Raw genomic sequence first — 57,064 nt, 5'->3', positions numbered from 1 at the left:
GATAACGCTGACGGCCATGCTGGCAGCCCTCACGGGGTGCAGCGCAGACAACGACCCGCAAATCGCTGCCGGGGAAGACGGCACCTCCGTCACCTTCGGCGCCACCATCGACCACCGCGAAGCACACGGCAACGATAAAGCCCCCGCCAGCCGCGCCATCACCGACGGCACCTTCGACGACTACGACCGGATTTTCGTCCACATGGACGGCAAGCTGAAAGCCTTCGTTTACCGCACAGGCCAAGGCTTTGTACACGACGGCAACGCTTCCGGTACGAACATCGATCCCACACCTGCCGAGTGGGAAGCCGGGGAAACCCAAAAGGATGTACTTGCTTACGGACCTCCATCGATGATCGTCTATGATGACAATTCAGGATATTATTATCAATGTATGGCCGCTAAAGACCAGAGTAGCGATGATAATTATAAAAATAGTGATTATGTATATGCCGCACAGACACTCCACCGCAGCCGTCCCGCGCTCACTTTCCGCCACGGCATGGCGCGCATCGTTGTCCGCCTCCGTCCCGGCGGCTCTCTCAAGGACGAGGACGTGGAAGGCGCCACCGTGCTGCTGGGCAACGAGAACCTCTTGATAATAGCAGACATCCACCCGCAGACCGGGACACTGACAGCCCATGTCCCTACCGAAAATGGCGAGTTGCCCCCGCAAACCATCACGCCCCACCGTTGTGCCGATACCCCCACGGGCTTCGTGGCGGCCTACGAAGCCCTGCTGCCTCCGCAGGACGTGAGCGGGAAAGCGTTCATCCGGGTGCGCCTCCCCAATGGCAAGGAGCGGGAATATGTGGCAGAGAGCGGCAGCCTGCTGGAAGGCGGACACGAATACGTCTACAACGCCACCGTGGAGGAGGACCGCGTCACCGTGACCATATCCGACAGCGACGTGCCCTGGCAAGACGGCATCCTTACCACGAACATCAACGGCAAGGAGTTCCGGCTGATACGCACGGCCGAAGACCTGGCGCGTTTTGCTGACGATGTGAACAGCGGACAGCGAGACCTCAATGCCCTGCAAACGGCGGACATCGACTTGAGTGGCATTGACAATTGGAAGCCTATCGGTATGCAGTACCCCGGTGAACTTCGGCCATTTACCGGCATTTATAACGGTAACGGATACACTATCTCCAATCTGAAAATCAGTAATATGCAAGAAGGATCAGCTGCCGGCCTTTTCGGGGTAACAGACGGCGGTGCTCTGCTGACCGGCATTCACCTGCGCAAGGTGGAGATAATATCAGGCAGGGCAATAAATGTCGGAACCCTCGTTGGATGGAATGGTAGTGCTTCCACTGTTTCCCTATGCTCCGCTCAGGGGAAAATCAATACGAGCGAATATGACCCAACTGTCGGCGGATTAGCGGGAATTAACAATGGTACTATTACCCGTTGCCGGACGGACGTCAAGATAAAAGCAGATCGCATAAGACTATTAGGACAACTTTCAGCAGACGCCGGAGGAATAACAGGAAGAAACTCCGGTGGCCTACTATTTGCCTGCCACGCCATCGGCAGCGTCACTATGGAGGTAAATACATCTGAAGGTAACACTATACGTGCTGGAGGAATTGCCGGGTGGAATATAAATAATTCCAACTCCATTATCTACTGTTGTATAGCCGAAGGTGATGTCTCCGTTACATCTGAAACAGCAGACATCAATATCTATGCCGGAGGATTGGTAGGCTATCACTATGGACACAAAGGAGGACTACTCAATAGTTGCTACGCCAGCGGCACCGCTACAGCCAGCACTATAGAGGCAAAGGTAGGCGCTATCGTCGGATTCATGGATGGCGGTAATGTAGATTGCTGCTACGGCGCCGGCGTCGGTGGTAAAGGCACATCCAATTGCGGAGATGCAGCACGTCTTATCTGCAATATCAACCCTGGAAAGGGCGATATACTCCAACTCATGAATAGATCCTATTCGGCGCCCGGCACCATCACTCGTTACGACCCCGACGCCACGCCCGCCTATGGTATCGACATCTACAGGTCTGGGTCTGTATATTCAAGCAGCTTCTGGTTAGCAGGCGACGGAACATGGCCCGTCCTGGACTTTACCCGGAATACTCTTAATTAACCCATCCATTCACATTAAAACGTAATAACGATATGAAACATAAACTCCTTTCCACCGCCGCCGTACTCCTCCTCGTCCTGCTGACCTGGAGCTGCACCGCCACCGACGACGAAATAGTACAAACTCCCGCCACCACCGGCACCCGCCCGGCTGGCGCCCAACGCTCACTCTGCATCACCATCGCCCCGAAGCCCGCATTCGCCGAGGCCGCCATCACCCTGCCCGACGGGAAAATCGGCCCAACCACCCGTGCCGTGCAAACGGAACAAGGAACGGAGTGGGAAGAGGGGGATGTGGTGTGGCTGTATGCCTGGTTTCGGGAGGCTTATGATAGTAATGCCTTTGACAACTACTCCGCCTTAAAATACTCCGGCGGTGCCTGGCGCTACCTCACCGAGGCTGAAGCCGACGAGATGGGACTCAACGACGATCCCCAGTTCAACCGTACCCTTATTATCTACGACGGATACAAGGTTAGCAGCATCAAAGGCTACTATGTAGGCAATGGCAAGCCGGAGAACGGGATAATCACCATCCCGGCTCCCGACAGCAACGACGCCATCCCGGTGATGGAGGCTTTGGGAATTAAATCCCCCCAAGGCAATTCCGAGTATTGGTCGCTCACCTTCACCTACCGCTGCTCCCGCCTGCGCATCCCTGCCGGATACGGCCTGGAAATGACATATTTTAGATTCTTCGAGAGTTATGATCCGAGCAACAGCGTCCTTCATGAGTCCCTCTTCAGCGGCCTCCAACTCCCCGCAGCCGATAAGGACAGAGACGTCTTCCTTCTCCCGGTAGTGGACGGTAAGGGTTCTCCCATCACCCTCACCCGCAACGGCAGAGCAGTGTGGATATTCACGCCCGAGTCCAAAGGCGTTGACGAGGAGTACTACGGCCTGTCCTACACGCTTTCGGAGGTAGGGAACGGGGGGGTGAGGCCTGGGGGGATGTAGGAAATATGTCCCCATGGCATAGCACGGCACGTACACCGTCCGGCATCGCAAACTACGGAATGAAACGATACATTACCCCCGTCCTGCCACAGAAAGGAGGACAACGCACAGGGCGGGCAACAATTATTGAACTGATTCTGAACTTTAAAAAAAACAGACGTAACTACTCAGGTATCACGTTTCCTGATAATCAGTAGTATCTGTCATGCTGAGCGCAGTCGAAGGATCTCTTCTCCTATCATACAGAGAGGAGAAGAGATCCTTCGACTGCGCTCAGCATGACAGTAGGTTAGGCTACCTGAGTAGTTACAAACAGACAGTCTCTAAAGTAATTGAATTATTTTTCGTTTTCCAAAACACGAATTTGTTCGAAATAGTATCCTTCGGCTATTTCTACACCTTTTTCGGTTGTACCGGTTGCAATGTCATAGATATAGATGCAAGGATTGCTATTTTCTGGGTTGACACCAATATAAGCTTTACCACCAGCTATAGCTGTACGCTGTGAAAAACGGCCACCACTATAAGGCAAGTCTTTACCATCACATTTGATGCGACTGCTACTCTTTGAAGATAAATCAATAATTGCATAATAGTGACTGTAACTATCGATTCCTGTTCCCAATCGATCCTCACGGGCATAAGCAAGAACTTTATTGTTACCGAGATATTCTATAGAAACAAGTTTGCCATCATTGGTAAATCCGTCATAAGTCGGGTCGAAGTCTTTTTCTCCGGCTTTTATTCTCAGCAGGTGAGATCTTTCTACATCGTCTTCATCATTTGACAAACAGGCGAGATACAGATTGCCTGATTCATCAAACAAAGTACATTTTTGAAGCAATTCGCCGTATGCGCTACCAACCATTTCATCAACTAATGAAGTCTCTATATTGCTTTCTACATTCATCGTCGAAGGATCAATGACTGCTGTATATACTTTGGATTCAGTAGAATTTAGACCTTTTTTACTTTTTCCATAATAGAAATAAATCAATTTATTGTCTTTCTCACGATAAGTTAGAATTCCAGAAGTTGTGAATACGGCCGAACCTTCCGGAACTTGGATATTCAATGTACCTTCTTTCAATATACTCATGTCAGAAGCATTGAGTTTGGTCCAGATAATTTTGTCAGCATCACCATTGGCTGCCATAATCATTAAGGTATTATCAGGAAGCCAGGTGTGGGTATATTTACGGGGGAGATAAGTGTTCGTACCAAACTTTTGCTCTTGCACTGTGTGAATCTTATTATCTGACAGTGTATATTTACCAAAGCGGTCGCCCGCAACAGGTACTTGATAGTAATAAGCACCTTTAATGATGTTTTCCAGTGTCAACTTGGAATTCACTTCAGTACCTTCACCTACAAAGTCTATTTTGGGTTGGGTTGCATCAAGCGATTCTACACTTCTAACGAGTGTTTTAACATCACGTCCCATCCCACCATGTTTGTCAAGGGCAATCCAGATGTCAAAATGATAATCTTCTGTTCCCGGAGTCGGATCGGGAGTTGGAACTGGCTCATCATCAGAACAAGCATTAAATGATATGGCTAACATCGCAACCATAATCATACTGAATAAGAATTTTAGTCTTTTCATTTTGAATAAATGTTAATTAGTAAATGGATTTAATGAATAAATAATCTGAATTTAGCAAAGAATGACCGACCGGGCTTTTGCAATTTGTAGTTATCGTAAGCAAGCTTATCGAATACGTTGGTGCATTCTAATGCAATGTTATATTGGCCCCGTTTCCAGGAATATGTAATATCAGCATTGCAGATGTGTTGTGCCGGAATACGTGCTTTACTTTCACGTGCACCGTATGCTTCCCATGTAAGGAAGAACCAGTGTACCCATTGGTAGCTGCATCCTAAACGCAGATTACTTTGGGGGAATAGCACGTTTTGAAAAGTATAATTAGCTTCTGCTCCTCCAAAACACCAGGGACGGTTAGGCACACGGTTGTTATAGGTAGCTGAAGGTTTGCCATCAGTTTTATACCTTTTCTGATCACGAGCTTCTTCAAAACTGATATTGGAGACAAACTGTAACTTATTTTGCCAATTATAGCGTATTTCACCTTCCAAGCCTTTGATATGTACAGCAGGAACATTTTCATATTGCATTGTGGCCTCTTTTTCCGATACTTTAGCCTGAATATAGTCGTCTACATAACGAAGGAAACCGCTTGCTTCATAGTAGATAGTATGTCCCGATGCCAGGTGCCAGGTGCCGAAGAAGCCCAGATTGATATTATCACTGCTTTCTGACTTTAATGCCACATTTGCATAGATTGTACTACCATTACCTAATAATTCACGGGCAAGAGGCAGTCGTACGCTATGTTCGTAAGATAACTTTATGGAGAACGGATTGGTAACTGTAAATCGTGAGCCAATGCCATAGCCTAAGTAATTTTTCGTAGTTGAGCCTTTCACGTTTTCCGAACCAGTGAGCCAGTCTAAATCAGTCTGCCGTATATTCAAGTGGTTGATATAATCTTTGACAAAGAATGTATTAGTCAATTTGCTATCCCAAAATGACTGGTTGTAGGAAATGCCGATGACATGTTTTGCTAAAATATCGTTGGAGGCTTCAAAATCAGTGTCCACTTCATCATAGCGGTTGTTACCCATGCGGCTTAACAAATAGTTTAGATTGAGGCTGTGTGCATTGTTCAACCGATAGTCCAAATTACTGCGGGCAATAGTCAATGGGCGTTTATAATGACGCATTATTCGTCCTCGCCCCATGATTTCACTACGTGAACTTATGATATAGTCACCGTTCCAGTCATATTGCCGGTATGTGGTATCTACTGTTAATGAATGATCCCAAGTATGCGAAAGGGAAGCGTTTAATTGCAGGTTCTTTATGATGAAGTTACGCTTTTGGTAATGTGCCGAAATGTTCCATGCATCGGACTCTTTCTCTGCCATACCATATACTTTACTTTGGATAGAACCTGTTTGTAGCTCTTTATTGATTTTAGAATAAGAGCCGGAAACAAAGAATGCATCTGCCCAGGGTTTATTGGTAAAACCTGCTTCTATTTGTCCGAACAGTGAGAAGTAATCATCATGAAAGCGCTTACGGTTGACTGGAATATACTTGCGACTGCTTTCATCCCAAACTTCAACACCTTTCATTGTATAATCGTTTTTTGAATAATTTACCCCCACAGTGGACCGGATAATCAATCCTGTTTTAGGTTCTACAAATTGTGCATTCAAATCTGTTTTTTGTGTGTGGAATGAGCCAATGCCATAAGAAACATCCAGATAATTTTTGTTTTCTTGTTTGGTAATGATATTGATGGCACCACCCAGTGCGTCCGTTCCCAAGCTGGCAGGAACCACACCTTTATATATCTCAATCCGGTCTATAATATTCACCGGAAGATTAGCTAGTGAAACCCCACTTCCTTTAGTATCTAACGGCATTCCATCCAGGAAGTAGCGTACAGAATTTCCGGATAAACCGTTAATAGACAAATCAAAGTCGGAACCGACACCTCCTTCTTCCCTGACCTTGATGCCTGTTGTACGGTTCACCAAGTCATTGAGATTATTTAGCGAATTTACTATGGGTCTTATATCAAGGGCATTGACGGAAAAAACTCCTTCTTTCACTTTCTGTGTCTGTGTCTTTCCGTAAACCTCAACGGAGTTCAGAGTAACAGAGCTTTCTTCCAATGTGAAATTGAGTGTTTTGTTTTGTTGGATATTAAAGGTACTCTTTACAGTTTGATAGCCTATTAAAGAGACGACAAGAGTATGCTTTCCAGGTACAACTGGTAGGGAATATCGTCCGTTATCATCCGTATAGGTTCCGGATGAGCTGTTTTCTACGGCAATCGTTGCCAAAGATAAAGGAGCACCATGCTGGTCTGTCACTTTTCCCGATAGAGTAATTTTGTTTTGTGCCATTATGCCTATCTGCGAAAGACAAGTCAACATAAATAGTACACATGAAAGAACTTTCATTTCAGTCTTTATTAAAAGTATTTATGACTTACTTTCGGAAGAATATACATAAAGAGAGAGAATTCTTTATGGAGGATAAAGAACTGCCAGACTAAATGTTTTTTTGCTTTATTTCCCGAAAGCATTAAAACTATATCATTTTTGGCAGGTCTTCTGACTTATCCATCTTTGAATGCCTTCCCATCCGGTTTACGAACAGTGGCTAATTGGGTATATTCAAGATTTGAAACGGATTTTACAGCAGCGGGTCTGTTCAGGATTTGCACCTGATTCCCTTTTCACCGTTCTCCTCATAGCGACAGGGAGATACGGAACCAAAAAGTGCGGCAAAGATATGAAAAAAGTCTGTCTGAACAAAGAGCATGACTGAAAATGTTTTCTATGGTACTGAAAGGGGAGGGAGTAGTATGGTAAATAAAATACTTACGGCTGCATAAGTGTAGACTTTTGCAGCCGTAAGTATTCAATAGCGGGAAATTATATTTCAGAACGACCGTCCCTTATATACGCTCGATTCGGATAATGGAATTACTTTGCCATCCAGTGACAATCTGTTCGAGTTGAAGTTCGGGTTGATTGTGACAGATGCATTGTTGGTATCGTGGGTTAATCTGATAGAGACTTGTGCGGAAATTCCGACGCCTGCTACATTGAAACTGCAACTCACATTTCCTTTTTTATCTGTGGTCGTTTTGACTTCACCCACTCTGCCGTCTACAGTGATACCGCCAATGCCGTTAGGACCTGCATAAGGGCCATTGAAGGCAACCTGAACGGATGCTTGATCGCCATTTAAGAGTACAAAGTTGGTATTTGATGTAACGAAAGCGCTTCGTCCTCTCTTAAATGTAATGCGGTCAGCTTCCAGCACAAACTTTCTGTTGTTGATGGCTTGTACAGCATCGGCATACGCCTGTGCCTCTTCTCTTTTTTCCCTTGCTTTTTCTGCATCACGCTGTGCTTTACGTTCTGCACGGCGGGCTGCACTGCTACTTTCCTGTGCATACATGGCTGTGGATGCACCTATGAAAACTAACATCATTAATGCGATAATCTTTTTCATAATTTCTTCTTTTATTGTTCTATTTTACTCTAATCTACAAAATAAACAATCTGGAAATGAAAAAGATGCAAATGGTGTGCTAAATAATACAAAGAAGAATTTTAGGGTCATAAAGAAGCGTTATTCTATTATTAAGTTTCGTCCTTTAGGATATTTCACCTTATAACGTAGGGGCAACTCACGTTGTTCGCCGGGTTGTAAGGTTATTTGCCAGGTGATGATACCTTTGGCTTCATCCAGAGTGCCACCACTGATTTCTTCTGCCGTCACAGTGATGTCGTTATTGCGTGATACGGGTACTTGGTCGTAAAGAGTGATAGTTACAGGCTCGGTGCGTGTGTGGGAACCAACCGGCATTTTTCACGTAATAATTCAGCGTAAATGTGGCTTTGCAGGCAGTGGGCGCGTTTACGTTTACGGCAATCTCGCTCATAGGAGTTAAAGGTTTGCCACTGAGTTGTGCCAACTCTGCATTCAGTTGCTCTTGCTTCTGGGTAAGTTCTTCTATTTTCTCGTTGATGACGAGTTCCTTTGCTTTCAACGTTTTCAGTTGAGTGGAATAGCATTACTTTTTCTGCCGTTGTTTTCACTTTGGTTTGTCCCACAAGAGAGGTGGCGCACAGACATAGACATATCCATAAACCTGATTTCAGTCGTTTCATAGTCAGTTCTTTTAATGTGATGCTACAAATATATGGAGATCCGTAAACAATCGTTCATTAATAATCTGTTTTTTGTTTGCATCTTTCTGAAAAAAGATGTTTTTTTGCACTATCTGTTTATTCATTGAATTATCTGAGTCTTATGAAAATCAATCGATGGATATTTTTTTCTATGCTTCTGGGGATGGTAAGTTGCCAATCCCAAGACCGTGCATTTACCGTGAATTGCATCGGACTGGATGCTCACGAAGGCGACACACTGTACCTGTGGCGTTATGGTGCCGACCGCATGACGAGCGATAGGGATTATGGAAAAGGCCCTTTGGATTCTGCCGTTATCAGAAACGGGCAGGTTACGTTCTCCGGAAAAGAAGATACCCTGCATCTTTATGGCATAGAACACCATCATAGTGTGAACTTTTTCTATCCCGAAAGGGGAGAATTGACGCTGACTAACGTAACCCCACCGGAAATGCCTGTGCCGGATAAGAGTACTAATTCCCGTTCGTTGAATGTGCGCCTTTGGAAGCTTTGGCATGAGAATATCTTTCCGCGCGAAGAAACCCGGAAGTTTGTATTTGATAATGCAGGTAATGCAATGGGATGGATGGTTTTTGACCGTTGGGCTGAAATATATCCGGATGAACTGGAAAAATTATATCAGAAAAGTAATCTGCAGATGCGGGACAGCACATCGGTACTGATTGGTTTGAAGCGTATGCTGGATGGAACTCGTGCCCTAAAGCCGGGAGATGATTTTGTAGACTTCAGGCAAGTGGGATATGCGGAAAAAGACAGTGTACTCTTCTCGGATATTGCAGGAAAGGGACAACCGGTATGTTTGCTTTTCTGGTTGCATGATGGGATAGACGGTATCCGTACAGAGTTGGATGATTTGCGGAAACAATATCCGGATGTTCGGATAGTGGTTGCTGCTTATAGATTCCAGGACCCAATATCTCAGGCGTTTGTCGGCGAATTGGAGGATAAATATCAGGCGACTGTCCTGGACGACAGCCGCCGTTTTGAAAAGAGTGCCCGCTGGAAATATCGCATTTACGGTTCTTTTAACTACGAATACTTATTTGACGGACAAGGAAAACTGATAAAAATGCAGCCTGTATTATAAGGAAGTATAATAGGCTTCTGCCTTTGCCAGTGTTTCCGGTTTCCCCACATCAAACCAGTTCTCGCTATCTATGGGATATCCCTGAATATACGCTTGGGGGCAAATATCCACATAAAATGGAATGATAGAGAATTTTCCTGTCCAACGTTCGCTCTCCATATAATGAAAGATGGAGGGGGAAAGGACATGGATACAACCGAAAGCCTGCAATTGGTAGTCCTTGCCAGGATACTTAAGTTTTTGAGGAAGTACTTCGCCGGTGGAAAGATTAGTCCAGCCGCAGAGGCGATTATCTTTATCCATCAGCAGATAGCGGGATGTTTTCCGGTGATTGGTAAGCAAAGTGGCGTCTGCATTGCTTTCCAGATGGCAACGGTAGAAAGCGTTGAGGTCTAAATCCGTCAGGATGTCGGAATTATGTATAAGGAAAGGCTCGTTGCTCTCCAGCAGGGGACGGGCTTTTTTAACTCCGCCACCGGTATCCAGCAGTTCGCCCCGTTCGTCGCTGATGTGGATATTTGTGCCGAAGTTATCATGGGCACGGAGAAAATCTATAATCTGTTCACCAAAGTGGTGGATATTTACGGTGATGTCATTGAATCCGGCATCTTTCAGCCGGAGGATGACACGTTCCAACATAGGCTTGCCTGCAACAGGAACAAGGGCTTTGGGCATATTGTCAGTTAGCGGGCGAAGGCGCGTGCCAAGGCCGGCGGCAAAAATCATTGCTTTCATTGTTATTTTGTTTAATAAATGATAATTTATCGCGCTTTGCGCGATAAGTGACAAGCTACAAGCTACGAGTGACAAGTGCCTTTCGGTGTGATAGCCGGCGCGAATAATTATTCGCCCACGAGTACAGCGCAGCAACTCGTTACTGGTAGCTCGTAGCTCGTAACTTAATTTAGCGCGGAGCGCTAAATTATCATTCAGTTTCTTGCTTTAAATGTCTGTTCTATATTCTGTTCTCTGTGGATCAGATTTACCTGTACTCCGAATTGTTTATTCAGATGCTCTGCCAAGTGCTGTGCCGAATAAACGGAACGATGCTGGCCGCCTGTACATCCAAAACATATAGAGAGATTTGTAAATCCGCGTTCCATATACCGTTTCACAGAGGCATCCACTAAACCATATACATGTTCGAGGAAAGTCGTTATTTCTCCATCGTCTTCAAGGAAACGGATGACTGGTTCATCCAGTCCGGTGAAAGGTTTGTAACGGTCGTACTTACCGGGATTATTCACCGCACGGCAGTCGAACACGAAACCACCTCCGTTTCCACTGGAATCTTCGGGAATACCTTTCTTATATGCAAAGCTGGTAACTTTCACAATAAGTCGGCGTTTCTGCAAATCGTCAGTAAATTGTTTCAGCTCGGTAAGCTCTTTCAGCACGTGGCAGAGATACGGATATTCGGGATATGGTTCCTGCAATAACTGGCGCAGGTTTTCAATAGCAAAAGGTACACTTTGAATGAAATGCGGTTTCTTTTCAAAGTAACCACGGAAGCCGTAAGCACCCAGCACCTGCATGGTACGGAACAATACGAAATGACGCAACTGGGCATAGAAGTATTTTTCATCTACGGGCTGATATTTGCACAGCGAATCAATGTATTCCTTCAAAAGCTCTTTGCGCAGGCTATCGGGGTAATTCGCCTTGGCTTGCCATAGGAAAGAAGCCACATCATAGTAAACAGGGCCTTTACGTCCGCCCTGGAAGTCAATGAGCCACGGTTCACCATCCTTAATCATCACATTGCGGCTCTGGAAGTCACGGTACATGAATGTGGCCGAACTGCTGCGCATCAATACATCCGCCATTTTCTGGAAATCATCTTCCAGGCGGTCTTCCTGAAACTCCATTCCGGTTGCTTTCAGGAAACAATATTTGAAATAGTTTAAATCCCACAAGATACTGCGGCTGTTGAATTCCGATTGCGGATAACAATAGGAAAAGTCCATACCGTCCGCACCGGAGAATTGTACGGCGGGCAACAGGCGCATGGTCTTGCGTAGGAGTTGCTTTTCTTCTTCATCGAACACACTTGTTTTGCGTCCTTTTTCAATTGCATTGAAAAGAAGCGTGTCGCCCAGGTCTTCTTGCAGATAGAAAGCGTCGTTTTCACTCTTAGCCACGACTTCCGGTACAGGCAATCCTTGCTTCCGGAAATGACTTGCCATATAGAGAAAAGCTTGGTTCTCTTCAAGGGAGGTTCCACTTACGCCGATAAGTGTAGGCGTACCTATCAAGCGGAAATAACGGCGGTTGGAACCGGACGAAGGAAGTTCGTCGATGGCTTCCGGCTCGTGTCCGGTATAAGCGCAATATAATTTCTTGAGTTCTTTGGTAATCATAGTAATTTACTTTTATTTGGGCAGCTAAGGTAAGAGTTTTAGGGAATATATGCTACCTTTGCGGGAAAGAAATTCTGTTAACTCAAATACGCATGATAAGAAATATCCCTCAATTTCTGATAGCAGCACCTACTTCGGGTACTGGAAAAACCACTGTCAGCCGATTATTGATGGCTCTGTTGGCAAAGAGAGGCTTGCGTGTGCAACCTTTTAAATGCGGGCCGGACTATATCGATACGAAATATCATGAAAAAGCCTGTGGCATCCCATCTTATAATCTCGATTTGTTTATGGCTTCCGGACAGCACGTGCGCACTCTCTATGTGCGTCATGCAGCAGAGGCCGATGTGTGCATTGTAGAAGGCATGATGGGGATGTTTGACGGATATGACCGTAGTAAAGGTTCATCAGCAGATATAGCGAAAGAGTTGCATCTTCCTGTTGTATTGGTGATAAATGCCAAGTCGGCTGCTTACTCGTTGGCAGCGATGATAAAAGGATATATGGATTTCGACCCGAAGGTGCAGGTGATAGGGGTGATATTCAATCAAGTGGCAAGTGAACGCCACGAAGTTATGTTGCGCGAAATATGTGACGATTTGAATATCTTCTGTTTCGGTTGTCTGCGAACAAACAGCGCATTAAAAGAGGAAAGCCGCCACCTGGGACTGGACTTCAGCCGGGGAGGTAAAGGCGGTATCAGCAAGACTCTGTTGAAGTCTTTGGAGAAACAACTGGATTGCGATCTGTTGCTCCAAATGACGGAACGCGCACTGAACATTCCCCGTTTGCCGTACAAACGCAAAACCCTGTATTTGAATACTTGGGTAGCGTGCAACAAAGAGTCTTTCTCATTCATCTACGCAGAACATATTTTTCGACTGAAGGAATATGGGCAAGTCACCTTTTTCGATCCGGAAGATAAATCTGTGGTACTGCCGGATGATGTTAATTTCCTTTATTTGCCGGGTGGGTATCCGGAAAATCGCGTACGGCAATTGAGCAGGGCTACAAACGTACTTGACTCCATCAGGCAATATATAGAGCGGGGCGGACGTGCACTTGCAGAATGTGGTGGCATGATGTATCTTTCATCTGCTATCATAAAGGGAGATGAATGCCCTGTTTCCTATAAAATGGCGGATGTGCTGCCCATAGAGATATCGGCCTGTAAAAAGGATGCACATTTGTCGTTGGGATACCGTCGCTTCGTAATGCGGGGTGTGGAAGTTCGGGGGCATGAATTTCACTACTCACAAGTAGTGGAACAGGATGAAGATTTGATTTCGGCAGTGCAAATGTATAATGCCAGAAAGCAATTGGTGGATACGCCTGTGTATCGTTATAAAAATCTGATTGCAAGCTATACGCATCTGTATTTTGGAGAGATAAATATTATGCATTTATTTGATGAAGAAGTATGAGAAAGATTTATACCAGGACAGGAGATAAAGGAATGACAGGCATTCATGGCGGAGACCGTGTTCCGAAAGATGATATTCGAATTGAGGCAAACGGATGTATTGATGAATTGAATACGGTGATAGGTATTGTCCGCTCGTTATTGCCGATGAAAGACACTTGGCAGGAGTTGCTGCATGATATACAACGGGAATTGATGGTAGTGATGAGCCACGTTGCCACTCCTTCCGCTTTGCGGGATGCAGACCCTGAACATCCGGGCAGTGGTAATCCGAATGAATTGCGTGCAGCGGAGATGGTGGTGCAGTGTGAGCAAGCTATGGATGCCATGATGATGGAACTTGAAGACAACGGCTATTTTCTTCTGCCGGGCGGCACACAAGTGTCCGCACAACTGCAATTTGCCCGTGCTGTGGCACGTCGTGCGGAGCGCAGACTCTGGACGCTGAACAGACAAGACCCTGTACCGGAAGATATTTTACGCTTTATTAATCGTCTTTCCGACCTTTTCTTTGTCATGGCACGCATGGAGATGCAACGGCAGGGATGGAGTGAGGAGAGATGGCAGTCGTTCGCATATAAAGGAAAGGAAACAAGGTAACGAGTTAACAAGTTAACAAGGGAATCAGTTGACGAGGGAGCAAGGGGCTGCGCAATGCTTCTATGCCGCATGGAACCTTGTCCCCTCGTCCCCTTGTTCCCTCGTCAACTAATTCATAATCCTTTTCTTGAACACCCACAGGCTGAGTAGGAAGTATACAAAGACTTGTATCCACAGTGTTATCATTTCCGGGCGAATATCCGCCATGTCTCCTCCCATTGAATTCAGTTTGACGAAAGCCAGCACGGCAGGGGCTGCCGGAACTACATAGTGGGCAGCCTGCCAATACCAGGGCATCAGTTCGAGAGGATAGGAGACGCCGGAGAGGAAAATATATCCTACGGAGAAGAAGGCAATCATTAATAAGGGTGCTTCGGAGTCGGTGAAATAACGTGATGCCGCAAGTCCGAAGAAACTCGTTCCTATCAGAAAAGGAATCATCATAGTGATAATATCCCTGCCATTCCCAATGTTCGGAATACTGAAAAAATGAGGAAGCAAACCTAACAGGAACAGGGCAAAAATGATATATAACATTACGTAGACAAAGGTTCTACCGGAAATGTTGTACAATGCTTTGTGCCAGCCGGAATTATCAATGGTAGCTTTTTTTTCCGCCTCTTCCCCTGTTACCATTCCTATCACCATCAGCATTGTCTGAAAGATAATGATAATCATGACAGCAGGAATCAGATACGAACCATATCCTTCTGTATAATTGTAGAGAGCCGTTCCCGACACATTGACGGGAGCAGACGAAGCTACTGCAAGTAATCCTTGCGGGGGTAAGAATACAGCACCCTCTGCACGGTGTGCGTCGTTTACGGCAAGCATTACGCGTGAAGAAGCCTCCTGCAAGTTCTTAAAATTCAGGAAAGCATCTGTGGCAGCATAAACGCTAAAGACAGATTGTTCACCCCGCCCTACACGTGCATCAAAGTCGGCGGGAAGATAGAGGATACCATCTACTTTGCTTTGTTTCAGCCATTCTTTTGCTTCAAGATAATTGGGTGTCAACGCATAGACTGACGCTTGCGGAGTGGCATTGAGCAGGCGGATATATTCCCGGCTAAGAGCGGAATGTGAATTGTCGACGATGGCGACAGGTGTTTTCCGCACAAGGTTGGGTGCATACATCAGGTTGTAGAGAAGACCGTAGGCAAAAATACCGCCCATCAAGACCAGAAGTATTGCCGGATTGGTGCTGATGGCACGCCATTCACGTGAGATAATATCTGCCAATGAAAGAGAGGATTCATCATTTGCCTGTATATGTGGCGCTGCTTCCCCTTCGTGTTTCGATATCCAATGCTTCAGCCTCGGCAATATCAGCAATGCCAGCAATGGGAATACCAGAAGCAGAGCTGTCGATTGCCAATAATATCCGAACCCTGAGTCAAAATACAGCATCGACTGCGCTATTTCCGTAAAATGACGCACAGGAAAAAGATAAGATGCCATATGCACAGCCGGATACATACTCGTCACGGGAAAAGTGACGCCGGAAAGTGTTGCACCAAGTGAACCGACCATCGACACAATGCTAATAATATAAGCTATCCGTGGAAAAATAGAGAATATGAATACTGCAAGCGCTTGCGTAGCAATAATAAAGAGCACCGTCATCAGGTTCATCATCAACAGACTTCCTTGGAAAGGAATATGCAATACGCCATACAGAACATAATTAGCCAGTATGCCGATTACTGAGAAAATAAATGTATAAGGCAACAGTTTGCCAACTATGGCAGTAACAATATTTCCCCGTGCGGTTGTCATCCACTCTTGTGCCGTATGAAACTTCAACTCACTTCCCACCGCGTAGACTGTCATCAACAAAATGAGTATCTGAAACAGGACGTAGAAGAAAGGTTGGCTCAGATAAACAGAATAGTCCAAATCGGGATTATAAAGCGGGTGTATACTGGATTGCACAGGCAGGAGAAAAGTAGTTATCTGCTCTTGGCTGACACCCAGAGATACGGCTTCCATAGCAATGGGAGAGAGGGCGACGGGTGCCAGTGCCGTCTCAAAAGCCGCCATCAACTCGCTGCCCACAGAAAGGAGGGCATAATGGTAGTAATAAGAAAGCGTGGCATCCATTCCGGTGGTGGCGCGTTGCTCAAAGCCTGCGGGAATGGACAGATAACCATAGATTTCTTTGCGTTGCACAGCTTCCCGCGCGGCAGCCTCGTCGGTGAAATGTCGGGTGACGCTGAAGGTGGGTACGGCAGCGATGTTTCGTGCTATTTGCCGGGATGTGGCGGTGTTGTCCTGATCGACGATGCCGACAGGAATGTTCTCCATCTGTCCGTTGCCGAAGATGGTAGCCATGAAAAACAGGCAGAATAAGGGTAACACAAGGCACACACCGAGGTAGAGTCGGCGGGAGGTCATGCGCTGCCATTCACGGCGAAGTACATTATATAAAGGTTGTTTCATTGAGCATGTTCTTTTTAAATTATTAGTTGACAAGGCTTCAGTTGACAAGGGAACAAGGGAGATAGTCCTTGAAGTGCCTGTCTTTAGGGCATAAGAGACTAATATTCTTCCTTGTTAACTTGTCTACAGTCTCCTTGTCAACTTGTTCCTTGTTAACTTCTTTCCAGTCATTCATTAACCGTCAGCAGCACCGACATTCCGGGACGTAAGCCCTCTACGGGTTGTGTCGGGCGGGCGTGTATCTCAAATGTCTGCATATCATAACTTCCCGTCTGTTTTGTTGATTTCCAGGTGGCAAAGCTGCCCAGCGGACTGATATAATAGATACAAAACTCTACATTCTTTTTGTCGATAGCCGGAACGTCCGCACGGAATATACCGTCCATCTTGAATTGTGGCATCAAGTCTTCACGCACGTTGAGAACGACGTGCGCATCGTTCATGACAACCAGGTTCATAATAGGCGTGCCCGGCGCCACGAGTTCTCCGCGTTTGGGGAATATCGTTGAAATCTGTCCTGCCTCCGGTGCTGTGAGTCGTGCATCAACGAGCAAGGACGATACTTCATCAACCGTGCTGCGGGCTGCATCGACCATGCTCCGTGCAGAAGCGCGGTCTTCGCTTTGCGCTCCGTCCACTGCCATTTGATATTGTTCGTAGGCAGCACGTTCGGCGGCTTGTGCGGCACGATACATGGCTTCTACTTCATCTTTCCGTTGCGATGTGACGACACTGTCTTTATATAGTGTCAGGATACGCTGGTAAGTTGTTTGTGCCAGTGTCAGGTCGCTTTTGGTTTTATTCCAGAGTTGCTGGGCAGTGGCGACGATTTGTCGGCGCGTGCCGGCATCTATTTTCTTGTTCTGTTCCTGTGCCACTTGTTCCAGGGCATTCACCTGGCGATATTTGGCCTCTATGGTTGGACTGTTGATGACAACAAGTGTGTCGCCAGCCTTTACCCAGTCGCCTTCGCGGACAAAGAATGAATCTACCCGTCCCGGCAGTTTGCCACTGATACGGATTTCGGTAGTCTCTATCTGCCCCTGAAGTACGAGGGGCTGATGGCTCATAAGTACCATCCCAAGGATGGAAACAAGTATGGTGATTGCCAGTATGATGACAAATGCAGTACTAATGCTTTTTTTTGAAATTTCCATGTTTTTAAAAGGTTTTGGTTTATACTTTTAGAAATGAAGAATGGGGGAAAATGAAGAATGAAGAATTACCATTCGGGGTGACAGCGCAGCCTGATTCCTCATTCTTCATTCTTCATTCTTAATTCTTAATTCTTCATTTTCCTCATTCTTCATTAAAATATTTCTTGAATTGTTCCGGCGTGCCACAGAGGGCCAACAGGTTCATCAATGTTACGTCATATTCATAATAGGCTGCCAGACGGGCCACTCGGGCGGTGGCAAGCATGGTTTCCGCATCCACTACCTCGGTGCTGGTTGCCATGCCTTCGGTGAAGGATTTCTTGCGGATGCGTACAAGTTCTTCGCTCAGGGAGATGGTTGAGTTGAGGGCACGAACATTGTCCTGTGCCTTTTGCAATCCGGTGTACAGCTTGTCTATACCTACCGTCAAATCATCCTGTGCCTTATCCTTGCCTAATGCAAGTGTTTGCTCAGCAATGCGCGACTGGCGTATGCGCTTTTCCCGGGCCAGTCCGTCGAAGAGGTTCCAGGTGAAGCCCACACCGATGATGGTACGCGGGATGAGGTTGCTCTGTATGCCGTGGGAATAGAGTGTCTGTTTGCCGAATACGGCGATGTCCGGCAAATATCCGCTTTGGTCAATTCGTAATTGTTGCTTGGCGATATTTTGCTGCAACGATAACTGATTCAGAATGTAGTTGCCCGACCGCATTGTTTGCACGAATTCTTCTTTCATCGGAAGTGTGGCGTTAATGAAGAGGGGAGAAGTAGGCTCTATCTTGCAAGTATCCTCCATGTTGAGCAATGTGCGCAAAGCACTTTCTACAACGGTGACCTCCTTTTGGGCGGACTCCAGTGCACGCCAGGCTTCATCCATATTTACTTGTGCAAAGAGGCGTCCGGCTTTGTCAATCATTCCGGCAGCTTCCAGTTTGAGGGCATTCTCATAGTGTTGCTTCAAACTGTTGTAGGTGTCCCGGCGGACGGCGACTACTTCGCGGGCAAGACTGAGCCCATAATAACTTTCTGCCAGCAGCGTACGTTGTGTGGCATCGGTTTGTGCACGGTTCTCTTGGGCGATGTCAATAATCCGGTTGCCAATCTTGCTTGCCCGTACACGTTTTCCGCCGGAAAAAACGACCCATTCGGCCGTAAGTCCTATGCTGGTAAGGTTGCGGGGGGCGAGGGGGAAGGCAAGCGTATAGCCGCCTATCTGGTCCAATATACCACTGATGAACTGGTCGTCCGGTATAATGGTGTGTACAAAATCCTTAGCCGGATCAGTGAACTGGGAGAGGGGTTGCTTCACTTCTATCTTTTCGGACATGTGAACATAAGTACCTGCTCCTTGTAGGCTGGGATACCATAAGGCGTTCAGTTTGTCCCGTTCCGCACGGGCTGTTTCGATGCCTTTGTCGGCTATCTTCAGACTTTGGTTACCGCGTTGCAGCATTTGCAAAGCGTCGTCGTAGCTGAGGGAGAGAGCCTGAGGCGTATTTGAAGCATCGGCCGGATCATGGCCGGTCGTTTGTGCCGATGCAGAGATGCTCGCTCCCAACAGAGCGATAAGTAAGATTTGTTTCATATGTCAACTGGTTCGTTTAGGTTATAATAAGCGATATTTATCTCAAACACTCCTCTCTTTTTATTGTTCAATCAGTTCTCTTTTTTACTGATTTCGGTGCAGAAAGGAATAAAGTTACGAGCTACAGGCTACGAGCTACAAGTAGCTGCGCTATGTTCCGAAAGGCACTTGTAGCTTGTAGCCCGTAGCTCGTAACTGGTTCAAATCCGCTCAGAAAGTAATCAATTTCTCTTTGCGGACAAACTATTTCCGGCTCCGCAAGAAACTAATATTTTCGCTACGACAAACTAATATTTTCCTTGCATCTTATTATTCTTACAAAAATTATTAATGTTTCTTACAATAACTATTGTAAGAAAGAAATATAGTTATTGTATAATATTATAATATCTGTTGTAAGAATAATAAGATGCAAGGAAAATATTAGTTCATCGCATGTTTGAGATTAGTTGACTGTATGTTTGATGTTAGTTGGCTGTAGTGTTGGGATTAGTTGGTTATATTCTCGCTTCCGCTTCACCCGCTTAATCGGAATTTTGCACTATCTTTGTCTCCGTTAAAACAAATTATATGGAGAAACTTCATCCTATTATGTTTGCTGGAACTGGTAGCGACGTGGGCAAAAGCATTATTGCTGCTGCTTTTTGTCGCATTTTTCGCCAGGACGGTTACTGTCCGGCACCGTTCAAGGCACAAAATATGGCACTCAATTCCTATGCCACTCCTGAAGGATTGGAAATTGGCCGTGCCCAGGCTGTACAAGCCGAATCCGCAGGTGTACCTTGCCATACGGACATGAATCCTTTATTATTGAAACCTTCTTCCGACCATACCTCACAGGTAGTGCTCAACGGGCGTCCCATCGGCAACCGTGATGCTTATGATTATTTTCGCATTGAAGGCCGTGAAGAATTGCGCCGCGAAGTTTGTGCCGCTTACGACCGTCTGGCTGCCCGCTACAATCCTGTTGTGCTGGAAGGTGCCGGGAGCATTTCCGAAATAAATCTTCGCGATACCGATTTAGTCAATCTCCCCATGGCACTGCACGCCGGAGCGGATGTTATCCTTGTAGGAGACATCGACCGGGGTGGTGTTTTTGCCAGTGTCTATGGTTCGCTCATGCTGCTTCGTCCTCACGAACGGGAGCGCATTAAAGGTATTCTTATCAATAAGTTCCGGGGCGATATTCGCCTGTTCGAGTCCGGAATAAAAATGCTCGAAGACCTTTGCGGTATCCCGGTGGTAGGTGTGGTTCCCTATTATAAGGATATATATATTGAAGAAGAAGACTCCTTGGCGCTTACCACAAAATCCGTACAAGCAGAACAGGGTAAAGTGAATATAGCCGTTGTCCTGCTGCGCCACCTCAGCAATTTCACTGATTTCAATGTACTGGAACGCGACCCGCGCGTGCATCTCTTTTATACCAACAACACCGATGAGCTGGCAAAAGCCGATATTATCCTCTTGCCGGGCAGTAAAAGCACTCTTGCCGACTTGCATGAATTGCGCCGTAATGGTGTGGCTCAGGCCGTCATCCGTGCTCATCGCGAAGGTGCCGTGGTCATGGGCATTTGTGGCGGTTACCAACTGATGGGACAGGAAGTTTGTGACCCCGACCATGTGGAAGGAGAGATAGAACGCCTTCCGGGACTGGGCCTTCTGCCTGTCAGCACCCATATGACAGGCGAAAAAGTCACCCGGCAAGTCCGCTTCCATTTGAATGAAGAACTGAGGAATGAAGAATTAAGAATGAAGAATGAAGAATTGAGCTGCGCTGTCACGCCGAATGGTAATTCTTCATTCTTCATTCCTCATTCTTCACTCCTTGCTCCCTCATTTCTCCAAGGTTACGAAATCCACATGGGTACCACCTGTCCCATTTACGGCGCCCCGGCTTCTCCCTTGAATATTCTGGAAGACGGCCGTGCTGACGGTTATTTTGTAGACCGCACTTGTATGGGAACTTATATTCATGGAATTCTTGACAATTCCTCGTTCATCGACTTCCTGCTGGAACCTTTCGCCGATAAACTTGCTGATGCCGGGAAATCTTTCGATTATCATCAATTCAAAGAAGAACAATACGATAAACTTGCCGACCACGTGCGTAGCCACGTCGACATGCCACTTATCTATAAAATACTGACAACCCATGATTGAAGGACACGGAGACGATTCCTATAAATTCCAACGCCCGATAACTGCTAATTTCAGCTCCAATGTCTATAGCAAGGTAGATCTTACTGCACTGAAAGCATATCTGTGTGCACGGATTGATGCTATCGGGAATTATCCCGAACCGGAACCTTATACGCTTGAATCCCGCTTTGCGGACAAGTATTATCTGTCTGCTGATGCTGTCTGTGTGACAAACGGAGCTATTGAAGCCATATATCTTATTGCACAGACTTTTCGGGGCACGAATACCGCCATTCTGCAACCCACCTTTAGTGAATATGCTGACGCCTGCCGTATACATGGGCACCGGGTTACTTCTTTGTATCAACTCCCTGCCCCGGCAGACGGATACCTTCTGCCGGAAGAAATACGTATGCTCTGGCTCTGTAATCCCAATAATCCAACAGGGACGGTGGTAAATAAAGAGTATCTGACGGAGTTAATCGAGCGCAATTCGCAAGTTTGTTTCATCATCGACCAGTCTTACGAGTACTTCACTCTGCAACCACTCTTCACTCCGCGAGAAGCTGCGGAATATCCGAATGTGCTATTGCTGCATTCCATGACCAAACGATACGCTGTTCCCGGTCTGCGTCTTGGGTATATCACAGGTGATGCGGGCTTGCTTAGTCGTCTGCGCACTCATCGTATGCCCTGGTCGGTTAATCGGCTTGCCATTGAAGCCGGACTTCACCTTTTGGAACACGATGTGCCCAATCCACTGGATGTTCCTGCCTATTTGCAGGAAACAGCTCGTTTGCGTGATGCTTTGGAGCATCTGGGAAGTCTTGAAGTATGGACAACGGAAACTCATTTCATGCTGGTTCGCCTTCGTTTTGGTAGGGCTTCTGCTTTGAAGGAATACCTTGCCAATGAGCACGGCATCCTTATTCGTGATGCCTCCAATTTTGAAGGTTTGGATGAACACTTCTTCCGCATTGCCACTCAAACACCGGAGGAAAATGACCGTCTTGTAGAGGCGATAGGGCAGTGGCTTGAAAATTAATATGGATACAATGGAAGATATACTCATCATTATAGGCATTGCGTTTAATCTCAACCTGCCTCTGCTTGTAGCCTGGCTTCTCGATCGATGTCTGGGTGACCCTGCCTGGTTGCCCCATCCTGTCGTAGCATTCGGCAAGATGATTTCATTCTCCGAACACATCTTTAATAAGGGGCAAGGTCGGGGCTTGAAAGGTGCATTTGTAGCCATTATTCTTGTGCTTGCCGTTTATCTCGCGGCTTTATATCTGCTTCGCTGGGCTGCTGTATTCTCTCCGGGTCTGCTTCTTTCATTGCAAATATTTGCCATCTTTTTTTGTTTGGCAGGCACCACCCTTGTTCGCGAAGTCCGTATGGTATTTGAAGCTGGAGACCGTTCTCTGGAGGAAGGCAGGACACAAGTAGCCCGCATCGTTGGCCGTGATACTTCTGAATTGTCTGCTCAGGAAGTGCGTACTGCTGCCCTCGAAACTCTTGCTGAAAATCTCAGTGACGGAGTGATTGCTCCCTTATTTTGGTATATGCTTCTGGGTGTTCCCGGCATGCTTGCTTATAAAATGGTAAATACACTTGATTCTATGATTGGTTATCGTAATGACCGTTACCGCGCTTTCGGTTGCTTTGCCGCTCGTCTGGATGACATGGCAAATTACATCCCTGCCCGTCTGACTGCCATGCTTATGATACTTGCCGCTATTCCCCGGACACGAAAAAACACCCCCTTGTGTCTTGACTCCGGAAATGATTCCTTTCAACCGCGCGGTTTACTGGCTTTATTGAAGTTTGTTGGTAAATATGGAAACCAGCATGCCAGTCCCAATTCCGGTTATCCCGAAGCGGCTCTTGCCGGTATTCTGGATTGCCGTTTCGGTGGTCCGCACAACTATTTCGGTGAGGAAGTGTGGAAACCATTTATTGGAAATAACGGTCGCCTCTTAACTACGGAAGATATGAAGATTGCAACCCGTATTAACTTCCGTGCCGAAGGAATCATGATAATAATCATGATATTGACTGCTATTTTAGTTTCTTTTGCCATTTAGTTATTTACATTTTTTGGCTCTTTAGAAAATATTGAATATATTTGCCAGCGTATGCGGTGAATGGCAACACAAACACCACACAGCACGAAACAAACAAACTTCATGAGAAACTTACTGAAATATCTCATTCTTCATATATTATGCTTTGGATGTCTTGTCCCTTTATCAGCAGGAGAGGATAGTTCGGCTGAAGCTAAACGTAATGCCCTGTCAGATGAAGTGATAGATATCTTTCACGACAGTATGGGATTTGATTATCTGACCAAGGAAGAAAGTGAGGCTATCAATGTGGATAGCATTCTCAATTATCTGGAATCCACTAAACAGTATAGAACTTATTTTGAACTGGAACGGGTACTCATAAAATCGTATCTTTTCCGGGGAGAAATCCGTCTGGCCATTGTCTGGAGTGAACAGATGTATTCGAAGGCAAGTGTACTTTCTCATGCCTTGGGAACTGCTCTTGCCTTGAATGCCATTGGTGAGGTTTATTCCTATACCGGGCGGAATAAGGAGGCCGGTGCCGCCCATGTACAGGCCTTGGAGATGTTCGACCAGATGCATGGTGAAGAAATACATGTCCGTATGTTGCTGGTAGAGCTGATAGAATACAATCTGCGCATCCGCAATTTCCATCAGGCTGCACATTTCATGACCCGCCTGAATCGTTTCCCGGCAGAAAAGCTTTCCAGCCAGGAGCAGGCTGTGCGGCATATCTTTAATGCCTATTGCCAGTTATTCAATGGTTCTGCGAAGATAGCCCGCCAACATTTGGATGCCGTGGAGCCACTAAAGGATGAATTGGTTCCCGCTATTAAGCAGCATCTTCTGATAGCGGATGCCATGTATTGGGAACAGATAGGGGAGTATGAAAAGTCTCTGGCTACTTATGATGCCTTTTTCGAGACCAGTTATGCTGAAATCAACAGTAGTTTGTATAAAGAGGTACTGCAAGACAAGGCGGAATTATTTGTGAAAATGGGACGGAAGGAGGAAGCATACCAACAATATGGTAAAGTTTTTTCTTATATCAAATCATCGTTCGAGAAAAATTATCCTAAAGAGATAGATCTGTTGACTACTCGTTTTCAAGCCGATCAACTGACTTACCAGAATGAACGGGACCGTTTGTTTTCCTATCGATTTTACTTGGGGGGAATTGCAGTCTGCACACTTGTTCTGTTGCTATTTCTCTATCTTAGCTGGAAAAAGATTTTCCGTTTGAGAGAATCGAAGCATTCGCAGGAAGTGATGATACAGAAAGCTGAACGGGCTATTCAGAAGAAAAATATGTTCCTTTCAAATATGAGTCACGAAGTCCGTACACCGCTCAATGCCATTGTCGGCTTCTCTGCTGTGCTGGCTTCGGATGATGATTCGTTCGACGAAGAATCGCGCAAGGAATTCTGTGAAATTATCAAAGTCAATTCTTTCCAGCTTCTGAAACTGATTAATGATATTCTCGACTTCTCTGATTTTGAGAGTGACAATATCACATTCAACATCCGCCCTTATGATGCTGTGAGGCTTTGTAGGGAAGCTACGGAAACCGTGTCCGCTTCTCGTAAGCTTGAAGTTGAACTGCGTTTTGATACAGAACTTCCTGAATTGATGATAGAAACGGACGACGCCCGTCTTCGTCAGGTTTTGATTAATATATTGGTCAATGCTACTAAATTTACCAAAGAAGGATCAATTGTATTAAAACTGGAACAGTCCGACCGTAATACAGCTTTCTTCTCCGTAACCGATACAGGTTGCGGTATTCCTCTTGAAAAACAGGGTGTGATTTTCGAGCGTTTTGAGAAACTGAATGACTTTGCGCAGGGAACAGGTTTAGGACTGTCCATCTGCCAGTTGATTGTGACTCACATGAAAGGGCGGATATGGGTGGACAGCAACTATACGCAGGGCGCTCGTTTCTGTTTTACGCATCCGTTGAAGTATAAACCTAAAGCGGAGGACGTTGTATCATGAAAGATATCGTAATCATATTGCTTTGTTTGCTGAGTCTGTATCCTGATAGACTGTATGCGGAAGATACCCATGCACAACAATACCAGGATAGCGTCATGAAAATTGCACAGGCCATGCCGAATACGCTTGCCAAATTGAATTATTTGCGTGACATGGCCCACAGGCATCAGTATGCTCCCTATAACAAGACTTTTTCTACTGCTTTATATAAGGAAGCATGTATCCAGAAAAATACAACCTATGAGAATTTGGGTGCTTTTTATCTGGCTTCTTGTTACGATAAACTGCATAATCCGGATAGCCTGGCATATTGGGTGGATAAACTGAAAGAGTATGCTCCTGAAGTGGGTACTTATGATTATTATCTGGAACAAAAAGCTGCCATCAGCCGTGCTCTCGCTTCTAAGAGGCAGATAGAAAAGGCTGTATATGTGGCAAAGGAAGCATTGGAAGAGTCTCTGAAATATCATAGTAATAATGGTGAAATAGCATCATACAATAGCTTGGGGTGTGCTTATGGAGTATCCAGCAGAGTGGATGAAGCATTGACTGTTTTTTTGAAAGCTTATCAACGTTTTACTTCCCAAACTAAGACCAACTTACGTGTGGATATTCTTTCGCGTATAGCCCAGGTGTATGGAAACACAGGAAGAGACAGCCTGAGGGTGCCTTATTTGCGGCAAATGGATGAAGAGTTGCAGGAAGTCGTAAAACGTGAACCTGAAGCACGGAAGAATTGGAGCAACTTTGAAATCGACTGTCAGATAAAGTATGTCCTTTTATTTATGAATAAGGGGGATTTTCATACTGCACAGGAGCATATAGATAAGGCTAAAGCTTTGTTGGAAGACCATGTTGATCCTGTTTTCTGGCTCAATATACAGCTTGTACAGTTACAATTTTATGCCCGTACGGAGGAGTATGATAAAAGTATTGCATTGATAGATGAGGTGACGCCTATAGTGCTGAATCATTACGTATCCACTTTTGCTACACTAATTAATTACAAAGCGTCTACTCAGATTAATAAGGGTGATATTGACGGAGCTATTGAAACAAGGCGTTACTTGATACAGGCTCAGGATTCTCTGGACAATGCTTTTTCTGCAAATCAACTGCAGCAAATGAAGGAGATCTATCATATCGATGAGCTTCTTATGGAGAAACAGAAGATAAAAGATACCAATTACAAACGTGGTTTTCTGTTTCTGGTTACATTAATGATACTGGTACTTATCTTTTATCTTTATACACGTTATTTATCCCGGAAGATTGTTACAGCCGAAAAAATAACGGCAGATGCTGCTATGCAGGCAGAAGCGGATAATGTTACTAAAGATCGCCTGCAATCAGAAATCAGTCATGATATACGTACGCCGTTGAATGTAGTGGTTGGTTTTGCCGAACTGCTGACAGAGCCTAAAGAACTTACGACAGAAGCAAAAATGGAATATGGCAAAATGATTCAGGAGAATGCGGAAAACCTCTTGAAGTATGTCAATAGTATTCTGGAACTTTCCCGTTTGGAATCCGGTAAGACACAATACGTACAGGAAGAGTGCGAAGTGATAGCTCTGTGCCGGAAAGAAATTGCTGCTGCCATACAGGCTGCCAATGGACACGTGGCTGTTCGTTTGAAGACGGATATCGAAAGTCTGGTGATAAATACGGATAAGAACTGGTTTTCTTCATTATTATCCAGTCTGCTGGTACCGGTAGAAAGTGATGACGATTCGTACAATATTGTTATCCGCATCAAATATGACCGGGAAAAGAAGCTGTTACTTTTTAAAGTAATCGGTACACCTCTTGCTAAAGTGCGCTTTGAGAATAAAACAGCACTTATCCGTCATGAAATCAATACGCACTTTATTCATGCTTTTGGTGGTACCTATAAGGTACAGGCGGATACGGCAGAAGGTCCGTTGGTTTCATTTAGTATTCAGACAAAAGAATAACTGAGAAGAAAAAAAGGGGACAAGTTAACGAGTTAACAAGGGGACAAGGGGCTGCGTAATACTTCTATACCGCATGGAACCTTGTCTCCTTGTCCCCTTGTCAACTTGTCCCCTTGTCAACTAATTCAAACTGTTTCTGTGTTCAAGTTTTAATCTGACAATTCCTCCGTAAGGAGTCAGAGCACTGAATGCTTCTTCCGGCTTTATTATTCCTGCATAAAGTTGTGCGCAAATCAGTACGCCGCCATGTGCAAAGACGGCTACCTGCTCGTAGTCCTTTTCTTTCAATTCATCCAGAAAATTGGCAACACGCTGATATTGCATCGTAAATGATTCACCATTTGTGGCACGTACATTCATGTAATCAGCATACCATTCTTTCAATCTCGGGTCAGTTATTTCGTCGAACTTTTTCATTTCCCAATCGCCGAAGTTGATTTCCATGATACGGTTATCCCGTTCGGCATCAGGATAGCCACAATAGGTGGCAAGACGCACGCAACGGGATAGAGGACTGGTATATACATGGTCGAAAGCCCGACCTTCCGGACGATAACTCTTCAGATTCTCTGAAGTGACGGCAGCCTCCTGGCTGAAACTGTCACGCAAAGGGACATCCGATTGTCCGTAGCATACTCCGGGAGGTACATCAACCGAGGTATGTCTGATAAAAATAACTTCCATATGATTACTATTTTAAATAAGTGTTGAGAAAATCCGGATTGCCATATCTGATGTGCGCATACACCAGAATGGCAGCACCAAGATAGAACGAGAGCTCGCAAAGCAGGAACACGGCTCCGCAGCAATCTCCAGTATAACCTTGCAGACGGCGTTTCATCAGTCTGCACAGTGCGATAAAAGTAAGGAGCGGAAAGCACATTATCGGCCAGAAAACGATTGGCAGAAAAACAACAATCGGTAACAGACTGCAGACAAAACCTGTTAGTGATTCTTGCAGTGTCATACGGTCATAAACCACTTTCGCTTTACTGTCTTCTTCTTTTCGTGCGTAAGGCAGATAATTAATAATCTGCGATGCGCAAAACTTGGAATAGCAATCGCCGCAGATGACAAAAACGCCAATCAGTTTCAAAGGCAGATTTTCTAAAAGCAGGAATAGTAACAAGAAATAAACAATCAGTCCAATGACGCCATAACTACCTATATGCGAGTCTTTCATGATGGCAAGTGTACGTTCGCGCGTGGTTCCTCCACCGAACCCGTCAAAGAAGTCCGCCAGTCCATCTTCATGCAGACACCCAGTGACAAGTAGTCGGGAGACGATTGCAAGGAGGCATGCAATAGATATCGGAAGAACCTGGGCAGCCAGCCATAATACACCGACCATGATGCCACCTGTCAGCCATCCGGTCAGAGGCCAGTAGGGAACGATTCGTTTGAAATGTTCTGCCGGAACCTCCTTTATCCTCCAAAAAGGCAACCGTGTGAAAAAGATGAGTGCTGCAAGAATTTTCATATCACTAAAAATATTTTGTTATGGATGCATGTGCAAAGTTGTCCATTTCGTTAATCATCCGTATGGCGGACGTCACAATGGGATACGCACAGATAGCACCGGTTCCTTCTCCCAAGCGAAGTCCTAAGTTCAGAAGGGGCTTTGCACCCATATTGTCAAGTAACAGTTTGTGTCCTGTTTCGTCTCCACAATGTCCGAAGATGGCATAGTCCAATACTTCGGGATATAGTTTACTGGCGGCCAGGATGCAGTTTGTCATGATGAAGCCATCTACCAGAATAATCATTCCCAGTTCCGCAGCCTGTAGCATGCCTCCTACAGCCATCACCATTTCCAGTCCGCCGAAATAACGGATGATGTCACGGGGAGAATAATCTCCTTTGTAGTTATCTAAAGATTGCTTCAACACTTCATATTTGTGGCGGATGCCCGCATTATCCAGTCCACTGCCTGCACCTACACACTGTTCTAAAGAAATTTTTGTAAAACAAGTCATCCACATGGAAGAAGAAGAGGTATTCCCAATACCCATTTCTCCGAAACTGAGCACATTGCTGCCTTCTTCGTGGCAACGACGTACAACCTCTGCACCACGTTCCAGACAGAGTTCCATTTCTTCTTCCGTCATGGCAGCTTCGTGCAGATAGTTCCGGGTACTTTTGCGTACTTTCATATTGATGATTCCTTTTTCATAAGGCAAATCATAATCTACCCCTGCATCTACAATCTTCAGTGTAAAACCATGCTGGCGACAAAGGAAATTTACTCCTGCACCGCCATGCAGAAAGTTGCTGATTTGTTGCCAGGTTATTTCTTTGGGTGACAAGCTGACACCTTCTTCCACAATCCCATGGTCGGCAGCAAAGATGATATTTTGCGGATGTTGCAGAGTAGGAGATAAGGTTTGCTGTATCCATCCCATTTGCAGAGCCAGCTCTTCAAGAGTACCCAATGAGCCTTTCGGTTTGGTTAGATTATTGATTTTATCTATCAATACCGGGCGGATACTTTCGTCCGGTCGTACAATTCTAAATGTTTTCATATGCTTATTTTTTTATCGTTTTATCACTTCACCACCTTCATCACTCTATCATCTTATCACTCTTTTATTTCACTTTCACCGGAATTCCCGATACCATCAACCAAACTTCATCTGCCTGTGCTGCGATGTATTGATTCATCCATCCCTGCATATCGGTGAATTTTCGCTGGATTTCATTATCTGAAGTCGCGCCCATACCTATTTCATTAGTAACAAAAATAAAGGTGGCATCTTGTTTTGTGAAGCGGTCGAATTCTTCTTTGGCAGTGGTCAAAGCGCTATCTGTATCAGCTTTTACATCGAAGAAGAAATTGGTGCACCACAAAGTTACACAATCTATCAATACAATCCGTCCTGCCAATTGGTGGCGGCTTAATTGCTTTTCTTCTTCAATATTTGTCCACTCTGGACCTCGCCTTTGTTGATGGCGGATGACACGTTGACGGAATTCTTCGTCCCAGATGCGCGCAGTAGCCAAATAAACAGGGTTGAGGGAGAGGCTTAATGCCATTTTTTCTGCATAAGTACTTTTACCCGAACGGGCACCTCCGGTGATGAGTATAATTCGTTTCATGGATTTTTCACTTTTGTGGCTGTAAAATTACATTTTTATTTTTGAATATAAAAAACTTCTTTTTACCTTTGCATCGTCTTTCTAAGAAAGCAATGCGGCAGTAGCTCAGTTGGTAGAGCATCAGCTTCCCAAGCTGAGGGTCACGAGTTCGAACCTCGCTTGCCGCTCAAAAGAAGAAGAGTGTAATACTCATGTTATTAGCATATTATTATTGCACCTTCTTCTTTAACTTTTCTAATTTACTGATTAAAAAAAAGGATAATACGTCCATTGCTGGACGAAATAACTTATCCAAAACTTATCCTTTAATTTTAATCAATATGGCAACTTTAAAATTAACAATTTTCAAAGCTAAGGTTTTAAAAGATGGCAGTCATAAAATAAGAGTAGCAGTTTGTCATAAGCAAGAAACCTGTTACATTGTAACTCAGTTCAAGATAGACAACATATCTCAGTTTAAAAACGGACAAGTTATAAAGCGACCTGACGCATCAATAATGAATACTAAATTGCGCCATCTTCTTAATGAATATCAAGATAGGTTAGATAAAATAGACAATGTTTCATTGTATTCTTCCTCGCAACTAAAGAAATTATTGCTTAGAGGTTCATCAAAACAAGCAGTAGAAACGTTTCAATCAGCATGTGATGATTATATAGCCGAACTTTTGCACAATGGACAAAAAGGATATGCTGGATTGCTTTCAAGTAGTAAAGCTACTTTCTTCGAATACACTAATGGAGATATTCTTCTGTTGGATATAACTCCAGAACTAATTGAAAACTATTCTTCTTTTCTACAAAGAAAGAAATGGAGCAAAGCAACTATAGGAATAGCAATGCGCAATGTGAGGACTATAATCAACAGATCTATAAAAAAAAGGAAAGTAGTATACGATATTTATCCATTTATAGATTATTCAATTCCAAACTTTCCGGTACGTGATGTAAGTATAGAGCTCGAATCATTAAAGAAAATAATTAGCTTTAATACGACAACGCGAAAATTGATTGTTGTCTGTGATGTATTTTCTTTGTCATTCTATTTTGGAGGTATAAATCTCATAGATTTGCTTAATGTCGATTTCAGTTCAGGAGGTTGCATAGAATACAAAAGGGAGAAAATACGGAATAGAACAAATGATGAAAATTCAATAGTAATTCCAGTTAATCAACAAGCAAAAGATATTATAGAAAAATGGATTGACAAGCGAACTGGTAAATTGGATTTTGGATATAAATTCGCATATAAGAATTTCTCTCGTTACGTATCAAGAAGTATCAAAGAGATCTCATCTGAACTTGGTATTAAAGAGCGTGTAGTATGTATTATTCCGCCCGCAAAACCTTTGCCCAATTCGCTTCTGAACTCGGAATCCCGGACGGAGTGATAGACTACTGTTTGGGACATTCAGACAAAAGTAAAGGCATTATCAGGTATTATACCAAGGTCAAACAAAAACAAGCGGAGATAGCAATCAACAGAGTAATAGATTATGTGAACAATCCAGAGAAATACAAGGAGTACATCGAAATGAGAGCGGATATTATGATGATGAAAGGGTAATCATGATACAGATACTACCCCTATAGCTACTAAGCTACAAGGATTTTTTATTCCTGGACTAAAACTATGTAAAATATCAAGCAGAAATTGTTGATAAGTGCTGATGAGCTTGATAATTTAAGGCAGTTGAAAAACTGCCTTTTCTTTTTAAAAAATCAAAATCGACACTTTTACTTTCATTATTTCTTCGTTTATTTGTCACGATGAAAAGGAACATAGAAATACATAAGATTGACATTTCCTCAAGTCTGCCCTTACCCTATGCAGACGAAGGTATTCGCGCAGGATTTCCGAGCCCGGCACAAGATTACATGGAGCAAGCTATCGACTTGAACAAGGAAATAGTCAAGCATCCGGCAAGTACATTCTACAGTTTTATATGTAGTTTTTGTTGCTTAAATAATGCGCCATTTCTGTGCACCTTCTGATACAATAGATAATTTCAGGAAGGTAAATAACTTATCATTTTCATTTAATGCAATACTAGGAAATTCTGTTAATTCATTTTTTATATCCCCCCTCGCATTAGGGTTATGAGCGGAATCAGGTTTATATTCCAATTGATATGCAGTCGGCAAACGTGATATTGCTTTATTGAATTTATCTTTAATTGCACTATCGTATTTAGCCTCGACTGCATGACCAATAGCTACATCACTAGGTCTATTTTCTACCGTTTGCTGACCTAATTTTTCATACCCAGCATCATTCTTTGTTACTAAAATACCCTTAACCTTACTAATCCACTGATTTCTTACTGAAGTGTCTAACCCGCCGTTACCAACTGTATATGTATCTATTAAATCCCCTTCTTCATTAACGCCACCAGATGGGTAATTTATCCACTCTGCAACGCTTGAATTGGCTCCACCATTCATTATTGTTTTCTCAAAATCGCCTTGTTTTTCTTCCATTTGATCCCCCCATGACACTAAGTTATCAGCATTTTGAGCACCACCAAAGCTGGCAGCTACAATATGTCCATTTTGATATTTATTACGTACATTTACAAAATTAAGAACATTGTTCACTTTCATCTCATTAAGTATCTTTACTATATTTTCCGGATTTGTTCGTGGTCCAGATATAAAATGCCCATCTGGATTCCACCTTATTCTGGTAGTAGCCATTTGAATAGGAATTGATTCTCTATTATCCACAACTACTTTCATTTGCTTATTCCCTGCTTTGTTATTAGCAATCGCCCTACTCAATTTATTCCTTTGTTCCCTACTATATTCTGCCATGATATATTATTTTTAAGTTAGTGTGTAAAAATAAGAAATAATATAATAGGTTGTCACTCAACATTGGATGTTAGATAGCATGAAATAGGGATATAAGAAAAAAGCAGCTTATTCGGCTGCCTTATCACAGTCTGTCTTTTTTATACTATTCGAATTATCATTAGCCAAAAAATGTCCTCTCAAAACAATCAAACCTAAGCCAATAATGTTGATCGTTGTTGTGGAAAGTATAGTTATCATTATAGGCTCTGTAACATGTATATCCATATAACCCGACAATAAAGGGACGGCAATATAATTACAAACAACTATTGTAAGTACAATAAATAAGTATATAGCAATAACACGTAATGACCATTTTTCAAGCCTACGTCTAGCTTTGGTATTTTCTACTATTCTATGTAAATGAACAAGTTCCTTGCATTTATCAAGATTTTCGGGTGTAGTTTCAGATTCTAAAAGAGAGCTAACTGTATCAAGTATATTAATATCTTTTTTCTTTTCTTTAAAAGGAGCGGAGAAAAAGAACTTTATCCAATACGGAATATAATATCCTAAATGAATAAAATAATGGTAGGGCTTAATTACCTTACTCGAACCGAATAAAGTATTAAACAAGTCATCATCTGCATGGAAGGTAATTTTCTTACTCATTATTTAATTCTATTTGCAGGATTAGAAAAATATTCTCTTATTGCCTCAGTATTTATTGGTGTATTCCATTTGTTTTGTTCAATAACATTACCTTCTTTATCTTTAATATAAAGAGTATTATACCAAGGAGAGCCTTCTTTATGAGACCATTGAGTTAAAGAAACAGCACTCATCAAGTGCATTATATCAACTGCAGATTTAACTAATTCCAATGCTTTAGGACGCTTATTGAATTCGCATAATTTGTCGTTGGAAAAAGATTTTATAATTTCATCAGGATTGATTTTTTTATTTACGATAGGAAATACAGGCCCATACGGCCATGCTTTAGGAGAATCATCCCCAAATAACAACTTACCTGTTTCAGCATAATATACACCATACACATAGAACAAAATCTTGTTAATCTGAGTTTTGTTCAATTGGGTCATATGCAACTTCTGAGCTGCATACTGAATCAATCGTGCGTAATCTATACTTGTGAGTTCCATAATCATGCGAATTCTTTATGCAAATTAAACGCTTTTCGCCCAAAAAAGTCTATTTTTACCTACTTTTTTATTGATTTTACACAGAAAACGTGCAAAACATACGCAAAATTGGTACAAAAACGAAATAAACAACCCAAAAGCCCCAACTTTCGCCGAGTCTCGCCACTTATCGCTATAAGATGACTTCTACTCCCTTACCATTGAAACAGACTATAACTTACTCCAGCCTCGGCCGATACCCACTCACCCATGCCCGGTAAAGACTGTCCTCATAATAAGCCTGTTCACGATGAACAACAGTGTCACCAATACGAATAGTGTCTGTTAGCTGGAAAACCAACAGAGGAGCTATAGGTGGCGAGATAAGTAACGTATCAACCTTGTACAACAGTCTTTACCATTGTCTCGGTACGTATTTCTGCTATGGGCTGACATATAAACCTTTTCAAGTCTCGTCTTCTCCGCTACGAGGCTGCATACATTACAGCGCAGCCCCCCAAGCTGAGGATCACGAGTTCGAACCTCGCTTGCCGCTCATCTGAAATAATCCTGATAACCAGTAAAATGGCTGTCAGGATTTCTTGTTTTAGCTTATAGAGCTTTTATATTTTAGGCAAAACAAAAGGGATGATACAACTAATGCATCATCCCTTTCCCTTCTAATCACCTAATGTATCTTCTATGTATCCTCTTCTTTATTCTTCCCACCAATTAATATCAGGGTTATTCACATAATTCTTAAATTTGGGGTATCGATTGTCGATAGCTTGAGTTTCATTAGCCCAATCTACTGTAGTAGGAACACTTAGTTTTCCGGGAGCTTTTCCTGTTTCTGCTTTCAGTGTTATTCCATTTACGGTAATTGGGATGTCGACTATGGTTTTGTTGGCATATCCTGAAAGTCTGAACATTACAGGAGGTATGTTCTGATGTTTTCCGACTGCTGTATTCACCATTGTCTCTGTGCTAACACCAAAACGGGTGTGAACTTCATTTTCTGCGCTCTCTCCTCCAATATATAAAGGTAAAGTTCCGCCGGCAGCCAGCAAAGTGATTACAGCATCACCACCTTCTACTATTGCAGCATCGAATACGACATCGTTAAAGTCGAAGTCTCCGATTTCTCCGAGGTCTTCTGCCATAATTCGTCGAGCATTAGTATATTTTGCAGGAGTGATTTTAACTATCCAGTCGCTATAGTAGCCATCAGCAGCTTCTTGTTGATTAGAGTTTTGTCCGGTTGCTTCAAAGTCAAATCCGACATAATAAGCCCCATCAATATACTGGATGGTGTGGTTATAGTGTATTTTACCATCTAAAGTATTATTATATCCAAACTGAGATGTTCCGCTTTTTTGTATTAACATGATTACTCCATTACTGGAATTGAAGTTGTTGATATGATCATTATCACCATTTTGCAACACTGCCACCAAATAGTCCATATTAGCATGTGAACTACTTACATGCTGCACAAAAAAGTCCGACCAATTAATGGCGATAGATGTAGGGTTTTGATGTGTTTTAAACCACTCAGTTACCTTTTCCTCTTCTGCTGCTGTAATATCCTCCGGCACCTCAGTAAAGTTTTTCCATTGATTACTGTTAGGGTTGGCCACGCGTGTAGTAGGGTTTTCACCGAATCCCCAGTCCTGGTCAGGCGAAATAGCGCCGTACTTCTTGATAAAAGCTGCTTCATACTGCGCCTTTTTTGAGTCTGCCTCTCTGGTGGGATCGTATACATCGTTGTTGGAACAAGAAGAAAAGAATGCCACCATGACAGTTACTAAAACTAAAAAGTTGATTTTTCTGCCCATAGTTTCTATTTTTTATATTATGAATGACTAAAGCCTTTTAATAATGCATCTCTAAAAAGTTGTATTATACGATACAAATATATAAAATTTCATTCAAAAAAGCAAAGCAATCGACTGAAAAATACAACTTATTAAATATAAATTAAGGAAGTATTCGCTCGGAAGGATAAAATGCCTCAGTGTAGAATATAATAAATGCTGTCTAAATAAACACCAAATGGCATTTATTGTTCTGAAGTAATCTTGTGAATATCTGTATTAATTCTTTCTTTTTATATACTTTTGCCGCTGCAAAAACAGATAATATGTCGGAATTCGTGCCACATATCATCATGTAGTTGCGGCTTTTTTTAAATAGTGTGTTTATCAAACACACTTTTCACACAAAATTTTGTACTTTTGCCGACTGTTTAATGGATATACCCGAAAAACTTAAAAAAACGATATAAAATGGCAGTAGAATTAAAAGACCTGACCAAACGCAGCGAAAACTATTCGCAGTGGTATAATGAGTTAGTAATAAAGGCCGATTTGGCAGAACAGTCGGCTGTGCGTGGTTGTATGGTGATTAAGCCTTACGGATATGCTATCTGGGAGAAGATACAACGTCAGCTTGACGATATGTTCAAGGAGACAGGACATGTGAATGCTTATTTCCCCCTGTTGATTCCGAAATCTTTCCTTAGCCGTGAAGCGGAACATGTGGAAGGTTTTGCAAAGGAGTGTGCAGTTGTTACACATCATCGCTTGAAGAATGCTCCTGATGGTAGCGGTGTGATTGTGGACCCGGAAGCTAAATTGGAAGAAGAGCTGATTATCCGTCCCACTTCCGAAACTATCATTTGGAACACATATAAGAACTGGATTAATTCTTATCGCGACCTGCCTATCCTATGCAACCAGTGGGCCAATGTGATGCGTTGGGAAATGCGTACCCGTCTTTTTCTGCGTACTGCCGAATTCCTGTGGCAGGAAGGGCATACTGCGCATGCTACCCGCGAGGAAGCTGAAGAAGAAGCAGTACGTATGCTGAATGTATACGCTGAATTTGCAGAAAAATATATGGCTGTTCCTGTTGTGAAAGGTGTGAAATCAGCTAACGAACGTTTTGCCGGTGCATTGGATACTTACACTATCGAGGCTATGATGCAGGATGGAAAAGCTTTGCAAAGCGGTACCTCCCATTTCCTCGGACAGAACTTTGCCAAGGCATTTGATGTGCAGTTCGTGAATAAGGAAAACAAGATGGAATATGTTTGGGCTACTTCATGGGGTGTTTCTACCCGTCTGATGGGTGCGCTTATCATGACCCACTCTGATGATAACGGACTGGTATTGCCGCCGCATCTGGCTCCGATACAGGTTGTCATTGTTCCTATTTATAAGAATGCGGAGATGCTGCAGAAGATTAACGAAAAGGTTGCAGGTATCGTTGCGAAACTGAAATCCATGGGCATCTCAGTTAAGTATGATAATGCTGACAACAAACGTCCGGGCTTCAAGTTTGCTGACTATGAACTGAAAGGTGTGCCTGTTCGTCTGGTGATGGGTGGTCGTGACCTGGAAAACAATACAATGGAAGTGATGCGCCGCGACACTTTGGAGAAAGAAACTCGTTCTTGCGATGGCATCGAAGAATATGTAAAAGACTTATTGGAAGAAATTCAGGCTAACATCTACCAGAAAGCACTTAACTATCGCAATGCCCATATCACGAAAGTGGATAGTTACGATGAATTCAAGGAGAAGATTGAAGAAGGTGGCTTTATCCTGGCTCACTGGGATGGAACGACAGAAACAGAAGAGAAAATCAAAGAAGATACTAAGGCTACCATCCGTTGTATCCCCTTCGAAACTTTCCTGGATGATGATAAAGAACCGGGTGTTTGTATGGTGACTGGTAAACCTTCGGCTTGCCGTGCTTTGTTTGCTCGTTCATATTAAGAAAGAGAAATAAAAGGAAAAGGGCTGCACTTCGTATAAGAAGATGCGGCCCTTTTTGTTTAATTATGAATTTTACAATTTTGTCACACTGTTTACATGTATATGGTCGAAGAGTTCGTATAACATGTATTAAACTCTATAAATTCTCTCGAGGTCATGTCTGCGTGATGCAGACATGACTTTGTGTATGTAACATAGCTAAAATAACTGCGTTTTCAGACCGAATGACAGACTGAGGTAATCTTTCGGTTTCAGATATTTGTTAACAAACGCACTTACCACATATAAGTCGCAGGTACTTATCTCATAGAAAAAAGTAATTGCTCTGGCACCCAATCGCCAATGTGGCGGGATATCATACGTCAGTCGCTGTCCGAGGAAGACGTGGATACGTACCCTGGACGAAAAACCATAATATCCTTTGGGATAACGGTCAGGTTCATTTGTCCAGAATTCACTGCCAAATACAGTGTTGAAATATATTCCACAAGCAAGTGGCTCTACCGAGAAATCTTTTCCAAGATCAATGCTCCAAGGCATATAATTTTGCTTCAGGGTCATAGTGATCTTGTTACGTTTAGAATTATATTTAGGCAAGAAACCAAGAAATATATCCGTTTCCCATTGGTTGCGTTTTCCGTAATCCCATCCAGTGCCCAGAGACAGCAATCCCATATTACCGGCAAATTGCAGTTTCGTATGTGTGGGGATCAAATTTTCCCAGTGTTTCCGGTAGCGATGAATGCGTTTGTCATAACGACTGTAACGTTTATTGCTAACGTCGGCACTATCTATTTTCACCCTCTCTTTTTCCATCCACACAGTATCATATTTCGTAATGATTACGGTATCTCTGAATACCTGGTGTGCTTCAATTGTTTTGGTTTCTTGTGCATGGGTCACTGATGAGCAAACAAGGAGGGAACACATCAGTACTTTAGTAATAGACCACTTCACGCTCATATCCGTCAGGTGTTACAGTGAATATATAGTAGGTGCGGTTTTTCATACAGTCGTTCATGTAATACATCACGCCATCCTGAAAAAGATCTTCTTCAAATAAACGATGTTCATGACCTGCCGTGCAGAATAGTAATCCGGGAAATTGTGTAATACTATACTGGAAAACCTGGGCTACATTGTTGTTGAATTCATAGCAGAAGGGACGAATGTGCATAGAGAATATAGTGCGGTCGTACTCTTCACAACGCTCTTCAAGTTGACTGGAGATAAAATCAAAGTCCGGGATAGGGCGTGAGTAATCATACTCAATGGCATTGGTATTCAGACAGACAAACTTGATGCGTCCGGCAATAAAAGCAAAGTTCGGGTCACCAAAAATGGCACGAAAAGTGTCTTCACCCGTACCGATGCAGTCATGATTACCAATCAGGCCGACATAGGGAACGTTCAGCTTGTTCAATATGTCCCGTTGCCACAGGAATTCGTCCGTGACCCCGAAATCACTAAAGTCTCCATCATGGATAACGAAATCAATATCGTTTCGTTTATTGAGGTGGTTAACGAAATCTACGGTTTCATCATACCAGCGTTGTGAGTCACTTAAGGTGGCGAAACGGATAGTGGTTTTGTCTTTGCAACTTGCCTCTATCCTTTGAATGTTATAATTATTTATGTCCGTCTGACCACTGATGCGCACATCATAGGGATGATAATCTATCATGTCACAACCGCTCATGCATAGCCCTATAAGCGGGATGAATAGGAGTTTAGATAGTTTCATGTGTTGTAAATATTAACATTATTAGTATCTTTGAGAAAACTGCGGGCAAAGATAGAGTTTTCTTTTTGATAAATACTTGTCTTATCTTCCTTTTTTCTGTTCCTTTCGTATGGGGCTCTTCTTGCCGGGTGTCTAATTTTTGGACGGAGGTGTCTAATTATTAGACAGTAATGGTGGACGTTTGAAAAGTTAATTTCTTGATAATAAACAGTTTTTATGCTTTGGCACGCTTTCTGTTTTAATATAAACAGGATATAGCAAGTATTAAAATCCAGTGAACAGTAAAAGAAATAATAAATACATAGTAAATAACATAATAAAAAGCATTATGATTGAAATTAATGACATCAGCAAAGTGTTCCGTACAACGGAAGTGGAAACAGTGGCATTGAACCACGTGAACCTTGAAGTGAAAGAGGGAGAGTTTGTAGCCATTATGGGACCGTCAGGTTGTGGTAAGTCAACTTTGTTGAATATACTGGGACTATTGGATAATCCGACAGAAGGTTCATATAAACTTTTAGGACAGGAAGTAGGCGATTTGAAAGAAAAAGAGCGTACACGTGTTCGCAAAGGCAAGTTAGGTTTTGTATTCCAGAGCTTTAACCTGATTGACGAACTGAATGTGTACGAGAATGTAGAGCTGCCTCTAACTTATCTCGGCATCAAAGCTTCTGAACGTCGCCGAATGGTGGAAGATATTCTGAAACGTATGAATATCAGTCATCGCGCCAAGCACTTCCCGCAACAACTTTCCGGTGGTCAGCAACAGCGTGTGGCTATTGCCCGTGCAGTCGTTACCAATCCGAAGCTGATACTTGCCGATGAGCCGACCGGTAATCTGGACTCTAAGAATGGTGCGGAAGTGATGAACTTGCTGACAGAGCTCAACCGGGAAGGAACCACTATTATCATGGTGACGCACTCGCAGCACGATGCAAGTTTTGCTCACCGCACTGTGCATCTTTTCGATGGTAGTATTGTGGCAAGTGTTGCAACGAATTAATAAAAAATGTGATGAAACAAATCTATTACGTAATACAAACTTTACTGCGCGGACGTGGTTCAAACATCATCAAAGTCATCTCCCTCGGGTTGGGACTGACGATGAGTATCTTGCTGTTTGCCCGTGTAGCTTTTGAGCAAAGTTACGATACTTGCTATAAAGATTACGATAATCTATATCAGATATTTTCCATTTTTTCTGCTGATGGAGAACAATTTGAACCTCAGAAACAGAATTGTGGCCCAGTAGCGGGTGCCATTCTTGAAAATTTCCCTCAAGAGGTGGAATCCGCCACCAGCACTGCTTATTTCATTGGCGGACCTCTGTATAATGGCGACGTTCGTTTCGATGATGGAAAACTGCTGGCCGACTCGCTTTTCTTCCGTACTATGGGCATTGAAGTACTGAGTGGAAATCCGGAAAAGGAATTGGTACAGCCGGATGTCATTTTTCTGAGTGACCGTTTAGCACAGAAAATTTTTGGTGATGAGGACCCCATCGGGAAAGTGTTAAGTTACAACAAAGAGCTACAATTTACAGTGAAGGGCACCTATGCTGCCTTGCCGGAAAACGCCACAATGCGTCCAGAGGGAGTCGTATCCATGCCCACTGCCTGGAGTCGTGGCTGGGGCAACTACTCCTGGCGCGGAGGCGACAGTTATTACGAATATATCCGCTTCCGTCCGGGAGCCGACAAAGAAGTAGTGAATGCCCGTCTGGATGCCATGATCCAGAAATATCGTCCGGAAGAAGACAAGAAAGCTTATGGTTACACCGCCTTTGTGAAGCCTATTCGCGATGTGTATCGTAACGAAGACCAAGTGAAACGTATGGACAGTATCATGAGCATTCTTGCCCTTGCAATTCTCTTTATCGCAGCGCTGAACTACGTGTTGATATCTATTTCTTCGCTTACTTACCGTGCCAAAGCGGTGGGCGTGCATAAGTGCAGTGGTGCAAGCGGAGGCACAGTGTTTAGCATGTTCCTGTTGGAGACGGGCATCATCATTGTGCTGGCTTTGATGTTAATGGTTTTGATATTGCTGAATTTTCAAGGATTTATTGAAGATACCACTGCGGCTAAGTTAAGCATACTTTTTGCACCGGACCGTATCTGGGTACCACTTGCCGTAGTGCTGGCTTTGTTCATTGTAGGTGGCGTGCTGCCGGGCAGATTGTTTGCCCGAATACCCGTATCGCAGGTATTCCGCCGCTACACGGAAGGAAAGAAAGGCTGGAAGCGTCCGTTGCTTTTCGTTCAGTTTGCTGGTGTGGCTTTCATCTGCGGATTGATGTATGTGGTAATGGCACAATACAATTATGTGAAAGATAAAGATATGGGCTACAACCCACGCCGTGTAGCAGTGGGGGGAGCTTATTTTGGTAAAGGCGAAGAAAGTGAACCAGCGTTGCAGTTCTTTCGTGGACTACCTTATGTGGAAGAGGTATCTTGTGCCGTCAGTACCCCTATCTGGAGTTATAGTGGCTCGATGATTCAAGGTGAGAGTGGACAATCGCTTTTCTCAACTCGTACCAGCCATGCGCCTGAAGATTATTTTAAGATGATGGGCATGACCATGAAGGAAGGTCGCCCTGCACGTGCTACGGATGAAATCGTAGTGAACGAGGCTTTTGTGGAGCGGATGCGTTGGGGAGATAAAGCTCTGAATCATCCGTTGCGTATGGAAGGTGAAAATTATAAAGTGGTAGGTATACTGAAAGACTTTCATATAGGTTCCTTTTACCAACCGCAGGATGTCATAATCTTCGGTTATACCCGTACCTTTGGCAACACCGTTCACGTACGGCTTAAGGAACCTTTTGCAGAGAATCTGCGTCGCCTGAATAAAGATGTATCTGAGGCATATCCGGACAAAACAATAGATTTCGACGGAATGGAGCAACAGATACTGGAGGGATATAATGCTGTGCGTGTGTTTAGTAACGCTACCATACTGGCTGCATTGACCATGTTCTTTATCATGCTGATGGGCTTGATAGGTTACACCACAGACGAGGTGCGTCGTCGTTCAAAGGAAATTGCCATTCGCAAGGTGAACGGGGCGGAATCTCTGGGCATACTGGAACTACTCTCTAAAGATATACTTTATGTGGCCGGACCTGCCGTTGTCATCGGTACGCTTGCTTCGTGGTATGTCAATGGGATGTGGATGGAACAGTTTGCCACACAAGTGCCGCTTAGCTGGGTTGTATATGTGCTGATTGCACTGGTTATCTTGATTATCATTGTCGCTTGTGTCATCTGGAAATCCTGGAAAATTGCGAATGAAAATCCGGTGAACAGTATCAAGAGCGAATAAAGAAATTTTAGAGTATGAAGCAAATCTATTATGTCATTCAAACGTTGCTGCGCGGTCGTGGTTCTAATGTCATCAAGGTCATTTCCCTTGGGTTGGCTCTGACAATGAGTATCCTGCTTTTCGCCCGCGTGGCATTTGAAAAGAGTTGTAATACCTGCTACAAGGACTATGACCAACTCTATCAGGTGCTTTCCGTCTGGACCGTAGATGGAGAACGTGACGACGAACCCAACGAGATGAACTTACCGGTAGTGGCAGGATTCATTCTTGAGAATTTTCCGGATGAAGTGGAATCTGCCGTCAATGTCTGCAAGTACATGGTCTTCGGTCCGTTGTATAATGGTAGTGTACGTTTCAGTGACTATAAGGTTATGGCTGATTCTCTTTTCTTCCGTACTATGGGGATTGAGGTGCTGACGGGAGATGCCGTACGGGAACTGCAACAGAAAGATGTTGTCTTCCTCAGTGATCGCTTGGCTCGGAAAATGTTCGGTGATGAAAATCCCATCGGGAAAGTGATAAATTATGATAAACAGATACAACTGACAGTGAAGGGCACATACGCAGCCCTACCGGAAAATGCAACTATGAATCCTGAAGCTGTCATCTCCATAGCCACAGGATGGAGCCGCGAGTGGGCGGAAAATACCTGGCAAGGCGGAGATTCTTACTTCCAGTATATCCGCCTACGCCCGGGCGTGAAAATAGATGTTGAAAAGTTCAATGCCCGTCTGGATGCTGTTATCCAGAATTATATTCCACAGGAAGAAAAAGAGAGTGTGGGATACACGGCTGTGATACAGCCTATTCGTGAGGTATATCTCAATAGTGATACGGTAAAGAGTATGATTTCCATCATGAGTCTTCTTGGTTTTGCTATTCTTTTTATAGCTGCGCTGAACTATGTGCTAATCTCTGTTTCTTCGCTTTCCTATCGTGCTAAAGCTGTGGGAGTACACAAATGTAATGGTGCTTCGGGTGGTTCGGTTTTCGGTATGTTTCTGCTGGAAACGGGTATTATCATTTTGCTGTCGATAGGAGTGATGGTGTTGCTATTGTTCAACTTCCGTGAAATGATAGAAGAGACTATGGAAGTTCAGCTAACATCTCTTTTTGTGCCCGATCGCATTTGGGTACCGATGCTGGTGGTATTTGTATTATTCATCATAGGCGGTGTATTGCCCGGACGACTGTTCGCCCGTATACCGGTATCTCAGGTATTCCGCCGATACACCGAGGGTAAGAAGGGCTGGAAACGTCCGCTACTTTTTATTCAGTTTATGGGAGTATCCTTCATCTGTGGACTGATGTGTGTAGTGATGGCACAATATCACTATGTGCTGAATAAGGAAACGGGTTACGATGCAAAACGTGTAGCTGTTGGCGATCTCCATTTTGATGATAATACGGAACGGGATGTGGCCCGTCAGTTTTTCCGTGGTCTGCCTTATGTAGAAGCAGTCGAATCGGCAAGCTATCCGCCATGTATCGGAATGAGTGGCATGATGATACTGAATGAAAGCGGTAAATCTATCTTCTCGTCACGCTATTGCGTGGAGACCGAAGGCTATCCGCAAATGATGGGAATGGCGCTGAAAGAAGGACGCATGGCGCGTGAACGTAATGAAGCAGTGGTGAATGAGACTTTTGCCCGGATAATGCGTTGGGGAGATGAGGTTCTGGGGCGTGTGGTACACAATGGTCATACTAGCCTTGGTGACCTCAAGGTAGTGGGAGTGTTGAAAGACTTTCATACAGCTTCCTTTTATGTTCCGCAACAACCGCTTATTGTCCGGTGTGGTAAGTTTGGCAATAGCATTCATATTCGCCTGAAAGAGCCTTTTGTCGAGAACCTGAGTAAACTGAACAGTCAGGCATCCGAAGCCTTTCCGGGTAAAACCGTTGACTTTTATCCGTTGGAACAGGAGATGCAGGAGGCGTATAGCATTGTACGTGTCTTCCGTGATGCCACCATATTGGCAGCCGTCGTGATGCTTTTTGTAATGCTGATGGGGTTGATAGGTTACACTACCGACGAAGTACGTCGCCGTTCCAAAGAAATTGCTATCCGCAAGGTGAATGGTGCTGAAGCGTCGATGATACTGGAATTGTTGTCGCGTGACGTGCTTTATGTGGCAGGACCGGCAGTCATTATCGGTACCGTAAGCTCGTGGTACGTTAATGGGATATGGATGGACCTTTTTGCGGTGCAGGTACCGTTGGGTTGGGCTGTATATGTATTGCTAGCGATTGCCAATCTGGTGATAATCATAACATGTGTCATTTGGAAAGCCTGGTATATCGCCAATGAGAATCCGGTGGAAAGTATTAAGAGTGAATAAATAAATAGAAGTATATGAGACAGATTTATTATACCTTGCAGACCTTGCTTCGTGGGCGCGGATCAAATATCATCAAAGTTATCACTCTGGCATTGGGATTGTTGATGTCCGTCTTTCTTTTTGCCCGTATTGCCTTCGAACTGAGTTTTGATAATTTCTACCACGAGCCGGAGAATCTTTATATTGTGAAAACCGGATGGCTGCAAGAAGGTGTGCTGAAGGGTGGTGAGGGTTACAATACCATCGAAGTCATCCCTGCTACCATTGCTGATGAATTTCCTGATGAGGTGGAGAGTGCTACGACCAGTTGTTCGCTTTTTGGTAGTAACTATCACCTGGGAGAGCGTAAGTTCAACTTTGCTACTGTGATGGCAGATACCCTTTATTTTACTACACTCGGTCTCAAGGTGTTGGAAGGAAACCCGCAGGAATTGGGTAATCCGGATGTTATCTTTTTGTCTCGCACAGCAGCGCGGACCATCTTTGGCAGTGAGTCTCCATTGGGAAAAACACTGAACTATCAGATGGGTGGTGCTGGTATCCCTATGCTTGTCAAAGGCATTTATGATGATGTACCGCTAAATACAGAATTGTATTCCCGTCCGGAAGCTATTGTTTCTTTCCCCAGTATTGAACGCCACACCCAGTGGAGGTTAGGGTGGAACAGTGGGGGTAATTATGATGGTTACTTGCGCTTACGCACTCCTGCCGATGCTGACATACTGAATGACCGTCTTTCGGCCACCATCGCCCGCCATATACCGGAAAATAGCGGCCTGGAACTGAAAGTGAGCATTGAACCTATGCGTAGCATTCATCTTTCAAAACCAAGCGTGCGGAAGATGATCTGGATAATGGCATTGTTAGGTGCCGTATTGCTCTTTACTACAACACTGAATTATGTATTAGTCTCCGTCGCTTCGTTGACACAGCGTGCCAAGGCTATCGGGGTACATAAGTGTAGCGGTGCATCCGGACACAGCATTTTATCCATGTTCCTGATAGAGACAGCCGTGGTGGTTATGCTGGCATTGTTCTTTATGGGCTTATTAGTATATGTTTTCCGCGAAAAGATGGAAGAGTTGGCCTCTATTCCACTGGGTGTACTTTTTGCTTGGCAAAATCTATGGGCACCGTTATCAGTGGTAACTCTGCTGTTCTTGTTGGGAGGATGTTTACCAGGTACATTATTCTCGCGTATACCGGTAACCCAAGTCTTTCAGCGCTACACTTCCGGTCGTCGTGGCTGGAAAAGGATTTTATTATTTGTTCAGTTCGGAGGCGCAGCGTTCATACTGGGTATGATGTTAGTCGTCCTTATGCAGTATAACTATGTCACCGGTCGCGACCGTGGTTTCCGCCCTGAACGCGTCGCCTATGTTTATCAGCGGTTGGAGAATCCGGATAATCTACGCAGCGTTCTCGCAGGACTGCCATATGTAGAATCTGTGGCTTCTGCCAGTGCAACGATGTTAGGTTTCTATGCTCCGTATATGATAATGGACAACCAAGGCAATCGGCTTTTCTCCCCCCGCAGTTCGGCGTTCGATGCAGATTACCTTGATTTCATGGGTATGAAGCTTGCAGCCGGACAAAGATTATCGGGCAGTGGGCAACTGCTTGTGAACCGTACTTTTGTTGAGAAGATGAAATGGGAAGGTACCGGGGTAGGCGAACGGGTAAATGATTTTGGTACGGTTGTCGGTGTGCTGGCTACGTTCAGTTTTCCACTTGCGCCGGATGATCGGAACCCGGTCATGATAACTTGGGCAGAGGGCACAGCCAATCATGTGCATGTCCGTTTGAAAGAACCTTTTGATGATAATTTAATCCGCCTGAATGAAGAAATGCGGCGTGCATATCCTCAGGATGAGCTATTATTTCGTTCGATGGAGGGAGAGATACTGAGTTATTCCAAATCTGTCCGTGTGTTTCGTGACGTTACGCTACTGGCATCTATTACTATCTTGTTTATCATCCTCATGGGACTCGTCGGTTACGTGAATGATGAAATCCGCCTGCGTTCCAAAGAGATTGCTATTCGTAAAGTGAATGGAGCGGAAGTCAGCGGAGTTTTACGATTGCTTTCGTGCGATGTGTTGTGGCTGGCTGTTCCGGCGGTTGTGATAGGTATAATTGGAGCATTCAAAGCTGGTGAGGTTTGGATTAGTCAGTTCAATGACACAGTATCTTTGTCTGTGGTATGGTACATAGTTGTCGCTCTTTGCCTGAACTTATTCATTGTGTCTTGTGTGATAATCAAGGCTTGGCACATAGCCAACGACAATCCTGTACATAGCATTAAAAGCGAATAAGTTCATTTTATCGTTTTTACCTTGCCAGCAACTATCTGTAGGGCAGAATAAAAAGGGTGTAAATTACTTACGCAATACTCTCTTTGTTTTTCTTCCGGATGTATGTTCCCAGTACAATTAGAGCTGTGACAAAAGCGAAGAAGTCGGCCACAGGCATGCTGGTCCAGATACCATCCAGCCCTATGAATTGAGGGAAGAAAATCAGGCCGGGGAGTAAATACAGCAGTTGTCGAGTGAGCGAAAGGAAGATACTGATTTTCGCTTTCCCGATGCTCTGGAAAAAGTTACCGATCACAATCTGGGCGCCTACCAGCGGAAACATCAGTACGCAGATGCGCACTCCCCGTGAAGCAATATCGATTAATTCATTGTCATTCGTGAAGATGGCGGAAACGGCGTGCGGAAACAGTTCGCAAATCAGGAAACCGCTACTGGTGATGCAAACACCCGTCAGGATGCTCAGCTTCAATGTCCGCTTCACGCGGTCGTGCTTCTGTGCACCGAAGTTGTATCCCACAATAGGCTGCATACCCATAGTCAAGCCAAGCACAATCATTACATAAAGCGTAAGCAAACGGTTGATAATGCCGTAGGCTCCGATAGCCATATCGCCTCCATAGCGTTGCAGCGAGTTATTGATGATAATCACGATGGCGCAGGCACATACATTCATCAGGAACGGAGACATGCCGATAGAGAAGATGCTGCTGATGATACGCTTTTTCAATTTCCAGAATTCCGGACCAAAATGAACGAAACTATCCTTGTTGAGGAAGTGCTTCACTACCCATACCATACCGATGAACTGCGAAATCACTGTTGCCGTGGCTGCTCCGCGTATTCCCCAGTCGAAGTGGAAAATAAAAATAGGGGCGAGGATGATGTTGCAAACCACGGTCACCATGGATGTCAGCATTGCTTTCTTGGGGTATCCCGTGGCACGCATGATATTGTTCAATCCAATCATCGTATAAGTAATAGGTGTTCCCGCCAGAATGATTTGCATAAAATCACGTGCATAAGGCAGCGTATCCCGGCTGGCACCGAAGAAGCTCAATATATCGTCCAGAAAAACAAAAGCAAGTCCGCCGAATACGACCGCGTTAATCAGGCAGAACATCAGCGTATTTCCCAGCACTTCTGTTGCTCCGTCCAGGTCTTTTTGTCCCAAGCGGATGGAAGAAATGGTAGAACCGCCTGCCGACACCAGCGTACAGAATGCTACCACAAGATTCATTAGCGGAAAGGTGATTGCCAATCCGGCAATACCCATCGCACCTACGCCGTGACCGATGAAAATACTGTCGATGATGTTGTACAGCGAAGTAATTGTCATACCTATAATGGCGGGAATAGAATACTGTAACAGCAGTTTGCCTATGCTTTCAGTGCCTAATATGTGAGGGTTGTTATTCATAATGATGTTATTTTAGGGGACAGCAAAGTTACTCATTTATTTGCTCGGTTCAAGTATTATTCTGACCTTTGTGTCGTAATTCATAAGGTATTAACATAATAAGGTAAAAGAAAGTTTATATGGCTGAAACAAAAAACATCGCCGTTCTATTCGACTTCGACGGTGTCGTTGTCGACACAGAAACGCAGTACAGCATCTTCTGGCACAAGTTAGGAGTAGATTACTTGGGTATGGAAGACTTGGAGAACCGTGTGAAGGGACAAACCCTGATGTACATCTATGATACCTTTTTCCCCGGCATGACCAGAGAGCGGGAAGAAATCACCGCCGGACTCGACCGTTTTGAGCAGGAAATGTCGTACGACTTTGTTCCCGGTGTAGAGTCCTTTATCGCCGACCTCCGCCGCAACAATGTCAAGATGGCTGTAGTCACCAGCTCCAACGATAAAAAGATGGAAGCTGTGTATCGTGCCAAGCCTGAGATAAAAACCATGTTCGACCGTATTCTTACGGCAGAGATGTTTACCGCGTCAAAACCTGCGCCGGATTGCTTCCTGCTGGGTATGGAAGTCTTCGGAACCACACCGGAAACAACGTATGTCTTCGAAGATTCTTTCAACGGACTGAAAGCCGGCATGGCTTCCGGAGCTACCGTTATCGGTCTGGCCACTACCAACTCACGCGAAGAAATAGCCCCGTTATGCCATCATATCCTGGATGATTTTGAGGGGTTCACTTACGATAAATTAACCCGATTGCATAAGTAACGGGAAAAAGTTATACCTTTGCGCCCGAAAATTGAGAAAGAATAACTAATAACTTAATAATTAAAGAAATATGGCAGGTTATATTTCAGATGACACTCGTAAAGTGACTACTCATCGCCTGATAGAGATGAAACAGAGAGGCGAAAAAATATCTATGTTGACATCTTATGACTACACCATGGCACAGATTGTGGATGGTGCAGGTATGGATGTAATCCTCGTAGGCGATTCTGCCAGTAATGTAATGGCAGGTAATGTGACGACCCTTCCCATCACTCTCGACCAGATGATTTATCATGCTAAGTCCGTAGTTCGTGGTGTGAAGCGCGCTATGGTAGTGGTAGATATGCCTTTCGGTTCCTATCAGGGCAATGAATTGGAAGGCCTCGCTTCGGCCATTCGCATCATGAAAGAGAGTCATGCTGATGCATTGAAACTGGAAGGTGGCGAAGAAATCATAGGTACGGTGAAGCGTATTCTCAGTGCCGGTATACCCATCATGGGACACCTCGGGTTGATGCCGCAATCCATCAATAAATATGGTACTTACACCGTTCGTGCCAAGGATAATACGGAAGCTGATAAGCTGATAAGTGACGCCCATATGCTGGAAGAAGCCGGTTGCTTTGCCATTGTACTGGAGAAAATCCCTGCCGCTCTGGCAGAACGTGTGGCAAGTGAACTCACCATTCCTATTATCGGCATCGGTGCCGGTGGCGGAGTAGACGGCCAGGTCTTGGTTATTCAAGATATGCTGGGTATGAACAATGGCTTCCGTCCCCGTTTCCTACGTCGCTATGCCGACCTGCATACGGTGATGACTGATGCTATCAGCCGTTATGTATCTGATGTGAAGAACTTAGATTTCCCGAATGAGAAAGAGCAATACTGATAATCTTTGGTCACTGGGCTTTATACGGATGTGCTTTGCCAATTTTCTGCTTTTTGCATCCATATATACGCTTCTTCCGGTACTTCCTTCGGTAATGGTGTCACGATTGGGCCTCTCTACCGGCCAGGTGGGTAGTATGTTTCTGGTTTTTGCAGCAGCAATGTTTCTTGTAGGACCGTTTCATGCATACCTGGGAGATGAGTACAAGAGGAAACGTGTGCTTGTGTATTCCACATTTGTGATGTTGGGAGCAACTTTAGGTTACATCTTTGTCGACACTTTCCCGAAACTGCTGTTGCTTGCAGCCGTGCAAGGAGGAGCTTTTGGATTGGCTACGACGGCAGGTATCACAGTGGCCATTGACATCACTGCTTCTTCATGCCGCAGTGCCGGAAACATGGGCTTTGCGTTGGCCGCGCGTCTGGGAATGCTGGTAGGAGTAGGGGCGGGAGTTTGGATGTTCTATCTCAAAGGTTTCAGTATGGTGGCATACCTTTCTATATTGTGTGGCATATTTAGCATTCTGTTTGCCATGCGGGTATATGTAGCTTTTCGCGCCCCGATAGGTATGAGCCTTTGTAATCTCGACCGTTTCCTACTGGTGCGTGGATGGCTTCCTGCTTTCAATCTGTTGCTGATAGCCTTTATTCCCGGGGTAGCATTGCCGCTAATCAAACAGGGAGATTATAGTGTATTATTCTTCCTTGTTGTTTTAGTGGTGCTTACGATACCTTTTACGAAGATATTTGTTAAGCTGTCTCAACATTGCCAACGGGGAACTGCAAATACTACTTGCCATCTGTCTATGGATGCCGGTATCCTGATAGGTATTGCTGTTTGCTGCTTTCTGTCGGACAACGGAAATGAACACCTTCATTTTTATACGGATTTCCAGTTGATTTATAAGGTCATTGGCATTGCTATCCTGGTAGCCTTGGCTGTTTACTTCTTGCTGACATACTCTTATTTCAAGAAGAAACGGGTGAGATAAAAAGTCTCTTCAAATAAAGGTTCTAACCGAATACATACGGGAAAAAGATAATAACCCCGATGATTGCCGCCGCAACAGCGCACACCAGCACTGCTCCGGCGGCAATGTCTTTTACCTGCCCTGCAATGGGATGGCGTCCGGGTGAAACCAAATCCACCAATTTCTCAATAGCCGTATTGAATAGTTCCGCAGCTATCACCACACCTATGCAAAGCACAATGATGATCCATTCCGTGCGTGTGATGCCGAAAAAGAGTCCTGCGGCTATCACCACTACCGAAGTAATAAGATGAAAGCTCAGGTTCTGCTCTTTGCCTACGCATTGCCTGATGCCTTTCCAGGCATAGCCAAAACTGCGGATTTGCTTCTTTAAATCGTATCTCATAATTAATAGTGACATGTTGCGAGCTACAAACTACAAGTTAACCATAATACACCGGAGGAAACTTGTTACCCGTAGCTCGTATCTCGTAGCTAATTCAGTTTCTTGATACTTGTTTCACTCCCTTCACCGTTCTTAACTTCTTGATGAGCGTTTCCAGCCGTCCCGTATCGCCCACCATAATTGTCATTGTTCCGGAGAATAATCCATCGTGCGAGTCAATGCCGATGGAGCGCAATGTGATGTCATTCTCTTTTGAAATAATGGAAGTGATGTTCGTTACGATGCCAATGTCATCATGTCCCACAACACGGAGCGTAATTGGATATTGTGTACCTTTCGACTTGCCCGCCCACCGTGCCTTTACAATCCGATAACCGAACCGCTCGCGCAACTGCGTAGCATTGGGACAGTCACTACGGTGTATCTTGATACCTCCGGTCACTGTTACGAAGCCGAATACATCATCCCCATAAATCGGATTACAGCAACGTGCCAGCTTGAAATCCAATCCTTTCAGGTTCTGGTCAATAACCAGTACATCCTCTTTCGAACGGATGATGTCATCGTTCTGCGTTTGTTGCAGGTTATATCCCTCGGCACTACGATACGTGATGTCATCATGCACATCATTCTCACGCCTCTGCTGTTCCAGATATTTATCTATGATTTCGTTTACATCCAGCGTTTCGTCCGCAATGCTTTGATAAAACTCCGTCACCGTCTTGAAGCCAAGCCGTTTGATAAGGCGCATCATTACCGCTTCATCATATTCTATCTTCCGGTTCTTGAATTTCCGCTCTATGGTTTCTTTGGCAAAAGCATGCTGCCGGGCTACCATTTCCTTCAATGCCTGCCGAATCTTGGTGCGCGCTTTGGAAGAAGTTACAATGTTCAGCCAGTCTTGCTTAGGTGTCTGCGTGTTCGATGTCATTATTTCCACCTGGTCACCGCTATTCAGCACCTGTCGCAACTGTGCGTTCTTGCCGTTTACTTTAGCACCAATGCACTTACATCCCAGTTTACTATGGATATGGAAAGCAAAGTCGAGCACTGTGGCTCCCTTACCCAATTTGAATAAGTCGCCTTTTGGAGTAAATACGAATACTTCATCCTCATATAAATCCAGTTTAAACTGGTCCATTGCCTCCAGACCGCTGCTATCCGAGTTCTCCAATGCTTCGCGTACGGAAGTCAGCCATTCGTCCAGCCCTGTTTCCCCTTTTACGCCTTTGTAGCGCCAGTGTGCGGCAAGACCACGTTCGGCAATATCATCCATGCGCTCGGTACGTATCTGCACTTCCACCCATTTGCTTTCAGGTCCCATCACAGTGATGTGCAGTGATTCGTAGCCGTTGCTTTTAGGTACGGACAGCCAGTCGCGCAGCCGTTTGGGGTTAGGTTGGTACATATCCGTCACAATGGAATATGCTTGCCAGCACTCCTGTTTCTCTTTCTCCACTTGCGAAGCCAGAATAATGCGGATGGCAAATAAGTCATACACGCCTTCGAACGGACATTTCTGTTTCTTCATCTTCTGATAGATGGAGTGAATGGATTTAGTTCGTCCTTTTATGTGAAAATGTAACCCCGCCTCTTCCAGCTTCTTCTGCATCGGAGCGATGAAGGCTGCGATGTACTTGTCACGGGATGCTTTGGTTTCGTTCAGCTTATCCTTGATATGATAATAGACTTCTTTTTCCGTGTATTTCAGTGAAAGGTCTTCCAGTTCCGATTTCAGCTTGTATAAACCCAGTTTGTGGGCGAGGGGAGCATAGAGGTAGGCAGCCTCATTAGCCACTTGCCGACGCGCTTCGTCATTTTTACTATCCTTTATCTGCCGCATGATGTTCACGCGGTCTGCAATCATTATCAGAATTACACGCATATCCTCCGCAAAGGAGAGCAACAGGTTGCGGAAGTTTTCCGATTCGATGGTGGGGCTTTTGGAGTAAAGCTCGTTTACACGTATCAATCCGCGGATGATTCCGGCCACGTCTTCACCAAAAGCAGCCTGTACCTCTTCGGTGGTGCAAGCCCCGTTTCTCACGCTCTCGTGCAGCATGATGCCCAGAATAGATGCCCGTTTCATTCCGATTTCTTCGGCAACGATAACGGCAGTCTGCATATCCTTAACCAGGGGATTCAGTCCGAACGTGTCGCGTTGAACGCGGTTATCTTTTATAGAGTTGATAAGATGTGTTTTCAGTTTCCTACAGTCACCTTTCTGTAATGTTTCTCCGGTCAACTGCAATAATTTTTTGTAGAGAGAGAAGAGCAATTCCTTCTCATCAGTAGTGAAAAATTCATCTCTTTCCATAATTGTCCATTTTTGTGGTGTAAAGGTAGTTTTTTTCTTCTTTTCCATCGTAAGGTTTTGATAATTAAATTTCTATAAAGACTATGTAAATACCTTCGACAATAAAAAGGAAATCTAACTTCACGGATGATATCATGGTCTCATTAACAGATGATTATGTACTGTCAAAATTTAAAATTTTCATATATTATATATTCAAAGTTCTTATATTTGTGCATCATTAAAATGCTTATATTATGATATCTGAGACTAAATATTCAGAAAGCAGATACCCTCGTACTTTCTGAAATCTGCCGACTTGGCAGGAACCTAATGCAGGGTATGTCGATGCTCAACCTCTGTATGACAAAGGAAACCTTTGTTTTAAGTAAAGGTATGAGCTTGGCAATAACATCAATAGCCAGGTAATGGCTTTTGTTTTTCGGTCTGTCTGCTCAAATTGGTCATGACTTGAAAATTTTTCCATATTGTTTTAATGCCGTATTTTTCATGAGTGTTTCTTCTTTTGTCAGTGCGAATCCCATATATTTGCAAACGTGATCATTGCGTAGGATACAGATACACATTCTTTTGTAAGTCGGGATTTCCTTGAATTCTGCAATATCAATATCATCCAAATAATCCATTCTGACAGGCTTCTTGTCTGTTTTGTAGTTTGTACTGTCACCGACCTGAATAGGAATATTTCTTTCTCTTAGTTTCTGTATCACTTCGTCACTTAATACTCCACCTTTGTTTTTCCAGAATCTGATGCTTGTCTCCAATTTCTTCCGGTATCTGTTCCGGGTATGTTCAGGTAGAGTAGAGAGAAGAAACTCTGTAAAAGATTTCCATGTATATCCTTTGGGTAAATGTATCTCATCTCTTCCCATGGCCCCGGTTTTTCCATAAATCCCGGAGAAATTTACGCCATTGACACGCCCTATCATTCGCCCCCACATATCAGGGTCAATCACTCTATACAGTGACAAACTCTCTATGGCTTCGCAGATAAAAGGACTTGCTACCCTTTGGCGATCAAGGCTTACCCCTGCTTGATAATAAAGATCGTATAGATGGTTATAATCCCACTTGAATTTACCATTTGCTACCCAGATATCACTTGTTTTCCAGTCAAAAATAGGATAGAGGTTATAAACTCCTTCAGTAATTTTTGTACTCCATGGATAGTCAGCGTATCGCTCTTTTGTTTCTCTGTAAATGGCACGCCAACGATTATGGCTTTCCTGTGTACGAATACCAACTAAACAGCATGTTCGTGTAGCCATCTTGTTTTTATGTAGCCATTGGGCAAATTCCACTTGAAAATCATAATCCCACATATCGGTTGTGTAGAAAGGGAAATCATGTAATGTCATCGCTCTTTCCGGTTTTGGGCGTACCCAAACTGCTTTTTTGTCTTCATCCCATGGTCTCCAATAGTCTTCATACATGGATGTACATGTGGTTACTCGAAAAGGTACGCAAATATGATATATATCCAAGATGTCTTGATTCTCTTTAAAAGTTCGTTCCACGTAATCAATTGTCATGTTGTACTGTATTTCATAATCCATATGAAATACTCCAATTCTTCTTTTCAAATTATGTTTACGGATATAATCTATGCATAAATTTAATAATACACCGCTATCCTTTCCGCCTGAAAATGAGATGTAAATATTGTCAAAATCTTGAAAAATGACACGTAACCTTTCTTGAATAAGGTCATATACGTTCTGTTTTTTTATGTCTTGCATTATTCTAAATTGTATTTTTTTTATTTGCTGCAAAATTAGTAGAAAAATAGAGATGATAGTATATAGCATAGACAAATACTAACTTTTTGTGTGGAAAAATGGAGAAATAATATGGTGTGTACATATATGGTTAAACAAACAATGTTTCAAAGAAAAGTATTGTAAATTAGAAGATTATTAGTACCTTTGTGCGTATGATTATGCCCATTGACAGCCCGTGTTGTCGATGGGCTTTTTTGTGCCTAAAAATCCCGTCCTACCATCACTGGCCGGACGGGATAACGACAAAATATTAAGACCTTAATGCTGGATATTCCAACTAAACTGACCCTCAGTTTCCAATCTAAATTGACCCCTCTAAA

44 protein-coding genes, 1 tRNA gene, 2 pseudogenes and 1 riboswitch are annotated in these 57,064 nt (G+C 44.0%); of the genes and pseudogenes, 22 read left to right on the top strand and 25 right to left on the bottom strand.

Features of this window, described 5'->3' with window-relative positions; genetic code table 11:
- From QZ135_RS12600 to QZ135_RS12590, 3 genes are all read left to right on the top strand, one after another.
- A partial coding sequence (locus tag QZ135_RS12600) for a fimbrillin family protein (protein WP_294609567.1) occupies positions 1 to 2,113 on the top strand: 2,113 nt, incomplete at its 5' end.
- Between the two features lie 32 nt (positions 2,114 to 2,145).
- Positions 2,146 to 3,069: a hypothetical protein gene (locus QZ135_RS12595; RefSeq protein ID WP_294609564.1), complete on the top strand. Its 924-nt coding sequence runs from the start codon at positions 2,146 to 2,148 to the stop codon at positions 3,067 to 3,069.
- A gap of 5 nt (positions 3,070 to 3,074) precedes the next feature.
- The gene (locus tag QZ135_RS12590; protein WP_294609561.1) at positions 3,075 to 3,266 is read left to right on the top strand and encodes a hypothetical protein; all 192 of its coding nucleotides are present in this window, start codon (positions 3,075 to 3,077) and stop codon (positions 3,264 to 3,266) included.
- 140 nt (positions 3,267 to 3,406) lie between these two features.
- Here the strand turns inward: QZ135_RS12590 and QZ135_RS12585 are convergent, their stop codons facing one another.
- The 5 genes from QZ135_RS12585 to QZ135_RS12565 all read right to left on the bottom strand — a co-directional run bounded on the left by QZ135_RS12585 (position 3,407) and on the right by QZ135_RS12565 (position 8,790).
- Positions 3,407 to 4,675 carry a hypothetical protein gene (locus QZ135_RS12585; RefSeq protein WP_294609558.1) on the bottom strand — a complete coding sequence of 423 codons (1,269 nt, stop codon included), beginning with the start codon at positions 4,673 to 4,675 and terminating at the stop codon, positions 3,407 to 3,409.
- Between the two features lie 29 nt (positions 4,676 to 4,704).
- The gene (locus tag QZ135_RS12580; protein WP_294609554.1) at positions 4,705 to 7,065 is read right to left on the bottom strand and encodes a TonB-dependent receptor; all 2,361 of its coding nucleotides are present in this window, start codon (positions 7,063 to 7,065) and stop codon (positions 4,705 to 4,707) included.
- A gap of 125 nt (positions 7,066 to 7,190) precedes the next feature.
- Positions 7,191 to 7,399: riboswitch (cobalamin riboswitch) on the bottom strand.
- A 150-nt stretch (positions 7,400 to 7,549) separates the two neighbouring features.
- Positions 7,550 to 8,128, bottom strand: a complete 579-nt coding sequence (locus tag QZ135_RS12575; RefSeq protein ID WP_294609551.1) for a DUF4251 domain-containing protein — start codon at positions 8,126 to 8,128, stop codon at positions 7,550 to 7,552.
- A 120-nt stretch (positions 8,129 to 8,248) separates the two neighbouring features.
- Positions 8,249 to 8,485 carry a DUF4139 domain-containing protein gene (locus tag QZ135_RS12570; RefSeq protein ID WP_294609548.1) on the bottom strand — a complete coding sequence of 79 codons (237 nt, stop codon included), beginning with the start codon at positions 8,483 to 8,485 and terminating at the stop codon, positions 8,249 to 8,251.
- The gene (locus QZ135_RS12565) at positions 8,449 to 8,790 is read right to left on the bottom strand and encodes a hypothetical protein (RefSeq protein WP_294609545.1); all 342 of its coding nucleotides are present in this window, start codon (positions 8,788 to 8,790) and stop codon (positions 8,449 to 8,451) included. Before QZ135_RS12565 ends, QZ135_RS12570 begins: the two co-directional genes overlap by 37 nt.
- Positions 8,791 to 8,932: 142 nt before the next feature.
- On the opposite strand from QZ135_RS12565, the gene QZ135_RS12560 reads away from it, so the two are divergent.
- A complete protein-coding gene (locus QZ135_RS12560; RefSeq protein WP_294609542.1) occupies positions 8,933 to 9,919 on the top strand; it encodes a DUF4369 domain-containing protein in 987 nt (328 codons plus the stop codon).
- Here the strand turns inward: QZ135_RS12560 and QZ135_RS12555 are convergent.
- Together QZ135_RS12555 and QZ135_RS12550 are read right to left on the bottom strand one after the other, a co-directional pair.
- Complete coding sequence (locus QZ135_RS12555) at positions 9,914 to 10,654, bottom strand: nucleotidyltransferase family protein (RefSeq protein WP_294609539.1); 741 nt, start codon at positions 10,652 to 10,654, stop codon at positions 9,914 to 9,916. The two genes, QZ135_RS12560 and QZ135_RS12555, sit on opposite strands and share 6 nt — an antisense overlap.
- A gap of 194 nt (positions 10,655 to 10,848) precedes the next feature.
- A complete protein-coding gene (locus QZ135_RS12550; protein ID WP_294609536.1) occupies positions 10,849 to 12,279 on the bottom strand; it encodes an RNase adapter RapZ in 1,431 nt (476 codons plus the stop codon).
- Positions 12,280 to 12,371: 92 nt separating this feature from the next.
- Here QZ135_RS12550 and QZ135_RS12545 point away from each other — a divergent pair, with 92 nt between their 5' ends.
- On the top strand, positions 12,372 to 13,703 hold the full coding sequence (locus QZ135_RS12545) for a cobyrinate a,c-diamide synthase (protein ID WP_294609534.1): 1,332 nt from the start codon (positions 12,372 to 12,374) through the stop codon (positions 13,701 to 13,703).
- On the top strand, positions 13,700 to 14,302 hold the full coding sequence (locus QZ135_RS12540; RefSeq protein ID WP_294609531.1) for a cob(I)yrinic acid a,c-diamide adenosyltransferase: 603 nt from the start codon (positions 13,700 to 13,702) through the stop codon (positions 14,300 to 14,302). The genes QZ135_RS12545 and QZ135_RS12540 overlap by 4 nt, the downstream gene beginning before the upstream one ends.
- Positions 14,303 to 14,410: 108 nt before the next feature.
- Here QZ135_RS12540 and QZ135_RS12535 read toward each other — a convergent pair whose 3' ends face one another.
- From QZ135_RS12535 to QZ135_RS12525, 3 genes are all read right to left on the bottom strand, one after another.
- Positions 14,411 to 16,744, bottom strand: coding sequence for an ABC transporter permease (locus QZ135_RS12535; protein WP_294609529.1), 2,334 nt, complete (start codon positions 16,742 to 16,744; stop codon positions 14,411 to 14,413).
- A 167-nt stretch (positions 16,745 to 16,911) separates the two neighbouring features.
- Positions 16,912 to 17,901: an efflux RND transporter periplasmic adaptor subunit gene (locus QZ135_RS12530; protein ID WP_294609526.1), complete on the bottom strand. Its 990-nt coding sequence runs from the start codon at positions 17,899 to 17,901 to the stop codon at positions 16,912 to 16,914.
- Between the two features lie 142 nt (positions 17,902 to 18,043).
- Complete coding sequence (locus tag QZ135_RS12525; RefSeq protein WP_294609523.1) at positions 18,044 to 19,486, bottom strand: TolC family protein; 1,443 nt, start codon at positions 19,484 to 19,486, stop codon at positions 18,044 to 18,046.
- A 570-nt stretch (positions 19,487 to 20,056) separates the two neighbouring features.
- Between QZ135_RS12525 and QZ135_RS12520 the strand changes: the two genes are divergently transcribed.
- The 5 genes from QZ135_RS12520 (at position 20,057) to QZ135_RS12500 (ending at position 27,650) form a co-directional block, all read left to right on the top strand.
- Positions 20,057 to 21,649, top strand: coding sequence for a cobyric acid synthase (locus QZ135_RS12520; RefSeq protein ID WP_294609520.1), 1,593 nt, complete (start codon positions 20,057 to 20,059; stop codon positions 21,647 to 21,649).
- Positions 21,642 to 22,673 (top strand): threonine-phosphate decarboxylase, encoded by a 1,032-nt coding sequence (locus tag QZ135_RS12515; RefSeq protein ID WP_294609517.1) that lies wholly within the window; start codon positions 21,642 to 21,644, stop codon positions 22,671 to 22,673. The genes QZ135_RS12520 and QZ135_RS12515 overlap by 8 nt, the downstream gene beginning before the upstream one ends.
- 10 nt (positions 22,674 to 22,683) lie before the next feature.
- Positions 22,684 to 23,715 carry an adenosylcobinamide-phosphate synthase CbiB gene (gene cbiB, locus QZ135_RS12510; protein WP_294609570.1) on the top strand — a complete coding sequence of 344 codons (1,032 nt, stop codon included), beginning with the start codon at positions 22,684 to 22,686 and terminating at the stop codon, positions 23,713 to 23,715.
- A gap of 102 nt (positions 23,716 to 23,817) precedes the next feature.
- On the top strand, positions 23,818 to 25,692 hold the full coding sequence (locus QZ135_RS12505) for a HAMP domain-containing sensor histidine kinase (RefSeq protein ID WP_294609515.1): 1,875 nt from the start codon (positions 23,818 to 23,820) through the stop codon (positions 25,690 to 25,692).
- Complete coding sequence (locus QZ135_RS12500; protein ID WP_294609512.1) at positions 25,689 to 27,650, top strand: HAMP domain-containing sensor histidine kinase; 1,962 nt, start codon at positions 25,689 to 25,691, stop codon at positions 27,648 to 27,650. Before QZ135_RS12505 ends, QZ135_RS12500 begins: the two co-directional genes overlap by 4 nt.
- 120 nt (positions 27,651 to 27,770) lie before the next feature.
- On the opposite strand, the gene cobC is transcribed toward QZ135_RS12500, so the two are convergent.
- The 4 genes from cobC to cobU form a co-directional block, all read right to left on the bottom strand.
- Entirely contained in the window at positions 27,771 to 28,334 is a 564-nt protein-coding gene (cobC, locus tag QZ135_RS12495) for an alpha-ribazole phosphatase (RefSeq protein WP_294609510.1), read from the bottom strand.
- Between the two features lie 7 nt (positions 28,335 to 28,341).
- Positions 28,342 to 29,130: an adenosylcobinamide-GDP ribazoletransferase gene (gene cobS, locus QZ135_RS12490; protein WP_294609507.1), complete on the bottom strand. Its 789-nt coding sequence runs from the start codon at positions 29,128 to 29,130 to the stop codon at positions 28,342 to 28,344.
- 4 nt (positions 29,131 to 29,134) lie between these two features.
- Entirely contained in the window at positions 29,135 to 30,172 is a 1,038-nt protein-coding gene (gene cobT, locus QZ135_RS12485) for a nicotinate-nucleotide--dimethylbenzimidazole phosphoribosyltransferase (RefSeq protein WP_294609504.1), read from the bottom strand.
- 64 nt (positions 30,173 to 30,236) lie between these two features.
- Complete coding sequence (gene cobU, locus QZ135_RS12480; RefSeq protein ID WP_294609501.1) at positions 30,237 to 30,746, bottom strand: bifunctional adenosylcobinamide kinase/adenosylcobinamide-phosphate guanylyltransferase; 510 nt, start codon at positions 30,744 to 30,746, stop codon at positions 30,237 to 30,239.
- 94 nt (positions 30,747 to 30,840) lie between these two features.
- Between cobU and QZ135_RS12475 the strand changes: the two genes are divergently transcribed.
- From QZ135_RS12475 to QZ135_RS12465, 3 genes and pseudogenes are all read left to right on the top strand, one after another.
- A tRNA-Gly gene (locus tag QZ135_RS12475) sits at positions 30,841 to 30,913 on the top strand.
- 153 nt (positions 30,914 to 31,066) lie between these two features.
- On the top strand, positions 31,067 to 32,137 hold the full coding sequence (locus QZ135_RS12470) for a site-specific integrase (RefSeq protein ID WP_294609498.1): 1,071 nt from the start codon (positions 31,067 to 31,069) through the stop codon (positions 32,135 to 32,137).
- Positions 32,138 to 32,516: 379 nt separating this feature from the next.
- Positions 32,517 to 32,684 (top strand): annotated as a pseudogene (locus tag QZ135_RS12465) (peptidase S24); the annotation flags it as partial.
- Between the two features lie 24 nt (positions 32,685 to 32,708).
- On the opposite strand, the gene QZ135_RS12460 reads toward QZ135_RS12465, so the two are convergent.
- The 5 genes and pseudogenes from QZ135_RS12460 to QZ135_RS12440 all read right to left on the bottom strand — a co-directional run bounded on the left by QZ135_RS12460 (position 32,709) and on the right by QZ135_RS12440 (position 36,483).
- Positions 32,709 to 33,560 (bottom strand): hypothetical protein, encoded by an 852-nt coding sequence (locus QZ135_RS12460; protein ID WP_294609495.1) that lies wholly within the window; start codon positions 33,558 to 33,560, stop codon positions 32,709 to 32,711.
- 108 nt (positions 33,561 to 33,668) lie between these two features.
- A complete protein-coding gene (locus QZ135_RS12455) occupies positions 33,669 to 34,214 on the bottom strand; it encodes a hypothetical protein (RefSeq protein WP_294609492.1) in 546 nt (181 codons plus the stop codon).
- Positions 34,214 to 34,705, bottom strand: a complete 492-nt coding sequence (locus QZ135_RS12450) for a type II toxin-antitoxin system antitoxin SocA domain-containing protein (protein ID WP_294609489.1) — start codon at positions 34,703 to 34,705, stop codon at positions 34,214 to 34,216. The genes QZ135_RS12455 and QZ135_RS12450 overlap by 1 nt, the downstream gene beginning before the upstream one ends.
- Before the next feature lie 220 nt (positions 34,706 to 34,925).
- A pseudogene (locus QZ135_RS12445) lies at positions 34,926 to 35,127 on the bottom strand (DUF6808 domain-containing protein); the annotation flags it as partial.
- 273 nt (positions 35,128 to 35,400) lie between these two features.
- Complete coding sequence (locus tag QZ135_RS12440; protein ID WP_294609486.1) at positions 35,401 to 36,483, bottom strand: hypothetical protein; 1,083 nt, start codon at positions 36,481 to 36,483, stop codon at positions 35,401 to 35,403.
- A 489-nt stretch (positions 36,484 to 36,972) separates the two neighbouring features.
- Here QZ135_RS12440 and proS point away from each other — a divergent pair, with 489 nt between their 5' ends.
- On the top strand, positions 36,973 to 38,466 hold the full coding sequence (gene proS, locus QZ135_RS12435; protein ID WP_294609483.1) for a proline--tRNA ligase: 1,494 nt from the start codon (positions 36,973 to 36,975) through the stop codon (positions 38,464 to 38,466).
- A gap of 198 nt (positions 38,467 to 38,664) precedes the next feature.
- Here the strand turns inward: proS and QZ135_RS12430 are convergent, their stop codons facing one another.
- On the bottom strand, positions 38,665 to 39,429 hold the full coding sequence (locus QZ135_RS12430) for a hypothetical protein (protein WP_294609480.1): 765 nt from the start codon (positions 39,427 to 39,429) through the stop codon (positions 38,665 to 38,667).
- A complete protein-coding gene (locus QZ135_RS12425; RefSeq protein ID WP_294609476.1) occupies positions 39,404 to 40,210 on the bottom strand; it encodes a metallophosphoesterase in 807 nt (268 codons plus the stop codon). The genes QZ135_RS12430 and QZ135_RS12425 overlap by 26 nt, the downstream gene beginning before the upstream one ends.
- 328 nt (positions 40,211 to 40,538) lie before the next feature.
- Between QZ135_RS12425 and QZ135_RS12420 the strand changes: the two genes are divergently transcribed.
- The 4 genes from QZ135_RS12420 to QZ135_RS12405 are packed head-to-tail and all read left to right on the top strand — an operon-like array spanning position 40,539 to position 48,194.
- Complete coding sequence (locus tag QZ135_RS12420; protein WP_009127561.1) at positions 40,539 to 41,216, top strand: ABC transporter ATP-binding protein; 678 nt, start codon at positions 40,539 to 40,541, stop codon at positions 41,214 to 41,216.
- Positions 41,217 to 41,227: 11 nt separating this feature from the next.
- Positions 41,228 to 43,537: an ABC transporter permease gene (locus QZ135_RS12415; RefSeq protein WP_294609472.1), complete on the top strand. Its 2,310-nt coding sequence runs from the start codon at positions 41,228 to 41,230 to the stop codon at positions 43,535 to 43,537.
- Between the two features lie 14 nt (positions 43,538 to 43,551).
- A complete protein-coding gene (locus QZ135_RS12410) occupies positions 43,552 to 45,879 on the top strand; it encodes an FtsX-like permease family protein (RefSeq protein WP_294609469.1) in 2,328 nt (775 codons plus the stop codon).
- A gap of 14 nt (positions 45,880 to 45,893) precedes the next feature.
- Positions 45,894 to 48,194 (top strand): ABC transporter permease, encoded by a 2,301-nt coding sequence (locus QZ135_RS12405; RefSeq protein ID WP_294609466.1) that lies wholly within the window; start codon positions 45,894 to 45,896, stop codon positions 48,192 to 48,194.
- A 67-nt stretch (positions 48,195 to 48,261) separates the two neighbouring features.
- Here QZ135_RS12405 and QZ135_RS12400 read toward each other — a convergent pair whose 3' ends face one another.
- Positions 48,262 to 49,611, bottom strand: a complete 1,350-nt coding sequence (locus QZ135_RS12400) for an MATE family efflux transporter (RefSeq protein WP_294609463.1) — start codon at positions 49,609 to 49,611, stop codon at positions 48,262 to 48,264.
- Between the two features lie 119 nt (positions 49,612 to 49,730).
- Between QZ135_RS12400 and QZ135_RS12395 the strand changes: the two genes are divergently transcribed.
- The 3 genes from QZ135_RS12395 (at position 49,731) to QZ135_RS12385 (ending at position 52,261) form a co-directional block, all read left to right on the top strand.
- The gene (locus QZ135_RS12395; RefSeq protein ID WP_294609460.1) at positions 49,731 to 50,378 is read left to right on the top strand and encodes an HAD family hydrolase; all 648 of its coding nucleotides are present in this window, start codon (positions 49,731 to 49,733) and stop codon (positions 50,376 to 50,378) included.
- 70 nt (positions 50,379 to 50,448) lie between these two features.
- A complete protein-coding gene (gene panB, locus QZ135_RS12390) occupies positions 50,449 to 51,270 on the top strand; it encodes a 3-methyl-2-oxobutanoate hydroxymethyltransferase (RefSeq protein ID WP_009127549.1) in 822 nt (273 codons plus the stop codon).
- Positions 51,251 to 52,261, top strand: coding sequence for an MFS transporter (locus tag QZ135_RS12385; protein WP_294609456.1), 1,011 nt, complete (start codon positions 51,251 to 51,253; stop codon positions 52,259 to 52,261). The genes panB and QZ135_RS12385 overlap by 20 nt, the downstream gene beginning before the upstream one ends.
- A 22-nt stretch (positions 52,262 to 52,283) precedes the next feature.
- Here the strand turns inward: QZ135_RS12385 and QZ135_RS12380 are convergent, their stop codons facing one another.
- The 3 genes from QZ135_RS12380 to QZ135_RS12370 form a co-directional block, all read right to left on the bottom strand.
- The gene (locus QZ135_RS12380; protein WP_294609453.1) at positions 52,284 to 52,646 is read right to left on the bottom strand and encodes a diacylglycerol kinase family protein; all 363 of its coding nucleotides are present in this window, start codon (positions 52,644 to 52,646) and stop codon (positions 52,284 to 52,286) included.
- A 94-nt stretch (positions 52,647 to 52,740) separates the two neighbouring features.
- Positions 52,741 to 54,963 carry a RelA/SpoT family protein gene (locus tag QZ135_RS12375; protein WP_294609451.1) on the bottom strand — a complete coding sequence of 741 codons (2,223 nt, stop codon included), beginning with the start codon at positions 54,961 to 54,963 and terminating at the stop codon, positions 52,741 to 52,743.
- Between the two features lie 443 nt (positions 54,964 to 55,406).
- A complete protein-coding gene (locus QZ135_RS12370; RefSeq protein ID WP_294609448.1) occupies positions 55,407 to 56,702 on the bottom strand; it encodes a DUF3440 domain-containing protein in 1,296 nt (431 codons plus the stop codon).
- Positions 56,703 to 57,064: the final 362 nt, after the last annotated feature.

Origin of the sequence: uncultured Bacteroides sp. (assembly GCF_905207245.1) — a bacterium.
Taxonomy (GTDB): Bacteria; Bacteroidota; Bacteroidia; order Bacteroidales; family Bacteroidaceae; genus Bacteroides.
The sequence above is the reverse complement of the archived record's forward strand: the minus strand, read 5'-3'. Positions and strand labels throughout refer to the sequence as shown.

What these genes read in the sequence shown, in the direction of transcription:
- cbiB (WP_294609570.1), top strand. Translation starts at nt 22,684, where the DNA reads ATGGAAGATATACTCATCATTATAGGCATTGCGTTTAATCTCAACCTG.
- QZ135_RS12590 (WP_294609561.1), top strand. Translation starts at nt 3,075, where the DNA reads ATGTCCCCATGGCATAGCACGGCACGTACACCGTCCGGCATCGCAAAC.
- QZ135_RS12430 (WP_294609480.1), bottom strand. Translation starts at nt 39,429, where the DNA reads ATGAGCGTGAAGTGGTCTATTACTAAAGTACTGATGTGTTCCCTCCTT.
- QZ135_RS12425 (WP_294609476.1), bottom strand. Translation starts at nt 40,210, where the DNA reads ATGAAACTATCTAAACTCCTATTCATCCCGCTTATAGGGCTATGCATG.
- QZ135_RS12450 (WP_294609489.1), bottom strand. Translation starts at nt 34,705, where the DNA reads ATGGAACTCACAAGTATAGATTACGCACGATTGATTCAGTATGCAGCT.
- QZ135_RS12410 (WP_294609469.1), top strand. Translation starts at nt 43,552, where the DNA reads ATGAAGCAAATCTATTATGTCATTCAAACGTTGCTGCGCGGTCGTGGT.
- QZ135_RS12545 (WP_294609534.1), top strand. Translation starts at nt 12,372, where the DNA reads ATGATAAGAAATATCCCTCAATTTCTGATAGCAGCACCTACTTCGGGT.
- QZ135_RS12415 (WP_294609472.1), top strand. Translation starts at nt 41,228, where the DNA reads ATGAAACAAATCTATTACGTAATACAAACTTTACTGCGCGGACGTGGT.
- QZ135_RS12460 (WP_294609495.1), bottom strand. Translation starts at nt 33,560, where the DNA reads ATGGCAGAATATAGTAGGGAACAAAGGAATAAATTGAGTAGGGCGATT.
- QZ135_RS12555 (WP_294609539.1), bottom strand. Translation starts at nt 10,654, where the DNA reads ATGAAAGCAATGATTTTTGCCGCCGGCCTTGGCACGCGCCTTCGCCCG.
- cobC (WP_294609510.1), bottom strand. Translation starts at nt 28,334, where the DNA reads ATGGAAGTTATTTTTATCAGACATACCTCGGTTGATGTACCTCCCGGA.
- QZ135_RS12560 (WP_294609542.1), top strand. Translation starts at nt 8,933, where the DNA reads ATGAAAATCAATCGATGGATATTTTTTTCTATGCTTCTGGGGATGGTA.
- QZ135_RS12585 (WP_294609558.1), bottom strand. Translation starts at nt 4,675, where the DNA reads ATGAAAAGACTAAAATTCTTATTCAGTATGATTATGGTTGCGATGTTA.
- QZ135_RS12385 (WP_294609456.1), top strand. Translation starts at nt 51,251, where the DNA reads ATGAGAAAGAGCAATACTGATAATCTTTGGTCACTGGGCTTTATACGG.
- QZ135_RS12380 (WP_294609453.1), bottom strand. Translation starts at nt 52,646, where the DNA reads ATGAGATACGATTTAAAGAAGCAAATCCGCAGTTTTGGCTATGCCTGG.
- QZ135_RS12540 (WP_294609531.1), top strand. Translation starts at nt 13,700, where the DNA reads ATGAGAAAGATTTATACCAGGACAGGAGATAAAGGAATGACAGGCATT.
- QZ135_RS12525 (WP_294609523.1), bottom strand. Translation starts at nt 19,486, where the DNA reads ATGAAACAAATCTTACTTATCGCTCTGTTGGGAGCGAGCATCTCTGCA.
- panB (WP_009127549.1), top strand. Translation starts at nt 50,449, where the DNA reads ATGGCAGGTTATATTTCAGATGACACTCGTAAAGTGACTACTCATCGC.
- QZ135_RS12570 (WP_294609548.1), bottom strand. Translation starts at nt 8,485, where the DNA reads ATGCCGGTTGGTTCCCACACACGCACCGAGCCTGTAACTATCACTCTT.
- QZ135_RS12535 (WP_294609529.1), bottom strand. Translation starts at nt 16,744, where the DNA reads ATGAAACAACCTTTATATAATGTACTTCGCCGTGAATGGCAGCGCATG.
- cobU (WP_294609501.1), bottom strand. Translation starts at nt 30,746, where the DNA reads ATGAAACGAATTATACTCATCACCGGAGGTGCCCGTTCGGGTAAAAGT.
- QZ135_RS12515 (WP_294609517.1), top strand. Translation starts at nt 21,642, where the DNA reads ATGATTGAAGGACACGGAGACGATTCCTATAAATTCCAACGCCCGATA.
- QZ135_RS12405 (WP_294609466.1), top strand. Translation starts at nt 45,894, where the DNA reads ATGAGACAGATTTATTATACCTTGCAGACCTTGCTTCGTGGGCGCGGA.
- QZ135_RS12470 (WP_294609498.1), top strand. Translation starts at nt 31,067, where the DNA reads ATGGCAACTTTAAAATTAACAATTTTCAAAGCTAAGGTTTTAAAAGAT.
- QZ135_RS12370 (WP_294609448.1), bottom strand. Translation starts at nt 56,702, where the DNA reads ATGCAAGACATAAAAAAACAGAACGTATATGACCTTATTCAAGAAAGG.
- QZ135_RS12530 (WP_294609526.1), bottom strand. Translation starts at nt 17,901, where the DNA reads ATGGAAATTTCAAAAAAAAGCATTAGTACTGCATTTGTCATCATACTG.
- QZ135_RS12375 (WP_294609451.1), bottom strand. Translation starts at nt 54,963, where the DNA reads ATGGAAAGAGATGAATTTTTCACTACTGATGAGAAGGAATTGCTCTTC.
- QZ135_RS12500 (WP_294609512.1), top strand. Translation starts at nt 25,689, where the DNA reads ATGAAAGATATCGTAATCATATTGCTTTGTTTGCTGAGTCTGTATCCT.
- QZ135_RS12565 (WP_294609545.1), bottom strand. Translation starts at nt 8,790, where the DNA reads ATGAAACGACTGAAATCAGGTTTATGGATATGTCTATGTCTGTGCGCC.
- QZ135_RS12440 (WP_294609486.1), bottom strand. Translation starts at nt 36,483, where the DNA reads ATGGTGGCATTCTTTTCTTCTTGTTCCAACAACGATGTATACGATCCC.
- QZ135_RS12420 (WP_009127561.1), top strand. Translation starts at nt 40,539, where the DNA reads ATGATTGAAATTAATGACATCAGCAAAGTGTTCCGTACAACGGAAGTG.
- QZ135_RS12395 (WP_294609460.1), top strand. Translation starts at nt 49,731, where the DNA reads ATGGCTGAAACAAAAAACATCGCCGTTCTATTCGACTTCGACGGTGTC.
- cobS (WP_294609507.1), bottom strand. Translation starts at nt 29,130, where the DNA reads ATGAAAATTCTTGCAGCACTCATCTTTTTCACACGGTTGCCTTTTTGG.
- QZ135_RS12400 (WP_294609463.1), bottom strand. Translation starts at nt 49,611, where the DNA reads ATGAATAACAACCCTCACATATTAGGCACTGAAAGCATAGGCAAACTG.
- QZ135_RS12575 (WP_294609551.1), bottom strand. Translation starts at nt 8,128, where the DNA reads ATGAAAAAGATTATCGCATTAATGATGTTAGTTTTCATAGGTGCATCC.
- proS (WP_294609483.1), top strand. Translation starts at nt 36,973, where the DNA reads ATGGCAGTAGAATTAAAAGACCTGACCAAACGCAGCGAAAACTATTCG.
- QZ135_RS12505 (WP_294609515.1), top strand. Translation starts at nt 23,818, where the DNA reads ATGAGAAACTTACTGAAATATCTCATTCTTCATATATTATGCTTTGGA.
- QZ135_RS12580 (WP_294609554.1), bottom strand. Translation starts at nt 7,065, where the DNA reads ATGAAAGTTCTTTCATGTGTACTATTTATGTTGACTTGTCTTTCGCAG.
- QZ135_RS12550 (WP_294609536.1), bottom strand. Translation starts at nt 12,279, where the DNA reads ATGATTACCAAAGAACTCAAGAAATTATATTGCGCTTATACCGGACAC.
- QZ135_RS12455 (WP_294609492.1), bottom strand. Translation starts at nt 34,214, where the DNA reads ATGAGTAAGAAAATTACCTTCCATGCAGATGATGACTTGTTTAATACT.
- QZ135_RS12520 (WP_294609520.1), top strand. Translation starts at nt 20,057, where the DNA reads ATGGAGAAACTTCATCCTATTATGTTTGCTGGAACTGGTAGCGACGTG.
- QZ135_RS12595 (WP_294609564.1), top strand. Translation starts at nt 2,146, where the DNA reads ATGAAACATAAACTCCTTTCCACCGCCGCCGTACTCCTCCTCGTCCTG.
- cobT (WP_294609504.1), bottom strand. Translation starts at nt 30,172, where the DNA reads ATGAAAACATTTAGAATTGTACGACCGGACGAAAGTATCCGCCCGGTA.